Here is a 56153-nt window from a genome sequence, read left to right on the forward strand (position 1 = left end):
AAGATGTTTGAAACAGAACCTAATGCAGCGTCACCAGTACGTAAAGCAGACATAGCGTCTTGTGTGTTACGAGCCCCAACATTTAATCCGCCTTCTTTTGCACGCATACGAGTAGCAATAGCTAAACCAGCCGCATCGTCAGCTGCACTGTTGATTGATTTACCGCTAGATAAACGGTTCATAGAAGTGTTCATTTTGTCTTGGTTTTGTCGCATGTACTCTTGAGTACGCATGCTATTAATATTTGTATTAATTCTCATGTTAAGAACCCCCATTTTTTTATATTGATTTTTCTGTTAATTGTTAAACGTAAATATGCAAAAAAATCAATTTCGAGATTAATTGTAATCCTTGGTGTATATCGTGTCAACGAATAATTGTAATTAATGAATATAAAAAAATGATAATTTCCTATTTGTTCATTTTTTTATTACAATATTATCAAAAGGATTATTGCAAACTTTAAAAAAAAACTCTAATATTAGATTATCTTTGTTTACCGAAAAGGTGATATTATGTTAGTTGGAAATATAGTAAAAGAAGTGCTTGCATATAAAAAAGGACAAATTCAGCAAAAGCTAAGTAGTCCACAAGCATTTGTTAGTAGTCGTTTTCAAGAGAAGTTGCAGAGTGAACCTGCGAGGGAGACGAAGGCTACTACGCAGCCGGCAAAAATAGAAGATATGAGTCAGCCGGAACAATCTACGAAAATAGAAACGGTTGTTAATAAGCCGGAACAATCTATTAATAAAGTAGATGAAGCGAGTAAGCCCGAAGAAAAGGGTGAAACGAAAAAAGTAGATGAAGCGAGTAAGCCCGAAGAAAAGGGTGAAACGAAGAAAGCAGATGAAGTGCAAGTTGCGCAAAAAGAGTTTGAACGACGTTTCCCAGAAACGAAAAATGAGGCTGCTGATACGTGGGGATTAACGAAGAAGTATAATATTCAAAAAATACGTTCTTCCAATGAAGGGAAGTATGAGGATATTATTGATCGTGTAAGTCGTACATATGGAATTCCGAAAACGTTAATTCAAAAAATGATTGAAGTAGAGTCTAATTTTAATCCGAAAACGGTGTCACATGCCGGTGCGATGGGACTTATGCAGCTTATGCCAGCGAATGTGAAGGAGATGGGTGTGAAGAATCCCTTTTCACCAGCTGAAAGTATTGAAGGTGGCGTGAAAGAGTTAAGTGGTTATTTAAAGAAAAATAACGGTGACTTAGTATTGGCACTTGCTTCTTACAATGCTGGTCCTGGTAATGTGAGAAAGTACGGAGGCGTACCGCCATTTAAAGAAACGCAAGGATATATTAAAAAAATATTAAATATCGACGTTTCAAAATAAGAAGTTTCATATATAGAGAGAACATGAAATTTTCGTGAACATGATATGGGAGTTGGCTAGATTTGAAATTACAAGATGATATTCCGTTAACAATTTATTTTGAAATCGGAAATACGAAAAAGAAAATTGAAGATCTGCTTCATATTACGAAAGGTACATTGTATCGTCTTGAAAATTCAACGAAAAATACGGTGCGTCTTATGCTTGAGAATGAAGAGATTGGAACCGGAAAGATTTTAACGAAGAATGGAAAAATGTACGTTGAAATCGTTGAATTGAAAAGGTAGGGAAGGGGATTGTCATGAGTGGCGAAAAATTAAGCCAAGAGCAAATTGATGCCCTGCTGAAGGCGGTAAATGAAGGCGAGGAAATGCCAGCTTTCGCACAAGAAGCAGGAAAGCAAGAGAAATTTCAAGAGTATGATTTTAATAGACCAGAGAAGTTCGGTGTTGAGCATTTACGTAGTTTGCAAGCGATTGCTTCTACTTTTGGAAAACAGACGTCACAGACGTTATCAGCGCGTATGCGTATTCCAATTGAACTAGAGCCTTCAACAGTTGAGCAAGTTCCATTTACGAGTGAATATGTGGAGAAAATGCCGAAAGATTATTATTTATATTGCGTAATTGATCTCGGTTTACCAGAGCTTGGAGAAATTGTTATTGAGATTGATTTAGCATTCGTTATTTATATTCATGAATGTTGGCTTGGCGGAGATAGTAAGCGTAACTTTACGATGCGCAGACCGTTAACAGCGTTTGAGTTTTTAACGCTTGATAATATATTCTTGCTTCTTTGTAAAAATTTAGAGCAATCATTTGAAAGTGTTGTTGCGATTGAACCGAAATTTGTAACGACAGAAACAGATCCGAATGCATTAAAGATTACGACAGCGAGTGATATCATTTCATTACTTAACGTAAATATGAAAACAGATTTTTGGAATACGACGGTGCGTATCGGAATTCCATTCTTATCTGTTGAAGAAATTATGGATAAGTTAACGTCTGAAAATATTGTCGAACATTCTTCAGATAAACGTAAAAAGTATATGTCTGAAGTGGAAATGAAAGTAAATCAAGTGTACAAACCTGTTCACGTTGCAATTGGTGAGCAGAAAATGACAATGAGTGAGATTGAACAAATTGAAGAAGGCGATATAATTCCGCTTCATACGAAAGTTTCGGATGAATTACTTGGTTATGTAGATGGAAAGCATAAATTTAATTGTTTTATTGGAAAAGATGGAACGCGTAAGGCGCTCCTATTTAAAAGTTTTGTAGAGTAGGAGGATCCATATGAAGCATGAAGTATCTCCCGTGTCATTAATGGGATTAGAAGATTTTGCAGGAAAGCGAAATGAAGCAGGTAAAGCACATATTGATACTGTTTCAGATATTTCGATTGAACTTGGTGTAAAGCTTGGAAAGTCATCTATTACACTTGGTGATGTAAAGCAGTTAAAAGTTGGCGATGTTCTTGAAGTAGAGAAAAACTTAGGACATAAAGTAGATGTGTATTTAAGTAATATGAAAGTCGGCATCGGTGAAGCAATCGTAATGGACGAGAAATTCGGTATTATCATTTCTGAAATTGAAGCTGATAAGAAACAAGCGGCGCTTATGAAAGCGCAAAGTCAAATGCAAGATAAAGAGTAGAGGAGGAGTCATATGTCGTATATGACGACCTTATTTCAAGTCGTTTTACTGTTTGGTGCGCTCGGCTACGGTGCATATTATATGACGAAAAAGACGCGCAAACAGCAGTTTTTTAAGCAGGGTGAAAATGGCCATATACAAGTAAAAGACGGCGTTTATTTAAATCATCAAACGAGTGCCTTTTTATTTGAAGTGGACGGAAAGCAAGTGTTCACTGTTATTAGTAATAACGGTGTGCAGTCTGTGCAATTAACCGGAACAGGAAATCAGTTTCAACAAGCACTAGAAGACGCGGTGAAGAGTGAAACGAAAAAAGTAGAGGATCCATCATGAGAATAAAGAAACAGTTATCATTATTAGCCGTTATTTTCGTATTTTCTATCGTTTTTTCAATTATTTTTGTAAATCCAGCGTATGCAGCCCCGAACGGTTTTATTAATTTCGAAAATGGAAAAGAGTTTACGAGTAATTCAAGTGTACAACTATTTGCGCTCGTTACCCTTTTATCATTATCTTCTTCTATCGTTCTATTATTTACACATTTTACTTATTTTATGATCGTTCTAGGGATTACACGTCAAGGACTTGGGGTAATGAATTTACCACCAAACCAAGTGCTTGTTGGACTTGCATTATTTTTATCACTCTTTACGATGCAGCCTGTACTCGGGCAACTGAAGAGTGATGTGTGGGATCCGATGACGAAAGAGAAAATAACAGTAAGTCAAGCTGCGGAAACGACAGCTCCTATTATGAAAGAATATATGTCAAAGCATACGTATAAGCATGATTTAAAAATGATGCTGAAAGTACGCGGAGAAGAGTTGCCGAAAGATTTGAAAGATCTTTCACTATTTACGCTCGTACCATCCTTTACGTTAACGCAAATTCAAAAAGGTTTACTAACAGGGATGTTCATTTATTTAGCGTTTGTATTTATAGATTTGATTATTAGTACACTTTTAATGTACCTCGGGATGATGATGGTACCGCCGATGATTTTAAGTTTACCGTTTAAAATACTCGTTTTCGTATATTTAGGTGGATATACAAAAATCGTCGACATTATGTTTAAAACGGTCGCCTGAAGCGTTTGATGCTATGTGATAGGAGTCATATAAATGAATACGTCACCAATTATAGATATTTTTCAAACCTTTTTTTATAAAGGGGTTATGATTTTAATGCCGGTTGCCGGCGTAAGTATGATTGTCGTTATTATCATCGCTGTCATTATGGCGATGATGCAAATTCAAGAGCAAACGCTGACGTTTTTACCGAAAATGGCGAGTATTGTCCTCGTTATTATCATTTTAGGTCCGTGGATGTTCCAAGAGTTAACGACACTTATTTTAGATTTATTTGATAAAATCCCATCGCTATTGCGTTCGTACTAAGATAGGTGAACTGAAATGAATATGGAATTATGGGCGGCAACGTTTTTTGCGTTTTGCCGCATTACTTCATTTTTATATTTTTTACCGTTTTTCTCAGGACGATCCATTCCAGCAATGGCGAAGGTTACAGTTGGACTTGCTCTTTCAATTACAGTGGCTGATCAAGTGGATGTCTCTCACATCAAGACAGTTTGGGACGTTGCAGCTTATGCAGGAACGCAAATTGTAATTGGATTATCACTTTCAAAAATTGTAGAAATGCTGTGGAACATTCCGAAAATGGCCGGGCATATTTTAGACTTTGATATCGGTTTATCACAAGCAAGTTTGTTTGATGTAAATGCGGGCTCACAGTCTACTTTACTATCAACCATTTTTGATATATTTTTTCTCATTATTTTTATTTCACTTGGCGGCATTAATTATTTCGTTGCCACGATTTTAAAGTCGTTTCAATATACAGAGGCGATTTCAAAATTGTTGACGACTAGTTTCTTAGATAGTCTACTCGCAACGCTATTATTTGCGATCACATCAGCGGTTGAAATTGCTCTTCCGCTTATGGGAAGTTTATTCATCATTAACTTTGTTCTAATTTTAATTGCAAAAAACGCTCCGCAATTAAACGTTTTTATGAATGCATACGTAATTAAAATTACATGTGGGATTTTGTTTATTGCGATGAGTGTACCGATGCTCGGTTATGTGTTTAAAAATATGACGGATGTATTACTTGAAGAGTATACGAAACTATTTAACTTTTTCTTAACGAAGTAGGGGGACTCGCATGGCAAAGGATAATAAAACAGAAAAGGCCACCCCGCAGAAGCGTAAAAAATCGCGTGAAGAAGGGAACATTGCCCGGAGTAAAGATTTAAATAATTTATTTTCCATTCTCGTATTAGCAGTTGTCGTTTATTTCTTCGGAGATTGGCTAGGGTATGAGATTGCAAATTCCGTAGCGGTGCTGTTTGATCAAATTGGAAAAAATACAGATTCAACCGAGTATTTTTATTTAATGGGGATTTTATTACTGAAAGTATCGGCTCCGATATTAATACTCGTATACGCTTTTCATTTATTCAATTATATGATTCAAGTCGGCTTCCTATTTTCTTCTAAAGTCATTAAACCGAAAGCGTCACGTATTAATCCGAAAAACTATTTTACGAGACTGTTTAGTCGTAAAAGTTTAGTAGATATTTTGAAATCACTATTTTATATGGGATTAATCGGTTACGTCGCTTACGTTCTCTTTAAAAAGAATTTAGAGAAAATTGTCAGTATGATTGGATTTAACTGGACTGCATCCCTTACTGAAATTATTAGGGAAATTAAATTTATTTTCTTAGCAATTTTAATTATTTTAATCGTTCTTTCTATTATTGATTTCATTTATCAAAAATGGGAGTACGAGCAAGATATTAAGATGAAAAAAGAAGAAGTGAAACAAGAGCATAAAGATAATGAAGGGGACCCGCAAGTTAAAGGGAAACGAAAAAACTTTATGCATGCAATCTTGCAAGGAACAATTGCGAAGAAGATGGATGGCGCAACGTTTATTGTAAACAACCCGACTCATATTTCGGTCGTACTTCGTTACAATAAACACGTTGATGCAGCACCAATTGTCGTTGCAAAAGGGGAAGATGAGCTCGCATTATATATACGAACGCTTGCCCGTGAACAAGAAATACCAATGGTGGAAAACCGTCCGCTTGCTCGTTCTTTATATTATCAAGTCGAGGAAGATGAGACGATTCCAGAAGATTTATATGTAGCTGTAATTGAAGTTATGCGCTATTTAATTCAGACGAATGAACTTGAAGTATAATAGCGCGTTTGGAGGAGATCTCTTTGTTTAAGATAGATTCTGCAAGAACCTATTTTTCTATCTTTTTAGCAGCGTCATTCGTAGTGGCGCTCTTAATTCCACTTCCACCATTTATACTTGATATCATTATCGTTTTTCTACTAAGTATGTCAGTGCTTATTTATATGCGAGCGACAAGTATTAACGAGTGGGATGAATTAAAGTCATTTCCAACGATGTTGTTATTAATCGGGATTTTCCGCGTATCGATTAACGTTTCGACGACGCGAGCGATTTTGACAGATGGAAATGCAGGTCATGTTATTGAAGAGTTTGGCCAGTTCGTAATTGGCGGAAACTTATTAATTGGTATCGTTATTTTTACAGTATTAATCATATTCCAGTTTATCGTTGCAAACGGTGCGTCTCGTACAGCTGAAGTTGCAGCTCGTTTTACACTTGATTCTTTACCAGGGAAACAAATGTCTATCGATGCTGATTTAAACCAGCGTATTATTTCAGAAAAAGATGCACAAGCAAAACGAAAAAAATTAAATATGGAAACAGAGTTTTACGGGGCGATGGATGGTGCCGGAAAGTTCATTAAAGGGGACGTTATTTTCGGGATTGTCATTTTATTCGTAAACATTATTTTCGGTTTAATTGTCGGAATGATGCAGCAAGGGATGAGCTTTGCGGATGCGGCTCTTCATTATACACAGTTAACTGTCGGTGACGGAATCGTAAACCAAATCGGTTCGTTAATGCTTGCAATTTCAACAGGTATTATCGTAACGCGTGTATTTGACGGTTCACCGGATACAGTAACAGAAGGTATCTTTAAAGAGTTATTAGCGCATGAAGTCGTTGTATATGCGCTCGGTGGTTTATTTATCGCAATGGGTATTTTTACTCCGCTACCGTTTCTACCATTCGCACTCGTTGGCGGAACAATTATCTTCTTAGGAATTCGTAATAAAAATCGAATAAAGAAAGAAAAAGAAGACGAGCTTCAAAAAGAAATAGAAATGATCCAAGGCGAAGATGAACAACTGCAACAAGTGGAAGATTCATTCGGAGTATTTACGGATAAATATCCAATTATAGTAGAACTCGGTTTAGATTTAGCAGCACTTGTAAAGCAAAAAATTAACGGGGAAACAGCGCGTGATAAAGTTGTTCTTATGAGGAAGTCAATTATTACTGACCTTGGTATTAACGTTCCTGGAATTAACTTTAAAGATAATACGAGCTTTAGGCCACGCGGACGTTACATTATTCGAATTAAAGGTGCGAAGGCGGCTGAAGGTGTTTTAAAATCAGGTTATTTATTAGCACTGAAAACACCAAACGTAATGGCTGATTTAGATGCAGAGCCAGCGAAAGATCCAATTTTCGGTGAAGATGGATATTGGATTTTAGAGCATATGGTGCAAGATGCACAAATGAAAGGCTATCAAGTTTTAGAGCCACTTAGCATATTAATTACACATTTAGATGTTGTCGTTAGACGTAATCTTCATGAATTAATTCAGCGCCAACATGTAAAAGACTTAATTAACTCGCTTGAAAATGATAATGGCGTTCTATTAGAAGAGATTAAGAAAAAAGAAATTGATTTATCACTTGTTCAAAATGTTATTAAACAACTTCTAAAAGAAGGTATTTCTATTCGTGATTTACCAACAATTATTGAAGGTATTATTGACGGCAAAGAAATTTATCAAAACCACGTGGATGGTGTAACATCATTTGTTCGTGAATGTATTTCAAAAGTTATTTGTGAAAATGCGAAAAATCCGGACGGAAAAATATATGCAGCGCTCTTCTCTGATTCAATCGAGTTAGATGCGGATGTTGTGAATAATTCATATCAAGGTTACTTATTAAACTGGGATTTAGATTTAGAAACACGTGTCGTTGAGCAAGTGCAGCGCGTCTTTAAGCAAGCACGTTTAATGGGAAGAGAACCGGTGTTATTAACACGTAGAAAAGATTTTAGATTTGCGATTGTAAGACTGCTAGAACGTTATCAAGTGGAAGCACAAGTACTTTGTATTAGTGAATTAGCACCAGAAATTGTTGTGGATCAAATTGCCTATATTGAATAGTAGGGGGTGAAGTAATGGAAAGTACAGAAAAGAAAGAAGCGTTAATGCGAATAAAAGCAGCTTCGAAAAATGAATTGTATCGAAAGTTATTTGACCAATATGGTACAGATTATTATTATGTTGTCGATGAAAGTGTAAAACGAAATATACCGTTTTTTTGGAAAAAGGATTATGAAATGTTAGTTGCTTTTCCAGAAGAAAAACAGGAAGAAGTGAATGAAGGTACAGCTCAATTTCATGAACAGTTAATGGATGTTGTGAATGATCCTTCAGAACAAATTGTGAAGGCGAATGGAATTCAATCAGTACTGCACAATTTAGAAAACGTAACGACTTCTATGTCATACGCGGCGATGCAAACAGGAAATAGTGAAGAATGGGCAAGAAAAAAAGAGAAACTATTAAAGCTGTTTGAAAAAGGAATCGTCGTTGTGAAACCGATGAAAGAAACGGAAGTAACGAAAGTAACGAAAAAGAAAAAAGTTGTGAAACAAGTCGTTCCAGTAAAGAAAGAAGAAGTAGTTCCAAAGAAAGAAAATCAAGAATCTGTACCGTTTATTATTCAAAAAGTAATTCGGATGCTAGAACAAAACGATGTGGAACAATATTTCATTCATGCATATGCTGAAAAGTTAAAAATAAAGTTTGAAAATGCAACGATGATTACGGAAGAAGAAGTTATCAGGTACATATTGGAAGATATGAAATCTCATTTCAATACGGAAAACGTCTTTGAAAAAGAAGTACAAACAATTGCATTAATCGGTCCAACTGGCGTTGGTAAAACGACGACACTCGCGAAAATGGCATGGCAATTTCACGGTAAGAAAAAAACAGTTGGTTTTATAACGACAGATCATTCGCGCATAGGAACAGTACAGCAATTGCAAGATAACGTAAAGACAATTGGATCTGAAGTAATTGCTGTGCGTGATGAAGCTGCAATGACAAGAGCGCTTACGTATTTTAAAGAAGAAGCACGCGTCGATTATATTTTAATTGATACAGCAGGGAAAAATTATCGTACGTCAGAAACAGTGGAAGAAATGATTGAAACGATGGGACAAGTAGAACCAGATTATATTTGTTTAACGTTATCAGCTTCAATGAAAAGTAAAGATATGATTGAAATTATTACAAACTTTAAAGATATTCATATAGATGGTATTGTGTTTACGAAATTTGATGAAACAGCAAGTAGTGGCGAATTGTTGAAAATTCCAGCAGTATCATCAGCTCCTATTGTATTAATGACAGATGGCCAAGACATAAAGAAAAATATACATATCGCTACAGCTGAACATTTAGCGAAACAAATGTTACAAACATCGTAGAAAAGAGGTGAAGAATAAGGCGCTTGCCTTATTCAAACGAATATGAACGGTCTTTATATAGGTTCTATGGGCATGATGAATTACATGCAGCGCATTAATGTTCATTCGAATAACGTTGCAAATGCTCAAACGACAGGATTTAAAGCAGAAAATATGACGTCTAAAGTATTTGATGTACAAGACACATATCGCCGCGGAGATGGGGCGGTAACAAATATCGGTTCGGTCGATTACGCTGTAGTACCAGCTGCAACGCATGTGAATTTAGTACAAGGAAATATACAAATGACAAATAGCGCTACAGATTTCTTTTTAGATGACGGCGCGGCCGGCACAACATCATTTTTCGTTACTTCTAAAAATGATGAAACGTTTTTAACGAGAGATGGTAGTTTCACATTAAATAGTGATCGTTATTTACAAACATCATCTGGTGCTTTCGTAATGGGAGAGAATAATGAGCGTATTCGTATTCCAGAAGGAGCAAAGGTTGCTGTACAAGCAGATGGTACATTATATGATGAGGTAACACAAAATAATATTGCTCGTTTGCAAACAAAAACAGTAGATGCCGAAACGAATGCACGTCTCGTGCAACGTGAAAACAAAAGCTTTACACTAGCAGAAGGAAACATTGCTAATTTACCGAACGGAACAGGAATAGTAAAAAATCATATGCTAGAAAATTCAAATGTTGATATGACGAAAGAGATGGCAGATCTTATGACAGATCAAAAGATGATTCAAGCATCACAGCGCGTTATGACGTCATTTGATAAAATTTATGAAAAAGAAGCGAATGAAATATTGAGATAGTGGACTCCTAATAAAGGAGTCTTTTATTAATTTTAAATTTCAGAATTATCAATTTACTTTGCAGAGCTTCTTTTTTATATTAGTAGGTATAACTATAACTACTAAAGAGGTGAGAGTATGACAACGGCATTATATTTAGAAGATGCATACAAAACGAGTTGCGAAACAGAAGTGATAAGAGTAGAAGGGAATAAAGTATTTGTAAAAGAAACAATTTTTTATCCAACTGGTGGAGGACAGGAATGTGATACGGGTGTCATTGTACAAGATGGGTCTGTATTTGAAGTTGAAAAAGTAAAGAAGGAGCAAGGAGAAATAGTTCACTATATAAAAGACGAAGCACAAGTAAAGTTAGGTCCAGTTAAATTAGAGATAAATTGGGAAAGACGTCATAATTTAATGCGTCATCACTCTTTACTGCATCTTATCGGAGCTGTTGTTTATGAAAAGTATGGAGCTTTATGCACCGGAAATCAAATTTATCCTGATAAAGCACGTATCGATTTTAATGAGTTACAAGAGTTATCGAGCGTGGAAGTAGAAGAAATTGTTGAGGAAGTGAATAAACTTATTAAGCAAAATAAAGAAATTTCCACTCGTTATATGAGCCGCGAAGAAGCAGAAAATGCTGTAGGAATGATTAAAACAGCAATAAATCTCCTGCCAACTACTATCCAAGAAATCCGCATTGTTACAATTGAAAATTTAGACGAACAAGCTTGTGGAGGCACACATGTGAAAAATACGAGTGAAATAGGAACACTTGTTATTGATAAAGTAAAAAGTAAAGGGAAGCAAAATCGTCGTTTTGAAGTAAGAGCGATTTAGATTGTGAGGGGTTACCGATGGATGAAATTATAAAGGAATTACAAAAGTTGGGATTTTCCCAATATGAATGTAAAGCGTATATTGGATTGTTAAAACATTCTCCAGTAACAGGCTATGAAGTGAGTAAACAAACAGGAGTACCTCGTTCTATGATTTACGAGGTACTCGGTAAGTTAATGGATAAAGGAGCGGTGCATATTGTACCTTCTGAACCAGTTAAATATGTACCAGTACCAGCTACCGAATTAATGAATCGAATGCGAAAAGACTTTGAAAAGTCCTTTGAATTTTTAGATGAGAAATTAAATTGTTTAGAACAAGAGCGACAAATAGATGTAATTTCGCATATTCGCTCAAATGATCGTGTTTTAAAAGAAATATGCAATATAATTAATAGGGCAAAGGAAGAATTATGGATTTCTGTATGGGAAGAACAAGTGCATGAAATTGAGCCATACATTCATCAAAAGGAAGAGGAAGGCGTACATATATTTTCAATCTTATTTGGAGCTCCAGAAACAAAAATAGGAGCGACGTTTCATCATAATTATATGACGCCCCACGTTGTTGAAAAGAGAATGGGTGGTCATTTAACTGTTATTGCTCGTGATGGAGAGGAAGTATTAATTGCGAACTTCTCAAATGATAGCACTTCATGGGCCGTTACAACGTATGACCCAGCGCTAGTTCTCGTTGCTACAGAGTATGTGCGGCACGATATTATGGTTGAAGAAATCACAAAGGAATTTGGAGCTGATAAGTTAGATACGTTATGGCGTGAAAATATAGATTTAGTTCATGTCGTAACAGGAAAACGAACTTTAGAAGGAATGGAGGATGATAGAGATGAGTAAAGCTCAGGCACATGTAGCTTTGCAGAGTGACGATACATTTCAGCAAGGAGTAAAAGATTGTTTACCAACTGTATTTGGTTACTTGAGCATCGGTATAGCAGCTGGTGTAATTGCAAAAACAGCTGGTTTCTCCATCATTGAAATTGCATTTATGTCCACTTTAATTTATGCAGGTTCTGCCCAATTTATATTAGCTGGTATGTATGCAGCCGGTGCTCCTGCTTCCGCAATTATTTTTACTGTATTTTTTGTTAACTTGCGCCACCTTCTTATGAGTGCTGCACTTGCACCGTACTTTACGAAAATTCCTCTATTTAAAAACCTAATCATCGGTTCGCAAATTACAGATGAAACTTTCGGCGTTGCAGTGCAGCATGCTGCGCAAAAAGGATATTTAGGTGAAAGATGGATGATAGGGCTTAATGTAACAGCGTATTTAAATTGGATTCTTGCCACTATCATTGGCGGGCTATTTGGTGAGTGGATACCAGATCCACATACATACGGCATGGATTATGCATTACCAGCGATGTTTATCGGATTATTTGTTCTTCAGCTCATAAGTAGTAAACCGAAACTAGCAATTCATTTAAGTGTTGCAATTGTAGCGATTATTATCGCATACGTTTCACACCTATTTATGCCAGATAGTATAGCGGTTATTATCGCAACCTTACTAGCTGCGACGATTGGAGTGTTGATTGAAAAATGGAAATGAGATTAGATGTATTATTACTTTTACTAGCAGCAGGAGCTGTTACAATCGTGCCACGTATTTTACCTCTACTCGTATTTAGCAAACTACAAATTCCTGACTGGGGTTTAAAATGGTTAAATTACATACCAATTGCGATATTAGCAGCGCTTTTAGCACAAGTTTTATTTATGCATGAAACGATGCAGTGGGATTATCTTATTGCAGCAATTCCAACATTTCTTGTAGCGATATATACTCGTAGTTTATTAGGTACAGTATTAACGGGAGTGATTGTGATTATTTTGTTACGTTTCCTTTTCTAAAAAGGATTACACTCATATCATAGCGAAAAGTGTAATAACATGAAAAATATAGGGGTGGTGTTATGATACTTTTAACGATAGGAGCAATTTTGTTAACGTTATTTATTTTCTTTATTATCGGCTTTATTACGTTTATGATGTTTGTTGATAAGGCGACACCTCAAATATATTATACACCTTGTGAATCAGTGACAGTGAAAACTAAAGGTAAACATAGAAGGAAGAAAAGTTGAAAGTTGGCTTTTCTTCCTTCTTCTATTACATCCCGGAAAGAACTAACAACAATAATCCAAATAAAAAACTAGTCAAGGAAAGAAAACCGATACATATGGAGAATACACGATTATTTCCCCATTCACGCCAGAAAGTTATAAAACCTAAAATACAAAGGAAAAACCAAATGGGTAGGAATAGGAACTCACTAATTTTCTCGGGAAGTAACGAATAAAAAGTTGTTACATATAAGATCCAATTAGTAAAAAATAAAAGGCAAACGATAATAGATTGTAAGTAGGGGCGGTTGAAAAATAGCCCTTTTTTTACGGTTTTAAAAATGATAGTTAGCGCTGAGATAAAGGCAATGAGTATGAAAACAAGTAAGAGTAATGTCAGCGTCATTTTGAGTCTCCTGTATAAGATTGTTTTTATCACGCATGGGCAGTAAGACCCACACCTTAAAACTCAACGTAAGAAAAGAGATTAGGTGGGGGATGCCCCCCCCCACTGATTGAAGTTTCACTTTACAAGAAATGAATCTATTAAATTGTATGCTTGTTTTGTAGAGTGCCCGTTATATTTTTCAGTGTACGGATTTAGAAATCCATGTTCACCGTGTAGTTGTTTTATTTCTAATAAAGGATTCTTTTGTTGCTGCAATGTGTGAATTAAAGAGGATACTGAAAAACTAGCTTCTTTTTCAGGGAATATAAGTAATGTAGAGCATGTAGGCTTTATGTGAACATAGTCGCGTATACGAGAACCGTAACATCCGATAATAAAATCTATTTTCGGATTGTTACTACATAGCCATGAGATGGTAGCTCCAACACTAAAGCCGATAAGTCCAATATGTGTATAACTACTAGAAAGATGAGAAATGAATTCTTCAATTTGCTTTTTTCCATCATCAAATCCAATATGATTTACAAAATGTTCATATGCCTTTTCTTCATCACGATAATGAAATGCATGTTGTAAGTGTAGAAGATTAGGACAGAATACGTCTATATGAGATGAAGTAAAGTGCTGGGTAACGTGATGCATATGGTCGTTCACACCATATATTTCATGAACAATAACGAGAGCTAATTTTTCCTTCATAGTTATAAAGTACCTCTATGAAACTTAAATTCTTTCTCAACAAGACAAATACGCAGGTGGAAGTTTTCATACCATTGCTCACGACCTCTTTTTTTCGCTTCTTTATGTAAGGTGTTCTTCTTCCAATTTTCAATCGCATCAAGTGATTCCCAATAAGAAATTGTTATTCCGAGTCCAGAATTACCTCGTGCACTTTCTACACCTAAAAATCCAGGTTGTTGCTTTGCAAGTTTCTCCATTTCTTCGGCAACGGTATTATAGTCAGTTGTATTATTTGATAAATTAGAAGTGAATATAACTGCATAATAAGGCTGGTTTTTTTCTAAATTAGATGCCATTATTTTTCCTCCTTAATGTATAGTACGAATAATTAATCCATAGTTTGTATTTTAGCAGGTCACAAAAAGAAAAGAAGTAGAAAATTCTTATTTTTTCAGCTCATGTAAAATAAAGAGTTGAAGAAATTTATAATAAGTAATCTGAAAGAAGAAAAATGCCACTTCAAAAGAGAAGTGGCATTTCTTATATTTCCTCTAAGCTATTAACTGGAACAGTTAATTCGCGTCCTGGGTTTTTTACTTCATATATGCGGGCGGTTTCATTGCTTTCATCGACGTGTTGAATCATAACAGGCATGCCTTGAAAATTGACATTGGCTTGTTCTGCTGACATAGAAAGCTCTATTGCACGTTGTATATTCATTTATATTCCTCCCATCATTATTATCTTTGCTAAAAAAGAGGAATAATATACCATTTAGAGACATTCTTAAAGTTTTTGTATTATTTGTAATGTTTCTTTAATAAATGAAGTGAAGATGGAATCAGGATAGGCCTGTACGATTTCATATGCTTCTGTTACTTCTTCAAGAGCTCTTTTTTTATCATTAAGTTTCACATAACAAAGAGCGCGATATGCCCCAGCTGTTGTAAGCCGTGCGTGATCAAGTGGATGGTTTATATAATCTGGTATGATAGCGCGTTGCAATGTTTTTAAAGCTTCTTCGTATTGTTTTAAACCATACAAAGCTTTTCCTTTTTCAAGATAATATGATCCATCATCTTGAAAAATTGGCTCATCTTTTAATTTTTCTCGAAATTGTTCTAAATGTTCTAATGCAATTGTATATTCATTAGCAATTGTGTTGTAGTAGAAAGCTTTTAAAAGATCAATAACCGCCGCAGAGAAATTATCTTCTGTAAAAATGGCGAATTGCTCTGATTTTTTTATGTAATGTAAATATTGTTCTTTATCAGCCGTGATTACTTTTTGATAAGATAAAATACGATAAAATTCATCTGTTTTATAATACACTTGATGTTTTTTTGAAAATGCAAGTGCATCTAAAATGACACTTTCACATTGTTCGTAATCACCACATGCAAGAAAAATAATTGCTTCATATAAATATAATTCGATATGTATAATGAGATCCATTTCTAAATGTTTCTCTTCATAGTCATTTCGGATACTAGCTATAAGTTGTAAACATTCAGCATATTTTTTACGTGTGAATATCGTAAAGGATAATTTTAATTTTGTTTCCGTACTATCCCGGTATAACGTATATTTCTCAAAAATAGAAGTAGCCTTTTCAACGTAATATTCAATATTGTAATCTTTCATTTTAGCCGCAGCTGTTACAAACTGTTTATATAAACGAGCAGTATTCAAAGTGGGAGGTAGCTCTTTTTGAACGATCGGTAGTAAAACCTCATATACTTCATCGTACTTGTTTGCTTTTATTAGTTTCTCCGTTTGTTGAATGAGTCCTACAATTTCTACATCATCTTCTTCTAATAAAAAACTCGTTTCACATTCAAGTTTGTCAGCGATATATTGTAGTGTTTTCATAGAAGGTGTAGCTTTTCCATTTTCAATTTGACTTAGCATACTTTTTGTGAGTTCTGAACCTGCTAGATCAGTTTGAGTAAGCTTTTTTTCTTTTCGTAACGTTTTAATTTTTTCACCGAGAGTAGCCATATAATTGCTCCTTTATAGTTAGAAAGTTAAATGTCATTAAACTTTTTGTTGTAAAAATTGGAAAGTTAATTATATAATAAGTTTAACACAATTTAACTTTTAAGGGGAGAGTGTCAAAAATGGGGGATATAAGTATAGGACAAAATGATTCAAGAATGAAGATTGCAACGAGAAATATTATTTTAATGATGATTGGGAAAATGACGTCTTTGCTAGGAGCCGGTATTTATACGTTTGCAATGGGATTATACGTATTAAAGACAACGGGTTCAGGAATGGGGTTTGCAACTACGCTTATTTGTGGATCGATTCCAAGGCTAATCTGTGGACCAATTGCTGGTGCTGTAGCTGACCGCGTCAATCGAAAATGGCTTGTCATCGGTACCGATTTGTTAAGTAGTTTAACAATGTTTATTATGTTTATCCTTGCAACTACTTTTGGGCCATCACTTCTGTTTATTTATGTTTCAGCAGCATTATTATCAATTTGTGCGAGTTTTTACTCTGTTTCATTAACTTCATCTATTCCAAGTTTAGTAGATGAAGGACGTATTCAAAAAGCGAGTGCCTTGAACCAGACGGCAGCATCTTTATCAAATATTTTAGCACCGATTATTGGCGGAGTTGTATTTGGTTTCTTTTCAATTAAATCGTTTTTCCTATTGAATAGCATTACATTCTTTTTAGCGGTTGTTGTGCAATTGTTTATCGTATTTGATTTATACAAAAAAGAAAAGGCTGAAAGTAAAGAGCATTTCTTGACGAGTATAAAAGAAGGGTTTTCATATGTGAAAAGACAGCATGAAATATATGGTTTAATGAAAATTGCAGTAGGGGTAAACTTTTTTGCGAGTGCACTTTTCGTTTCACTTCCATATATTATTGTTCAAAATTTGCATCTATCTTCGAAACAACTCGGTGTTGTAGAGGGAATGTTAGCAGTTGGGATGTTAATTGGTGCAATTGCGTTATCAGTACGTAAAGAAGTGAATGATCCGTTTCGCTCTGTTTATATTGGGTTGTTTTTATTTGCGAGTTTGAGTTTATGTACAGTGTTTCCATTAGTAGTCACCATCCCGAAAGTAGCAAGTTTTATTTACTATATCGCTTTTATGATGTTAACTGGTATATCAATGATGGTTGTAAATATCCCGATGCAAGTACATTTGCAAAAGACGACAGATCCAAGTTATTTAGGACGCGTTTTCGGCTTACTTGAAACAATTTCTACTGCAATCGCACCGCTCGGTATGATTGTGTATGGATTATTATTAGATATGTTGCCAACTAGCATTGTTATGATGACATTAGGCGTAGGTTTATTGTTAGTTGTATTAGTAGGAGTAAAGAAGCATGTAATGAAAAAGCAAGTGGATGTGTCTGTCTAAAAGGAAATGTGACTTAATAAAATAAAAATGACTAAATTAGTATTTTAGTTTTTGAAACTCTTTTTCATGTATGTTAAAGTAAAGTGAGCTTGCAAAGAAAAGGAGACAACAGCATGAAAAAATTAAGTTTTGTTATGCTTTTTCTATTAGTCGTAATGGCTGGATGTAGCAATTATGACACATATATTGAAACAGGTATGCAATCATTGAAAGATGAAAAGTATAGTGATGCAACAATGTGGTTCGAAAAAGCAGAAAAAGAGAAATCAGGAAATGAAGCGAAATCATATAAAGAAGTTGCTGAGAAAATGGATCAGGGAGCAACAGCATTAAAAGACGGTAAGTATTTAGAAGCGAAAGACATTGCAAATGAAGTGTTACAAAAGAAAAAAGATGATGAACTTGAAAAAGCTGTAATATCAAATGCAGAGAATATGCTTCAAAAAGCAAAAGATGTGGAAGAGAAAGTAAATGAAAGAGTGGCAAAGCGTAGAAAGGTAGAAGAAGAGGGAATCGATAAAATTATTAAAGCTGTCGATAGTATAGATGAAGTGAAAGAAAAAGAGAAGAAAGTATCAGAAGCATTAGATAAGGCTGAAGAGGCGCAAGCAAAAATTGAGGCAAAGAAAAATAAATAGATTTATAGTTTGAAAGGCTGTCGTGCATAACGACAGCCTTTTAATTTTTTGTTGCAAATGTAGTGATGCTCTGTAGTAAAAAAGAAATGATTTTAGAATTCCATCTGTCTTCATGATGAATCGTATAAATATTACGCTGAAATTCAAATTCAGGGATTGGTATATAGCATAGCTCATTTCGTTGTATTTCTTGTTCGATAGCCAGTTTAGAAATCAAGGCAATTCCATTACCATATTTTAAAATTTGTTTCATCGTTTCTAATGAGTCTAATTCAATTTCTGATTGGAATGTAATGTTGTGCGCTAACGTCCATTGTGTAAGTAAGTCTCTCGTTGTAGATGGATTACGATGCAATAGTATGCGTTCCTTTTCTATATTTTGTAACGATACATTGTCTTTCTTTGAAAAATGATGTTCTTTGGAAAAAGCAAGAACAAGTGTATCGGGCATTATATTCGTTTGTTTTAAAAGTGGTTCATCAAATGGAGCAGCGGAAATTATCCCAAGATCGATTTCGTGATTTTGTAGCATCATTCGAATTTCAGGGGCGGTTTTAACTAGTAGCGTTATTTTTATATTGGGAAATTCACATTGAAATTGATGAACGACTGCTGGCAAAAGATAAGTCGCTGGTACATAACTAGCGCCGATTGTTATAGCGCCTTTATGAAAATCTTTAAACTCTTGCGTGACACGTCTAGCTTCTTTCATAAGTGCATCTATTTTACAAGCATAATGGTGCAAAGCCTCACCAGCCTCTGTTAAGAAATACCTTCCAGAACGTAATTCGAATAAAGACACACCGAGTTCTTCTTCTAAGCTTTTTATATGAAAAGTAATAGTTGGTTGTTTAACGCCAAGTTTTTCTGCAACGATTGTAAGCTTTTTGTATTTCTTAATAAGTACTACAATTTCTAATTTTAAGAGATTCATTATGAATTGCCGCCTTTTTTATTTTAACTATAGAAAAAATCTATAGAAATAAATAGTTTATTAGAAGTTTTTTAATTTAATCTTTACAGTACATTAACATTAAGTATAAATCTTCCATATAGAATGAAAGCAGGTTAAGAATGAGGGGAGAGAGGTGAGACGATGGATATTAAAATTAATGGATTAGAAAAAACATTTGGAAAAACACAAGCGTTAAAGCCTTTGCAGATTGTAATGAAACAAGGGGAATTCACTACACTTTTAGGACCTTCGGGATGTGGGAAAACGACTTTACTTAGAATAATAGCAGGACTTGAAGAACCGGATAAGGGAGAAATATATTTTGGAGACCAGTGCATGTATTCTGCTACAAAAAAGATAAAGACATCTCCTCATGAACGGAATATCGGTATGGTATTTCAAGATTTTGCTTTATGGCCGCACATGACTGTTTTTGAAAATGTTGCATTTGGTTTAAGAGCTACAAAGCAAACGAATCATTTACGAGAAAAAGTAGAAGATGCAATAAAGCGAGTTCGCCTGCAAGGTATGGAGAAAAGGTATCCACACGAACTTTCTGGTGGACAGCAACAACGTGTCGCATTCGCTAGAGCAATTGTAACAAAACCTCATTTTATTTTGTTTGACGAACCGCTAAGTGCGCTCGATGCAATTTTGCGAGAAGAAATGAGAATAGAGCTTATGGATATCGTTCATTCCATTGGTTTAACTGCACTGTATGTTACTCACGATCAAACAGAAGCAATGTCAATGTCAGACCAAATTATTGTCATGAAACAAGGAGCAGTATTACAAAAAGGAACACCCGAAGATATTTATGTGAAACCGTCTCATGAATTTGTTGCCAAATTTGTTGGTAAGGCGAATTGGCTTGTAGAGGGTAAAAAAATGGTTCGTCCAGAGCATGTGAGTTGGACGAAAAATGAAGTGTGCGAAATGTATACAGGTGAAATTAAGCACGTTACATATGTAGGAGAACGGTATGAAATAAAAGTAAACATGGGGGCACTCGGAATATGGACAGCTTATCACAATAGTAAATTAAGCATCGGTAAACCAGTATCGTTATATGTGCCAAAAAAATGTATTCATCATATAGGGGGAGAATCGTATGAAGAAATTCAGTTCGCTTAAGTCTTTATTTGTATGTACTTTATTATTTTCGGCTGTAGTAACAGGTTGTAGTTCAAAGGGTAATGCAGATGCAAAAAGTACAAATACGAATGAAAAGAAAATTGTTGTATATAGTGCAGGGCCAAAAGGGTTAGCAGAAAAAGTTCAAAAAGACTTTGAAAAGAAAACTGGTATAAAGGTGGAAATGTTTCAAGGGACAACTGGTAAAATTTTAGCGAGAATGGAAGCTGAAAAGAAAAATCCAGTCGTTGACGTTGTCGTACTCGCTTCCTTACCAGCGATGGAAGGATTAAAGAAAGAGGGTCAAACGTTAGCTTATAAAGAGGCGAAACAAGCTGATAAGCTGCGTTCTGAATGGTCAGATGATAAAGGCCATTATTTCGGGTATAGTGCTTCAGCATTAGGGATTGTGTACAATACAAAAAATGTGAAGACAGCGCCTGAAGATTGGAGCGATATAACGAAAGGAGAATGGAAAGGGAAAGTGAATCTTCCAGATCCAGCACTTTCAGGTTCAGCTTTAGACTTTGTAACAGGATACGTGAAAAAGAATGGACAAGATGGATGGAATTTATTTGAGCAGCTTAAGAAAAATGAAGTTACAGTAGCAGGAGCAAATCAGGAAGCGTTAGACCCAGTTGTAACAGGTGCGAAAGATATGGTCATTGCGGGTGTTGATTATATGACGTATAGCGCAAAAGCAAAGGGTGAACCTGTTGATATTGTATATCCAAAAAGCGGAACAGTTATTAGCCCACGTGTAGCTGGGATTATGAAGGATAGTAAAAATGTTGAAGGTGCAAAAGAGTTTATTGATTATTTATTATCCGATGATGTACAAAAACAAGTTTCTAAAGCGTATTTATTGCCTGGTAGAACAGATATAAAAGCTGAAAATAGACCAAATGTAGAAGAGATTCCAGTATTAAATATTGATTGGAAAACAGTTGAGAAAGAGCAAGATGAAATAGGAAAACAATTTAAGAAAGTATTTCAATAAGATGGTGATTCCATGGTAAATCGATTCGTATCAGTAAGACAAGTTGGAATGACGGTAGCGTTATTACTTGTGGCGATGTTAATCGTCATTCCACTTTTTCTTATTTTATTTTCTAGTGTATATGAAAATAGCAGTTGGAATTTTTTAAAGCCTTTTGAAGTGATGCAGAGTGGTGGATTAGCTGGGATTTTTCTAAATTCGATGCTTCTAGGTGCACTCGTTGTAATAGGTGCTACAATATTTGCATTTCCATTGGCATTTATTATGAGCAAAACAGATGTAGGAAAGTATAGTAAGTTAGATATTGTTTTTATGATTCCATTTATGACACCGCCGTATATTGGATCGATGGGCTGGATTTTGTTCATGCAACCTAACGGCTATTTTGAACAATTTTTCCCGATGCTAAAGACAGTTTCATCATCGTTTTTTAGTTTAGGAGGTATGGTATTAATTATGAGTCTGCATTTATTCCCATTCCTTTATTTCATGCTGAAAAACACGTTACTTCAGATTGGGAGTAGTAAAGAAGAAGCTGCAGCAGTTCATGGCGGAAGTTTTTTCTATCGCTTAAGAAAAATAATATTGCCGTTATTAGTATCAAGTTATGTAATGGGTGCTTTACTCATTTTCGTAAAGACGATTGCTGAATTTGGAACACCGGCTACATTCGGACGTAGAATAGGATTCCACGTGTTAACATCAGAAATTCATAAATTTATTTCGAGTTGGCCAATTGATTTCAGTAGTGCAACAGCATTATCTTCTTTATTACTTAGTGCTTGTATGCTCATTTGGTATATGCAAAATGTATTGAATCGAAAGTATTCATATGCAATGGTTAGTGGAAAAGGTGTGAAATCTAAAAGATATACTTTGTCTATATTTACGCGCGTTGTAGCATGGATGTATGTAATTGGTTTATTAATCGTATCAATTGGAATTCCATACTTTTCTATACTTATTGCTTCTTTTTCAAAATTAAGAGGCGGCGGTTTACATGTAAATAACTTTACAACAAGTCATTATGAGGCATTGTTTACAATGGGGTCTCCGGGATTAGAGGCTTTATGGAATAGTTTTCTTTTTTCACTCGTAACAGCGATTATTGCGGTAATGATTGGAGTCTTTTTGGCACTTATGATTCGAAAGGGGAAAAAAACCTCTGAAAAATGGCTTGATATGTGCGGTATGTTACCGAATATGGTACCAGGAATCGTTATGGTTGTAGGTCTTATTCTATTTTGGAATTCACCATATATGCCTATGTCAATTTATAATACACCAATCATGGTTATCGTAACGTATGTTGTTCTGTTTTTACCTTACACGGTGCAATATGTAAAATCATCACTCGGACAAATTGATGATTCTCTCGTGCAGGCAGGAAGTATTTTTTCTGGAAATTATATTTATATTTTTAGAAAAATAATATTGCCTCTTATTATCCCAGGCATTCTTGCCGGATGGGCGATGACATTTACAATTTCAATAAGAGAATTAGTAGCATCACTTCTCGTATTACCTCCATCAGTAGAAACGTCAGCAACGTTTATTTTTGCTCAATTTGAACAGGGTGAAGTATCTATAGGAATGGCGATGGCCGTTGTTTCTGTTGGACTTACAACAATGTGCTTATTACTGCTGCAACATATGGAGCAAAAGCGAAAAGGGGTAGCATGATGAGAGTGGAAGTATGGGGAGGAGCAGGAGAATACGGTCGCTCTTGCTATTTTGTAAAAAATAAAGAGACGAAAATAGTATTTGATTGTGGTATTAATCGATCTTATGAGGATGGTTATCCAAAAATAGAGAGAGAAGCTGTTCCATTTTTAGATGCGGTATTTTTATCACATATTCATGAAGATCATACGATGGGTTTACCTTTATTAGCGAAGTATGGCTATAAGAAAAAAATTTGGACGACTCGTTATACGAAGGAGCAACTGCCGTTATATTATGAAAAATGGAGAAACTATAATGTAATGCAAGGATGGAATTTACCTTATAGCGACCAACATATAAAAGATTTAAATTATGTATGTATTGATGAGATTAGCAATCCAAATGAATGGTTACAAATTACTCCTACATTGCGGTTTCAGTGGGGGTATAGTGGGCATGTATTAGGAGCTGTTTGGTTTTTAGTTGATATGTGTAATACATACGTATTTTATTCAGGCGACTATTCAGCAGAGTCTAACATACTACGAGCTAATTTACCTGAGAAATTGGGCCACAATATAAAAGTTGCAATTGTAGATGCCGCTTATCACACAGATGATGTTTCGCAAAATGAAAGATTAGACGATCTATGTGCAGAAATTGAACGAGTTATGCAAAATGAAGGAATAGCATTATTACCGCTGCCACAACTTGGTAGGGCGCAAGATATAGTATTGTATTTATATGAACGATATAAAGAATTTCCGCTTATAGTAGATAAAGAAATTTTGGCTGGATTTGAAGAGATGTTCATATATAAAGGTTGGATAAAAAATAATGAAGAACTTAAATGGATTATGGAGAGTTTAAAAAGAAACATAATAGTTATGGATAATGACATTAGTATGCAAAATAGTTACGGAATAGTTGTAATGAGTGATGCGAATATGCAAACGAAACGAGCACAGTTATACTATGAACAACTTCGGAATGAAAAACGGAATGCCGTTATTTTTACTGGGCATATTGCGAAAGGGAGTTTTGCAGAAAAAGTTATGAAAGAACATGTAAGGAGTACATGTAGGGTGAAGAGAGTTCCGTATAAAGTTCACCAAAGTATAAGAGACGTTAAAGAGATGCTAAATACATTATTACCAGAACATACGGTGTTAGTGCACGCTTTGAAAGAGGATACGGATCGATTACAACAAAAGCTAAGTACAGCAGGGTATGAAAATGTATATTCACTTGCAATGGAACGTATAGAAGTCATTTGAAATGTAAAGGGGATAGGTATATGAAAAAAGTATTTGTATTCGTAAGCATTTTCTTTTGTTGTTTCCTTTATAACGTTAAGGAAGGGTTTGCAGCTAGTCCAATGAAACCTAGTTTTGAAGTAAAGTTATTATTGAAGCCAGAACAAGTATTAGGTGATAACAAAGAGATGAAGCAAGAGGTGCTAGAACATTTCCAGGCTGGTACAAAATATGAAAGAATACAAGTGCAATTTTTAGATACTGCGAATAAAAGTTTAAGCGAGGAAGGTTGGTTTGCTAGAATTCGAAAGAAAGAATTTAGTAAAGATTTTGAATTAACATATAAAAAAAGATATCCTATTCCAAATGGTGTAATTCAAGATGCACTAGAAGTAGCTAAAAAAGAAGGATTCGATAGTAATACGGATAGTTATGAGGCGGAAATAGATTGGGGATTTGAGAAGAAAACATTAAGCATTTCAAATAAGAAAAGTTACAGCGCTAAAGGATATGGGATACTTGATTTACCAAATGAACAAGCTGCTCAAAACATGTTAATAGAAAGATTACCAGGGAAAATGAACAAATGGTTGTATACAAATTGGGGAGAAGAAATGTTAAAGAATTCCCGTATTTACGGTCCTGTATTAATGAAACGATATACAGGAGAGTTTGAAAACATAAAAGCAAATATTGAAATTTGGCCATTAAGTAATACCGGAAAATTAGAAGATGACTTCGTAATAGAAGTGTCATTTAAAACAAATGAAGAAAGTATTGCGACAAAGCAAAGGGAATTATTAATGGCGAGTTTAGAGAAAAAAGGCTGGTTGTTACCGAAAGATAGTTTGAAGACAGAGCTTATTTTTCAGTAAATGAGAAAAAAGGAATCCATATTTCGTGGATTCCTTTTTCCAATATATGAGTATTAAGCTAAGTCAGCTGACACGAACATATCACTATTTTGAAGGTTTTTAGAGCGTAAACTATAAGCAACTACCTTCTTTTTATATTGTTTTACAACATCAACATGCTCCTCGTGACTATAAATATAAAATGTAAAATTCTTTTTGCCACGTTTTGCATTGATAATTAAAGGCGTACCCTCATTGTGTGGTGGTGCATAATAGCGATCTAAAAATAAACCTTCGTTAAAATCATGAATAATTTTTGATTTCTGTTCGCCTTCTACGTTATTTCCGTGAATTGTAATAGTCACATTCTCTTCTTCAAGTTTTGGATGTGTTTCGTACTTGCTAATAATGGATTCAATAACAGTGTTAGGAAGGCTAGAAACGATAATTTTAAATGCTCCAAATACAACTAACATTACAATAAACCAAGTCGTCATAGTATATCATCCCCTTTATTCTATTTAATAATATAACTCATATGGTAATAGTACATATGGTGAAGTTTTGTATAATTTGTGAAAAATATGCCATTTTCACGAACGAAATGTTAGAAAAATCAATTTTGTTACAAAAAGTTGAAATCGAAGTATTTTAAAAGAAAAAGGTTTATAATAAAAATATAACTAATAACCACATTACTAATTATAAGGAAGTGTAACTATGAGTACTGTAGCAATCGTATATGGTATTATTCTTTCCACAATTATTGTTTTGTTTTTCGTTGGGGTTTCACGTTATATTCATAAATGGAAAGAAGGCGTTGCGAAATTAAATCACATTGAAGAAGAACTTAGTGATTTAATGTTACATCATGGTAAGTAAACATTTATTTTTTAACTAAACAATGTGAAGAATATCACAAAACGTGCTTTCCTAATGAAGGCATGTTTTTTTGTTGTTTAAGAAAAGAAGTGTTTTTGTATAAATAATCTAATTATTACTTAAAAAGGGAAATTTATTTAGTATAATATATAATATGTTTATTTTAGGGGGAGTATCATGAGGGGATTAAAAGTTGTTGGAATTATAGCTGGAATTACTATAGTAGGCTGTATAGCTTTCTTTTCAGTGAAGGAATATGTCAATTCCAAAGAAGACTCTAATTATGTGCTAAATTACATAAAAGAACATAAGGATGATAAAACAACTTCTTTAATTGTTAAAAGAAATGGTGAAACATTGACATCAATAAATGAAAAAGAAAAATTACCGCTAGCAAGTATGTCGAAAATCGTTATAGCAATTGAATATGCTAAGCAAGTAGCTGAAGGAAAAATAAGAAAAGACGAGAAAATTTCATTGAAAGAATTAGAAAAATACTGATGGTGGTGCACACCCTGCATGGCTAGATGATGTAAAAGGTAAAGAGTTAGTGAAGGGTGGTCAAACTTCTTTAGAAGAAGTAGTGAAAGGAATGATCCATTATAGTTCGAATGCGAATGCATCATATTTATTGGACAAGCTTGGAGCAGCGCGGATAAATGAAAGTTTGAAAGAGTTAGGCTTAAATAGTCACGATGAATTTTATCCAACGTATACAGGGGCATTATATATGAGGGGCTATGTTGAAAAAGAACTGCATATTCCTCAAAATAAAGCATTGGACAAGCTACGTAATATGTCTAATGATGAATATGTTAAGCATGTATGGCAAATACATGAATGGATGAAAGACGAGAAAGAATGGACAAAACGCGAGATATCGTTAAAAGCCGATATGGATTTTCAGCGTATTTGGTCAGATCGGTTTATAGGTGCAAATGCTAAGGATTACATGAGTTTATTGGAAAAGATAAATAGCAGAAATTATTTTACACCACAAATGCAAGGTGAGGTTGAGAATATATTTAAAGGAACCGTAGGAGAGGGTATATTCGAATTTGCTGGACAGAAAGGTGGTTCTACGGCATTTGTATTAACAAATAGTTTCTATGGTACTGATAAAAAAGGGAATAAGATTGAGATTGTCTTTATGATGAACAATTTGAGTGAAAAAGCATTTGAAAAACTTCTAAGTAATATGGATTACTTTATTCGAGATATTGTCATAAGTGAGAAATTCAGAAATAAATTATAATGAAATAATTTTATTATGTAAACAAAGGGGCACTTATGAAAAATGCTCTTTTGTAATACAGGATTTTCCAATCTTATTATTGAATATAGATGGAAAATAAGAAAGGAGGTTGAAAAATGACAACAATATATTTCGTTCGCCATGCCCATTCTACATATACAAAAGAAGAACGGGAACGACCTTTATCTGAAAAAGGGCACTGTGATGCAGAAAATGTAACGCATTTATTAAAAGATAAACATATTGATGTTGTTATTTCTAGTCCTTACAAAAGAGCAATCCAAACTGTAAAAGGAATTGCGAATACATATAAATTATCAATACAAACTGAAGAAGATTTGCGTGAAAGATTATTGAGCACAGAGCCAGTATCAAATTTTAATGATGCTATGCAGAATGTGTGGAAAGATTGGAGTTTTGCATACGAAGGCGGAGAATCAAATACTGTAGCACAAAAGCGCGCTGTAATATGTATACAAAATATATTAAAAAAATATGAAGGTAAGAATATTGTAATAGGTACGCATGGGAATATTATGGTATTACTAATGAATTATTTTAATTCGAAATATGATTTGGAGTTTTGGAAAACACTTCATATGCCTGATGTGTATAAATTAAATTTTGATAAAAATCGTTTCATTTCTGCTGAAAGAATAGAGAAAACAGGTCATCGGTTAAATATTTTGTAAAAGTTTATCAAAAAAAGAGGAAAGAGAGAAGTTATTGTAGAAGTATGACTTTGTAACATAAAAAATATATGTTAAAGGAGGCTGTTTACATGTTTGAGAAAGAGAAAGAAGGGCTTATTGAAGTTCACAACGTATATGAAATTGCACCAGCAGATGGAACAATTATTGGTATGGCAACAGAAGAAGAAATGGAAATTGCTGCTGAACTAGAGCTGCAGTACTATGCCCATTCTCGTTTGCTAGAAGCAAATATTCAGTTAGACGGTTCCTCCTATAAAGAGTTACTTCAGGAGTTCCAGGAGTACGAAAGAAAATCAATGAGCTTTTGGCGAGCAATACATAAGCGTTTAGCTGTGCCATGGGCATGGGTATTACGTATTGATGTTGCGAATGGCCCTATTTATGTAAGTAATGGGAATGCTTATTACGAAGAAATCGATGATGAAGAAGATTATGAATAGATAAGTAAGGAAGCAACTTTAGTTGCTTCCTTTTTTTATTTATAGAGATTGAACAGCCCCAATAATAATATCAGGCCGATCAATTTCGATTCCGTGACCAGCATGTTCGGCAAGTATATATTGGCTATGTATTGAGAGTTGTAATTGTTCATGGATCAGTTCTTGCCACATTGCTTCAAGTTGTGTTGCTTCCTCTTTTGGCATGCCACCATTAGTCAATTGAGTAATAGAATATTGAGGATCTCTACCGATAACGATTAATGGTATTTCTAATGTTTTACATAGCTCTTTTAGTGAGAGAGCACAGTTTTTCCACTCCGATAGTTCAGAAGCTGTCGCTTTATATAATGAAGGCGAGGTAGAGAATCCAATTTGCTGTTTTGATTGATCGGTGAGAATAGGTTTTAGTTCATTATAAAGTGTGTCTACATCCATTTTGGAGTATGTATTATATTTTTCAAGCCACATATCATCCGAGTCAGTTTGATCAGAAATTGGTAAATGAAGTTCATCTAAACGGTGTAAGTTCATCGAAGTAGAATCAACTAAAATAAGTGCTTGCAGCTTATCTTCATGTAACATCGCAAAATGTTGTGCACATAATCCTCCATAGGAATGACCGATTAGAATAAATGGCTCTTGAATAGCTAGTTTGTTTAGTAACATATGCAGCTCTTTTGTAACTTGCCTTATTGTACGTGGTTGATTTCCTAGCTCACTTTTCCCATAACCTGGGCGATGGTATGAAACGACTGTAAAGTGCTGTGAAAGCTTTTTTATAATAGGAAGCCAATCATAAAATGAGCAACTCATTCCGGTTTGAATGACTACAGTTTGTTTACCACCTCCTTTTATATGTACTTCTATATTTTGCCCCATTATTTCTACAAATTTATGAATGTTAATTCCCCCTAAGCTTGAAATAATTTTTGAAAAGCAAAAACGATACACCAAACACCTATACCGAGTAGGACAGATGTACTAAGTGTAAATGAATTTTTTAAACCAATATAGACAATAAATAATAGTAGTGCTGATGCGGGGAATCCATATAATACCCCTAAAGCAAATTGACTCAATTCTTGTTTATTCCCGCCTTCAAATGAAATCCAAAATAGACTAAGTAAACTTACGAGAGGAAGAGCAGCAATAAAGCCACCTATCGTACTATAATGTTTGGCGACTTCAGTGATAACGCCGATAATAAGTGCCGAAACGATTACTTTAACGAGGAAATGCATATTTTGCCTCCTTCGCTAATAACGAAAATGCTTTTTCAATTAATTGTAGTTCTTCTTTTGATAACTGTGATTCTAATATTTTTATCTTTTCTTTATCTAGTAAAGTATGTTTTTCTAATACTTCAATTCCTTCAATTGTTAATGTAAGGTTTACCACTCTTTCATCTTTTTTATTTCTCTCTTTAACGATGAAACCCTTTTGAATAAGGCGCTTTATATGTTCAGATGCTGTGTTATGAGAAAGGCTAAGCTCAGTAGCGACTTTTCCAATTGTTATATCTTTCTCACGAGAAACGATTTGTAAAATACGAATTGCTTGGTGGGAAAGATTGTCCTCGTATTCGTATCGTAAGTGATAATAAATGCTCTCCCAATGTTGATTAATGTTGTTCATAATAATAAATCCCCTTTTTTATATCGTATAGTAAGATATATTCGTTGTTTTAGAAATAAAATCCTTTTATTTGGATAAAAAATGTTGAAAAAGTTTATTTTTATTGAAATATAAGGTAATCTATGTGTAAAGGTATACATTTAGCAAGAGAGAGGATGATAGTTGTGAATACATTCAAATGGATGAGTCATGAACAGATGTATGTAGATGAAATACATGTTGAAAAATGTGGTCCTCTTTCAGTCGGCGTATATGGGGGAAATCAAGAAAGTGATGCATATGAACGAGGAGATGCGGTACTTGCTTGGTGGGACCCTGAATTACAATTTGAATTTGTTATGATTTTTGATACACACCACAAAACAAAAAATATTGATTATATAATAGAAGCGATTTCAGAAAGAAAAGAGAAATTAAAAGAGTTATTTTCCTATCCAATACATTTAGCTTTTCATCATACACATATGTACTTATTAGCGTTATTTACAGATGAGTTATTTATTAAAAAGTGTGATCAAGATGATGAGGAACTCGCTTGCTTAATTTGTTTACGAAAAGGCGAATTTTTATATTGGTTATCAGTTGGTGATTGTTTCGCGTATTTATTCCATTCTGAGAAAACGAAAAATGGAAAAGGACGATTAAATAAACGGAAAAATTACGAATATATTGGCAGGAAAAATATTTTTGCAGCAAATACACCTTGCTTTACGTCAGGTGTAAGAGGATTAGAAAAAGGAATGAATCACATTGTAATGGCAACGGACGGTATTTTAGAGTGTGACAAACGAAGGTTTGATGATGATCAATCTTTAGTAGAAATATTACACGACGGAACTCGCTTGCAGATTGAGCCCGTATTAACAAATGTACTACAGTGGAAAGGTAGAGACTGTGCCACGATTATTGGATGGTCTATTGATACTGATAATAAACAATGTGCTAATTAATATAAAAGGAGTTCAAGGTTTTTATCCTTGAACTCCTTTTTGTTAAGCAATATGGATGTGATATGTTTTCAACCATTCATTTACTTGTAGCATATACTCCATGGCACTTCTTGCTTCAAAATTGTTAATCACTTTATTACTTTGATCAGCAATTGAAAGTAAGATGGAATGGTTAATAAGTGAGAAAATAGGATTGTTTTTATTGTTACACATATCAAGTGTTAAATTACGGATTGTTTGTAAGTAGTGTGGATCTTGTGAAGTTGGATAAGCGCTTTTTCTTCTATTGCGTACATCGTCAGGTAAAGCTGGTTGTAGTGCTCTACGTAAAATGCCTTTTTCAATATTATCAATACTTTTTATGTTGAAAGGAACATTCCATAAATATTCAACTAATCTATAATCGCAAAACGGTACACGAACTTCAAATCCAACAGCCATACTCATACGATCTTTACGGTCAAGTAAGAAAGGAAGGAATCTTGTTAAAAATAAATAAAACATTTGACGTTGTTTCGCGGATTTTTTACTTTCGCCTTCAAGAGTAGGTACTTCAAGTATCGCTTCTTGGAATCGTGTATCAATATAGTCTTCTAGATTACATTGGTTACTTACTTCATTTAGTAGAAGAGGAGATGTATTTTTCCAATTTGTTAGCCAAGGAAACTTATCTACATATAGTAGTTCTTCTTGATGAAACCAAGGATATCCACCGAATACTTCATCAGCCGATTCGCCGGATAAAGCTACGGTCGCATCTTTTTTCATTTCGCAAAATAGTAAATATAGTGAAGTTTCCATTTCACCAGCACTCGGTAAATCTTTTGCATGAAGGGGAACGAATAAGTGATTTGCTAATTCTTCAGCATTCACAATAATATCATGATGCGCTGTCCCGACATGTTCAGAAACGCGTTTTACCCAAGGAGTGTCTAAACCAGTGCGAGCAAATGTCAGTTCGAAATCTTTTGCGCTATTTACAAAGTCAACAGAATACGTATGAAGTGTTTTATTTTCAGCAGCAAATTCTTTACCCGCAAGTGCAGTAATACCGCTAGAGTCTAATCCGCCTGATAACATACAAACGAGAGGAACATCGGCAATTAATTGTCTTTTTACTGTATCTTGTAAAATAGATAAAATATGCGAAGATGTATCTTCTATAGAGTCTGTATGGAACTTACTTTCTAAATTCCAATACTTAGTAACTACTTTTTTATGACGTGTAAATGTTATAGAATGTCCAGCACGTACTTCTTGAATATGTTTAAAGACGCCACATCCTGGAGTGCGAAATAAGCCTAATCCAAATATTTCATTTATTCCATTCGCATCAATTTCAGCAGGGACAGATGGATGCGCTAATAATGCTTTAATTTCAGAGCCGAAAATAATACTGCCATTTCTTTCTGTAAAAAAGAGTGGTTTTACACCTAAATGATCTCGTGCTAAAAACAATTGTTGCTTCTGATCATCCCATAAGGCAAAAGCGAAAATTCCGTTTAAATGTCGTACGCAGTCTTCTTTCCATTCTAAATAAGCATGTAGTAATACTTCTGTATCTGAATGGGTTTCAAATGCATGCCCACATTTTTGAAGCTGCTCTCTCAGTTCACGGAAATTATAAATTTCTCCATTATAAGTAAGAGCATACGTATAATCACCAGCACGAAATGTCTTAGGCTGTGTCCCGCCTTCTGGATCAATTACAATTAAACGCCGGTGTGCAAAGGCCGCATGAGGTGAAAACCAAAATCCTTCAGCATCCGGACCACGATGCTCAATACTATTTGCCATCTTTTTTAAAATAACATGTTGATTTGAAAGGTCTTCTTTCCAATCTACCCAACCTGTAATTCCACACATACACATCTCATCTCCTAATTTTTAAAATAGATTAATGAAATAAAATGTACACTAAATTAAAGAGTGACTATATAAATAGTGTACTACATGAATTAAATTACAGACTTGAGAAAGTTTTCTTTGAATGCATAGTTATGTGAGAAAATGGTTAAGGGAAAGTATTCCATTACATACAAAAAATAAAAAAGATGAGAGAAAAAATTTTCTCAGACGTTATATAGGGTGTAAAAGCTTTTACAAAACAATAAGGGGAATCGCTACATGAAATCAAATGAGAAAAATTTTATAAAAAGATTACAGCGGCAAAAAGAAGACGCGTTAGAATTCGTTGTCGATACATACTTACCACTCATAAAGGGGATCACGCATAAAGTTCTACTTCCCATTCAAAATGATGGACTCATAGAGGAATGTATAAACGATATATTTCTTTCCATTTGGAATAACGCAAATAAATTCCATGGAGAGCCGAGTGATTTTAAAAAGTGGATTGCAGCGATTGCGAAGTTTAAAGCAATTGATTATTACCGGAAATCGACTAAAACAGTAGAAATCATTTCAGATGAGTTTCATATCAGTACAGAAAAATCAGCAGAAGACGAATTAATCGTTATGGAAGATAGGGAAGAATTATTGAAGCTCATTAATCAATTAGAACCGCTAGATCAAAAGGTGTTCATTATGAAATATTTACTTGGTATGAAGACAGAGGAAATAGGTGACAAGTTAGGATTAACTCGGGCAGCAATTGATAATCGAGTGTACCGGGGGAAAAAGAAACTACAACAAAATGCTACGAATATTAGTTTTGGAGGTAGTGCAATATGAAAGACATTTATGAACTATTAAATGATATTGATATAGATGAAAAAGAACTAGAAGAAATTGAGGCTTCTGAAATTGAAAAGGAAAAAGTAAAACGAAATGTAAAACAATCGATACGTACGAAGAAAAAGATGACAAGTAGGAAGAAGGGTGTCGCTGCTGCATCTATTTTAGTAGGATTATCGGTTGCAACTCTTGGTATCGGTTTTCCTACATATGCTGGAGGATTGCCAATTGTAGGTGACATATTCCGATTTTTAGATAATGGTAGAACGGGGTTATATGAAAATTATAAGGAATTTTCGACTGAGTTGAATATGACAAAAGAGAGTAATGGGGTTAAGGTTACAATTAATGATGTAATTTCTGATGGCAGAACATTATCTATAACGTATTCACTGGAAAGTGAGCAGGACTTAGGGGAGGATCCTATCATATTAGGTGGATTGGATATAATGGACGCTCATGGTAGTTCAGGCAGTGGTAAAATGACTAAAGTTACTGAAAAAAAGTATGTAGGTATGGTAACAACGACGCATCATGATAGCAATAAAAAGGACAAAGTAAACTTTAGATGGAATATAGAGAGAATAGAGATGCCAGATAGGAAAAAATCAATACAAGGTAATTGGAATTTCGCGTTAACTGTAAAATCAGTGGATAGTAAAGAGAGAACAATTGGTGGGAGTTCGGAAAAAGAAGGTATAAAAGCAAATATGGAAAAGGTCGCAATATCGCCAGTTTCATTTATTCTTTATTACAATCAAGAGGTTTCTAAGGGCGCGAGGAAAGAATGGGATAGTGTAGATGTTGAATTGACGGTTAAGGATGATTTAGGGAATATTTATTCGGGTGAAGGAAATGGGGGAAGTGGCAACGATCCTTACAATATCCATTGGAGTGCCACCTTCCAAAAACTAAACGAAAATGCAACAAAGCTTATCGTTACACCTCGCGTGCACTTGCGAGTACATACACCTGAAAATCATGGTGGAGTAGAGTATGTGAATGGGAAAGAGAAGAAAATAGAAGTGCCGAAAAAAGAAGCGAAGAGCAAAGATATTGTGTTAGATGATATTGTCATTGATTTAAAGAAATAAAAGAGAGACTGCCTAAAATCATTTAGGCAGTCTTTTTTCGTTAAGAACTAGTGACGAATAGTGCATGCGGATGCTGCGTTTTATACTCATCTTTCCACGGAATGTTTAGTTGTTCCCACGATTCGCCGCTATCATTGGATTGAAAGACGCCATTGTTATTTAACGTGTAGAACGTATGTGGTTCGGCTTCGTTTGTCGCAAACATCGAAATGACTGTACCGATTGCAGATGGTAGTCCTTGTTGTACTTGCTGGAACGGAGTATCTTTCGTTTTTCGATAAATATAAGATTCATAAGGGATACGATGATGAGCGAGATCAGCACTTGGCGCAGCAGAAACGAGAATCGTATCACAATCAGCTGGATCGATAGCCATGCTGTATAAATAATGATGTTCAAGTCCTGCACTACATGAGATCCAACTGTTTCCATTGTTATAACTCTCAAGATAAGCACGATCAGGTCCGCCCATAAATCCGTCACCACATGATGCATAAAGGCGATTTGGTGCTTTAGGGTGCATAAGTAATTGATGAGCATCGATAGGAGCACCGAATTTTTTATCAATCCATGTATGCCCTTTATCGTTACTTTGAATAACAGCACCAGCTTCGATTGAAACGTGTATTGTATTAGGGTTATTTGGGTCAACTGTAATCCAGCGTACGTGATGGGTAAAAGGTCTAGGCGGAAATGCCCACGTATAAGAAGATAATAATGATTTCATATTTTTAAGTTCAGTCCACGTTTCACCACCATTTTCAGAGCGAAATAAAGCGCTCGGTTCTGTGCCGACATAAACGACACCATATCCGTTAACTTGTTCATTTGAGCTTATTGTTATGGAAGTGATAGAGGAGTGCAAAATACCATCTTCTTTAGGGAAATCAAAGTAACGATAAGAATCTCCAATTGGTCTCCATGAATCCCCACTATCGTCACTTAACCATAGACCTCGTCCAAATGTTCCGCAATATACACGATTCTTTTGAAATGGATCAACAGCGATACAGGTAGGTTGCATATTTTGTAAGTGATAAGTCGTTTCATAGTTATCATTGTGTTCTTTCACTACAACAAGTTCACGTTCCATACAGAGAAATAAACGTTTCATTTAAGTAACCTCCTTAAAAATTCTTTCATTAGTAAACAATATGAAAATAAAAAAGAAGTAGTCTTGTTTTATTTGAGAAAAAGGGATTGTTTAAAAAATAGCGAAGTGTGTATACAGAGGAAGCGGGCGTTTACAATCAGTCAATTCGGGATAAAGATGGGGAGTTTGTTTCATACTAACATACAGATATTGTACTTAAAGGAGTATAAGTATGGGACATTCGCATGATCATGGTCATTCAAAAAATAAAAAGGCGTTACTAATTGCCTTCCTACTAACAACAAGTTTTATGATTGCAGAAGTTGTTGGTGGATTTGTAACAAATAGCTTAGCACTACTATCTGACGCGGGGCATATGCTAAGTGATGCAGTATCTTTAGCTTTAAGTTTACTTGCGTTTAAACTCGGAGAAAAAACAGCAACAACTGCGAAAACATACGGGTATAAGCGAGTCGAAATGTTAGCAGCATTATGTAACGGTGTCGTTCTTATTGTCATTTCGGTATACATTTTTATTGAAGCAATCCGTCGTTTTAAAGAACCAGTTGAGATTGCTAGTAATGGGATGCTCATTATTGCAGTCCTTGGTCTGCTTATTAATATTTTATCAGCTTGGATATTAATGAGAGGCGGAGATGTGAAAGGTAATTTGAATTTAAGAAGTGCTTTCCTGCACGTACTAGGCGATCTATTGGGTTCCGTCGGAGCGATTATTGCTGCGTTACTTATTAAATTTTTCGGATGGACTGCTGCAGATGCGATTGCTAGTATTCTTGTGTCTATTTTAGTCATTATTAGTGGATGGCGTGTAACACGTGATACGGTTCATATATTAATGGAAGGTGCACCACAGCACATAAATGTTGAAGAGGTAAAAAGTACGTTATTAAATATTCCGATTGTCAAAGAAGTTCATGATTTGCACATATGGTCTGTCACATCAGATTTTCAAGTATTAACATGTCATCTTATTATTAAAGGGAATGAAACGCAAAGTGTATTAAAAGAGGCTACGTATGTATTAAAGGAGAAATTTCATGTAGAACATGTCACCATTCAAGTAGAAATAGATGGTGAATTTAATCATGATGAGACAACTTGCAAAGTATGAAAGAAAAAGGATAAGAAAAAGTGTCATAACATTTTTCGCACGGCATACATATATATAATGTGGCCACAAGTACTTTGCAAGGTAAATATTTCATGAAATTACTTTACTTATAAAGAGTCATCTTTTATAATCAAAAGTGGTAATTGATAGAGATTATCATTTTCAATGATCGTAGAAAGGAGTTTTTTAAAAGATGAGTAGTCAACTCCGTTTTGCTGTTGAAAATCGTAAGAGGCATTTAATTGATGAGTTAATTGGAGCAGGTGTGTTTAAGATTCGCGACCGACAATTATACGAGCTGTCTTTAGAGGAATTGGAAAAAGAGTACGAAGATATGGAAGATTATGCGAATATTCAGGCGTAGCTATATAGATTAGTAAAAAGAGAGCTGGTTACGATTTTGTGTAACCAGCTCTCTTTTTATTTCGTAGAAATTATTTTTTGTATTTCTTTCATGGGACGGAGCCAGTTTTGGGTCATTATTTGTTCCATTTGTTTTTCGTCCTGCTTCTGTAATGCTTGAATGATAGAGTGATGTTCTTCAATAGATTGACTTGCTGGAACAAAGTTTTGGAAAAACAAATATTCAAGACGTAAAACGTGAAGTTGCATATTTTCTAGAAAGGGTTCAATATATTGGTTTTTAGCAATAGAAGAAATTGTATTGTGGAATTGTATATCTAATTCTAAAGCTTGTTTTGCGTTTTTTTTCTCTATAGATTGCTGAAAATGCTCATTTATTTCAGAAAGTAGTTGAATATCAGCGTTTGTAATGTTTTGAAGAGCTTGCTTTCCTATAATAGAGTGAAGACCAGCCATCGTTTCATAAATGATAGATACGTCGTCTAACTTAATAGGAGCAATTTTCGTTTTTTGCCCTGGTACCATTTCCACTAATCCAGAAAGCTCTAATATTTGAAGTGCTTCTCTTACAGGTGTTCTGCTTACTCCTAGTGCCTCAGCCAATTCCCCATCATTAATTTTTTCATTGGGCTTCAGTACACCTTCAATAATCCAATTTTGTAGTTGATTTAAAACGAGTGATTTTGCTGAAACTCTTCCTGGTTTTTTATAATTTTGAGGGACAGGCATAGTGAATTCAATCCTTTCATTGTATATTTTCCTTTTTTGCATGAACAAGCTTTAATTTTTGTTTCCCTTCATCCGGCTTTTGGCTTAAGATGAGCACCATTACAATGACACAAAAAGCGCCTAATAACTGAAAAGATTGAAATGGCACGTGTAATATAAGTACAGAAGAAATAATAGCTGCGAGTGGCTCTGTGCAACCAAATAATGTTGTTTCTTTCGGAGTCAGGTATCGTATGCTGTCTAAGTATAAATAAAAGGCAATAAGTGTCCCGAAAATGACGACAAATGTGATGAGCGGTAGGGTACTTAGTTTTACATATTTCATAGTTGATAATAAAATGAATTCGTTTGTAGAAATAAAGTGTACAATCGTTACACCAATACCCCCAATAATCATGCCCCATCCAACGATAACGGAAGAAGACCATTTTTCTAACAATTCCTTTGAATATAAACTATAAAAAGCGAGAGATAATCCAGATAAAATCCCCCAAATAATAGCTGGTGTAGAAACAGCCAAGTTATGAACAGACCCGTTTGTTAGTAAGAGAAAAGTGCCTACTAATGAAAGGGTAATTGAAATGAAATCAATTTTTGATGGACGAACGTTCCATTTGAAAAGTAAGTATACAGTGATGAATATAGGAGCTAAATATTGTAATAATGTTGCGACGGCAGCATTTCCTTCTTTAATTGAAGCGAAATACGTATACTGTACAGCAAGCATACCGAATAGACCAAACAAAATCATTTTAATAGCATCAGATTTTTGTTTCCAAATGCTAAATATCTCTTTTTTTCTCGTTCCGAATGAGGAAATAATGAGCAAAATAATTCCAGATATAAGTAAACGGATCGTAACTAACCATTCGGTTGAAACATTGTCATATTGAAAAAGTTGTTGTGCAGCTGTACCAGACAAGCCCCATAAACAAGCACCGATTATGACCATTATAATTCCTTTTAATCGATTTGAATCCATATGATCTAAAATTCTCCTTTCTAAAAATACAAATTGAATACAATATGCAATATATCACAGAATGACTCATTAATAAACTGAAATTTCTAATTTGTTTTTTATGTATAGTAAAATATTGTAGAGGAGGGGGAGTATATGTTAGCTGGATTTTTAGTTTGTTTATTTGTAGGGTTACTTATCATTTTTTTAGGGTATCAAATACATGTGAAAAAGAGGTTGTTTTTGTTAGCAGGATATCAAGAAGAAACGTTTGTTGGAGATAAAAATAAATTAGCGAAGCTTTCAGGAGCATTTTCTTATATAGTTGGAGTTGCTACTATAATATTACCGCTTGGATTGGAAGAAATAGGTAATTTAGTTGGTATCGTATATGCTATATTAATTGTTTTAGGTACAATTGTATTCATAATTAAAGCAAACTTATTAAATAAGAGTACTATAAAGTAAAAAGGCTTCATTCTACTGAAGCCTTTTATTAATTGTTATGAAGTATAAGTAAAAGCCGGGATAGGATCAATAAATGTATTCCAGTTTTGTTGCATTTCTTTTTCTGTTAATAGACAATCATCTAATGATTGTTCAATTAACGAACGGTTCATATCAATTCCAATAAATACGAGTTCGGTTATTCGATCTCCATATTGTTTATCCCAGTTTTTCAATACTTCTGGTTCTTCTGTAATCATTTGATTTCTTTCAGTTTCAGGTAATGCCGCTATCCACTCACCGGCTCCTTGAATTGTAATAGAGGAACCTGCTTGAGATAGAAGCCCTATCATATTATTACGAGATGCCAGCCAGAAGAATCCTTTCGCTCTTACAACATCTAAAGGCCATCTTTCTAGCCAATTCATAAGGCGCTCGGGATGGAAAGGATATTTGCGGCGGTAAACAAAGGAATTGATACCGTATTCTTCCGTTTCTGGTGTATGATGGTCACTATTTAATTCTTGTATCCAGCCGGCCGATTGACTGGCTTCTTCATAATTAAATAGATTTGTGTTTAAAATTTCTTGTAATGGTACTTTGCTAAACGAAGATTCAAGAACTTTTGCATTAGGATTTAATTTTTTTAGTAAATGATGAAGCTCTATCACATCTTCTTTTTCTAGCAAATCTATCTTATTAAGAATAATTACGTTTGCAAATTCAATTTGATCTATTAATAAATCAATAACTTCTCGGGTATCATTCTCATCGATGGCTTGTTTTCGGTCTAATAAACTTTCTCCATCTGCAAAATCATCCCAAAATCTATTTGCATCTACAACTGTAACCATCGTATCGAGGCGACAATTTTTCGTTAAATCAATGTTAAGGACTTCGTCTGTATAAGTAAACGTTTGAGCAACTGGAATAGGCTCACTTATACCAGAAGATTCAATAATAATATAGTCAATATCACCATTTTCCACAAGACCATTCACTTCTATCATTAAATCTTCTCGTAGTGTACAACAAATACAGCCATTTTGAATCTCTACTAGTTTTTCCTCCGTACGTGAAAAACCACCCTTTTTTATAAGAGATGCATCAATGTTTACTTCGCTCATATCATTAACGATAACAGCTACTTTTAAGTTATTCTTATTAGTCAAAATGTGATGTAGTAAGGTAGTTTTTCCAGATCCTAAAAAACCACTTAATACAGTGATAGGTACTTTTTTCATGAAATGATCTCTCCTTTAAATCGTAATGATTACGTTTTATATTAAACGATAGGAAAAGAAAAATCAATAATAAATCATAATGATTACGATTTAAGAATAGAAATAGACTATAAAATTTGTGCTGTAGTATGAAGCATTTGGACAAGCACATGTTTACATGTAAATAAAATGGAGGCGAGAAGCTTGGTCTTTAATAGAGTTTCAAAAGAATTAGTAGGCATAGCTCTTATCGCTATGTTTCTCTTTTTATTATTTTTTGTAGATTTTACAAGTCTAGTAAATTTGCACACAAATATACCGCAGGAATGGCTGAATGTGAATACGGTATTTTTAAGTATCATTTTTGAAGCAATACCTTTTATTTTATTAGGGGTAATTGTTTCTTCATGTATTCAAGTGTTTGTGACGGAAGATATGATTCAAAAAGTAATGCCGAAATCTCCAATTGTTGCAATGATTCCAGCAGTATTTGTGGGAGTTCTTTTTCCAATGTGTGAATGTGTCATTATACCAATTGTAAGAAGGCTCATTCAAAAGGGGCTACCACTTCATGTAGGCATTGTTATTTTATTGAGTGCACCCATTATGAATCCAGTTGTTCTTTTATCTACTGTATATGCGTTTCCAAAAAATGATTACGTTGTATATGCACGCTTTGGGATAACAATTCTAGTTGCTCTATTCATAGGTCTAATTGTGTATTATTGCTATCGCGAAAGAAATGTTTTAAAAGACGTAGAGGTTTCAGTTCAAATAAGCAAAAAAAAGAGTTGGAAAGATGTTATGAATCACACTGTAGATGAGTTTTTTGATACTGGTAAGTATTTATTGATTGGTGCTTTTTTAGCAAGTGTATTTCAAACGTTTTTTGATCGGAATGTACTGGATGCAGTAGCACATAACGAAGTAATTGCTCCCATTATTATGATGGGGTTTGGTTATGTTTTATCAATTTGCTCTGCAGCCGATGCTTTTATAGCTGCGTCTTTTGGACATGTTTTCTCGATAAAGGCACTTCTCGCATTTCTTGTGTTTGGGCCTATGCTTGATATGAAAAATACGTTAATGCTATTTGCGTATTTTCAAAAGAGATTTGTATTCTTTTTGATGGGAATTGTCATTGTATCTGTGTATACCATCGTGCAAATCATAATGTTATAGGAGGTGAGAAAGAATGGAGAAAGAGGAGCAGAAGGCATATCATCACTATATTCGTGGCATTATTTTAATTGGTTTAGCAATGCTCTTATTTAAACTACTTGTAACAGGGAATATTTATAATTTTATCGCTCCAAAAATGATCAAATTTACGTATATAGCTTTTGTAGTAATTTTAATTTTTGGTATTGTACAAGTTTGGGGAGATGGAAGAGAAAAACAGCATGATTATAATTGTTGTAAACATCATACAACATCAAAATCAGGGATAAAAAGTTTCTTTGTATATGTTTTATTTGTTGTTCCGATAGTTAGTGCTTTTCTTTTTGGAAGTGTAACAATTGATGGAAGTTTAGCAGGAAAAAGGGGTATGAATCAAAGTGTACAGGCGAGAAGTCTGGAAAGAAACGAAAAAGAGGGGAAACAGGTTAAGTTTGATGAGCGAGAAGTATTAGTTGATTCAGAAGAAACATCAAATTTAGCAACGACTTATAAAACGGAAGAGCAAGTAGTAAAAAGTATGTTAGGACAGCGTAAACTACAAGTAAAGGATAAGGATTATGTTCAAACAATGAATGTAATTGGTCAAAATGTTAATTGGTTTAAAGGGAAAGAAATTACATTCTTAGGGTTTATATATAAGGATAAAGATGTGACGGGGAATAAAGTAGTAGTGGCTCGATATGGCATAACTTGTTGTATTGCGGATGCATCAGTCTGGGGGATGATTGTTACCGGGAAAAATATTGAAAAAATTCCAGAAGAAACATGGGTAAAAATAACAGGATTATTAGATGAAACGACATATAAAGGAACAGTCTTTCCACTTGTAAAAGTAAACAAAATCGAAAAAATTAATAAGCCAACTGACCCATATGTATATGATGTTTTACCTCAATAGAAAAGAATAAATTCTTCATATTTTCATGAAATAGAATCATAATCAAGACGATAAAAAAATAAAGATAAGAGTAATTTGGTTTGTTAAAAATATGTGCAGAAGGAGTTATGCGATGAACTGGGTTACTCATAAACCATCATTTGAATTTGAAACATTTAGTCCTATTATTCGGTCACAATCTGCGTGGAGTGGACATTTAGATTTTGCATATGACTTAGTACGATTTGAAAAACCAGAAACTTTAGTTGAGTTAGGTACACATTTAGGAGCTTCCTTTTTTAGTTTTTGTCAGGGAGTAAAAGATGGAGGGTTATCGACTAAATGCTTTGCAGTAGATACTTGGGCTGGAGATGGGCATACAGGTCCATATGGAGAAGGGGTTTTTCAAATAGTAGAAAAAGTAGTGAGCGATAACTACCTTAATATAGGAAATTTAATTCGATCTACTTTTGATGATGCTGTAGACCGGTTTCAAGATGAAACGATAAATCTTTTGCATATTGATGGCTATCATACGTATGAAGCTGTTTCTCACGATTATAATACATGGCTACCGAAAGTCGCGAAAAACGGTATTGTATTATTTCATGATATTGAAGTTAGAAGTAGTGATTTCGGCGTATATAAGTTTTGGGATGAGGTAAAAGCGAAGTACCCTCATTTTCAATTTGCGCATTCATATGGACTGGGAGTGTTATTTCCGAAGGGTTGTAGTGATAAGTTTGAGGAAATACTTAAAAATAAAGAAGAAATACAAAATATGTATAAATAAAGATAGGGCATACATCATTTTTATGATGTGTGCCCTATTTTTTATGTAGAAAATAATGGTGTGAATTAAAAAGCGAAGATAGTTGTAAAAAGTTTTATTGCAGCAAATATTAAAAAAGTTAGTATGGGATTTTTCTTTGTAAATAAAGTGAAGCTTTAATACGTTCATATCAATTCGGAATTTTACAGTAGTTAATTTCTTACCTAAGTGCTTTGCACTTACTGAATTTTGAGACGGGGGTCTTATTGGCCGAAAATATCGGGATAAATAAAAATACAACATTTTTTATATTTTTCATTGCGAAAAACGTAATCTACTTTTACAATAGAAAGGGTTGTGAATATATTATACTGGAAAAATAAATCGAAATAATATGAAAATTTTGTTTTGTCTTCGCTAATTGTATATTACATACATGTAAGACGACATACGTCATGTTATCGACTTGTAAGGAGAGAAAAAAATGAAAAGTGTAAGATTACCATCGATGCTAGAAATCATAGTTCTTTTATTACTATTTCTTGCTGTTGTCTTTTCCTTCCAAACGATTTTTGATCTCCCAATTCAATTAGCGCTATTTATTTCATGGTTTTTAGTAATTGCGCTTGGATTAAGATTAGGATTTCGTTATCAAGAATTGCAAGATGCAATTACGAAAGGGATTTCTAACGGATTAGAAGCGATACTGATTTTAGTTGCAGTAGGTGCTTTAATTGGAACATGGATTGCTGGTGGGGTAGTACCAACATTAATCTATTATGGATTAGAATTTATTCACCCTAGCATATTCCTATTAGCAACATTAATTATTTGTTCTATAACTTCTATCGCAACAGGAACGTCTTGGGGAACAGTGGGAACAGCAGGTATTGCTATGATGGCGATTGGTGAAGGACTTGGTTTACCACTTCCGCTTGTTGCTGGTGCAGTTCTTTCAGGAGCTTATTTCGGCGACAAATTATCACCACTTTCTGATAGCACAGTTCTTGCAGCTTCTATGGCGAAAGTAGATGTTATTGCTCACGTTCGAGCTATGCTCGTATTAGATGTTCCAGCTTATATTATTACTAGTATTATGTTTACTGTAGCTGGTTGGATGTATGGCGGCGATAATGTAGATTTGAATCGAGTAGAATTTTTAAAAGAAGCTTTATTAAAGCAATTTGATATTAAAATATGGATGCTTGTTCCGGCGGTCATTGTTATCGTTCTATTAGCGATGAAGAAACCGTCTATGCCAACAATTGCAATGGGAGCTTTAATTGGTGCAATTTGGGCAATCCTTTTCCAAGGGATGAACTTTGGAGAGGCGATTGGAACAGCTTATAACGGATTCTCAATTCAATCTGGTGTTGAGTTTGTTGACAAGTTATTAAACCGTGGTGGAATTAACGGCATGCTTGGCTCAGTAGCCGTTATTATTTTCGGTTTAGGATTTGGTGGATTACTTGAAAAACTAGGTGTTTTAAAAGTAATCGTATCAAAATTTGAGAAGAAATTAAATTCTGCAGGTAATGTAACATTGTCTACATTAATCGTGGCATTCTTAGCTAATATATTTGGTTGTGCGATGTATGTATCACTAATTTTAACACCAAAAATTATGGAAGATAGCTATGATAAATTAAAAATAGACCGTCGTGTATTAGCGCGTAACTCAGAAGTAGGTGGAACGTTAACTTCAGGTATGGTTCCGTGGTCTGATAATGGTATTTTTATGGCTGGCATTTTAGGTGTAGCAACGTTCTCATACGTTCCGTTTATGTGGTTAAGCTTCGTATCGTTAATTTTAGCAGTTATTTACGGATATACAGGCAAATTCATCTGGTATGTAGATGATGCAGATAAAGGAAAGCAAGCATCATAAAATAAAAATCACCTTCTACAATATGTAGAAGGTGATTTTTATTTTTTAATAGCATTTGCTGAAGTTATTTCATTCTCATATTTAGCAATTTTTTGTTGTATCTTTTTTAAGTTTTTTTCAGTGTCTTGAATGAGCTGTAAGACATTGGTCTCCTGTTGTTTCATTAATTCTAACCTTTGAAGGATAGTAGATTCTCCTTCCATAGACCAGTCGATAAATTGTTTTATTTTTTGAATTGGCATACCAGTGTTTTTTAAACACAAAATCATCTCTAAATATTTCAGTGCTTCTTCATCAAAAACTCGATCTCCTTTTTCGTTTCTTTGCAGAAAAGGAAACAGTCCTTGTTTATCGTAATAACGTATTTGAGAAATAGTTAAGTGTTGCATTTTGGCGACTTGCCCAATTGTATAATACATATCATTCATCCTTTTATTACCAAGGTATAATGCCATCTTTGTTAAGTATTTTACCATTATAGTTTGTTTCACTTAATGCATATTTAATAATAATTTTAGCACTTTCAGTGGTTGTATGGCCACCGGGGGAATTTCCATTAAGATCCGTAGTTGTAAAACCAGGAGTTACCCCAAATACTTCTGGACCGTTAGTAGCAAATTCTTTACTAAAAGCTAATGTTAAAGCATTAATAGCTGTTTTTGAAGAATTATATCCTAGTGTATTAATTGGATGTGTTTCACCATTAGCAAACATTGTTAGTGAGGCCATGTCAGTTGTTACATTTATTATTTTACTGTTGCTTGAATTCTTTAATAATGGTAAAAAGGCTTGCATCATTTGGAAAGTTCCAAAAAAATTAACTTCAAATCCTTGGCGTAAAGTTTCAATATTTAATTCACTAGGTAGCATATTGAAGTCTAGCGCTATGCCTGCATTATTAATTAATAAATGTAAGTGATCAGTCGTTTCGTAAATTTTCTTTGTTGCTTCTTGAATGGATTGTGAATTTGAAATATCTACTTGAATATAGGAAACGTTTGAAACATTTAAAGATTCTACGGCTTGTTGTCCAAGTTGTTCATTACGAGCACCTAAAAATACGTGATAATCTTTTTCTGCTAATTGACGAACAAGTTCATATCCAATTCCTTTATTCGCACCTGTTATAAAAGCATATTTTTTCATATTGAATTCCTCCAGTAATGTTATAGTAGGTTACAATGGAAAGGATACAGCCTAAACTTAAGTTTAGGTCAAGAGGAATTTTTTTAAATAAATATAGAATATCTATATATAAGAGTGAGAATTCTTATCATTTAAGAGAAAGTCTGTTATTATAAGAGATGTAGGTATTATATTTTCAAGGGGATGAAAACATGGAGTACAGAATTGAAAGAGATACATTAGGAGAAATAAAAGTTCCAGCTGATAAATTATGGGCAGCACAAACACAACGTAGTAAAGAAAACTTTCCAATTGGAACAGAGCAAATGCCGCTTGAAATTGTAAAAGCATTTGCAATTTTAAAGAAGAGTGCAGCGCTTAGCAATCAAAAATTAGGAAAGCTATCAGAAGAAAAAGCAGAAGCAATTGTAGAAGCTGCGGATGAAGTGATTGCAGGGAAATGGAATGAACATTTTCCGCTTGTCGTATGGCAAACAGGTAGTGGTACACAGTCAAACATGAATGTGAATGAAGTAATTGCAAATCGTGGGAATCAAATTTTGAAAGAGAAGGGATCTGACGTACATATTCATCCGAATGATGATGTGAACATGTCACAAAGTTCAAATGATACATTTCCAACGGCGCTTCATGTAGCTTGTGTAATCGCAGTAGAAAATCACGTATTACCAGCAATTACGAAATTAAAAGAAACTTTAGCAGAAAAAGTAACTGCATTTGAACATATTATAAAAATTGGTCGTACACATTTACAAGATGCAACGCCGTTAACTTTAGGGCAAGAAATTAGCGGATGGCACCGTATGCTTGAAAAAACAGAGCGTATGATTGCAGAGAGCAATACATATATGAAAGAGTTAGCAATTGGTGGAACTGCGGTTGGAACAGGTATTAATGCTCATCCTAAATTTGGTGAGATGGTATCAGAGGAAATTAGTCAATTTACAGGTAAACAATTTGTTTCTGCACCAAATAAGTTCCATGCATTAACGAGCCATGATGAAGTTGTATATACCCACGGTGCATTAAAAGCATTAGCTGCGGATCTAATGAAGATCGCTAACGATGTACGTTGGCTTGCAAGTGGTCCACGTAGTGGTCTTGGAGAAATTATTATTCCAGCAAATGAACCGGGAAGCTCTATTATGCCAGGTAAAGTAAATCCAACGCAAAGTGAAGCGTTAACGATGGTTGTAGCGCAAGTAATGGGGAATGATGCAACAATCGGATTTGCTGCGAGCCAAGGTAACTTTGAGTTAAATGTATTTAAACCTGTTATTGCTTATAACTTCTTACAATCAGCTCACTTATTAGCGGATGCAATTGTTTCGTTTAATGACAATTGTGCAGTTGGTATTGAAGCAGATGAAGAAGTAATTAATGAAAATGTGAATCGCTCACTAATGCTTGTAACAGCGCTAAACCCACATATCGGATATGAAAATGCAGCGAAAATTGCGAAGCATGCTCATAAAGAAGGATTAACTTTAAAAGAAGCAGCATTGCAATCTGGGCTACTAACAGAAGAGCAATTTGATGAAATTGTAGATCCAAAGAAAATGATTGCTCCAAAAGAGTAATAGAAAAAGCCAGGGTTCTTAGTATAGAATCTTGGCTTTTTTGATGTTCATTTTTATGTTTCATCTACTTGCAATACTACAAGCTTCAAAATATATTATTTGTTAGCAGGCGTATTCATTACTTTCATCTGTGGGCAGTTCTCTTTTAAGAGTGAAATGAATTTTTCTTCTTCTAGTGGTATGAAAGTGGTCACTGAGTCAAATAAATTGTAATGGATTTCTAATTGTTGTCTAGTCCATTTTTTTGAATGAAGTTTTTTACCAGAGTATTTAACGTGACGAATATCTTCAAATGGAATTTCAGTATGAAAAATGAAACCGTGTTTTACAACAAGAGATGATTCCGTTACGTTGTAGTGAGAGAAATAGAATGAAGAAAGATTCACGATATTTAGCAGCATCATGAGAGTGAAAAAAATAGAATTTTCATTTTGGAAGAATAACGAAACGAAAAAAATAATTATAAATAATGTAATGAAAATGACGTGGAATGGATTTTTTTTCGCTTTAAATTTCAAGTTAGTCACCTCGGTATACTTGTTCTTTAACTAAATTAAATCATAACATTGTGATAAAACGTGTGAATATGCAGAATTGCATATTCACACGTTTTATTATTCATGTAAAATTTCTTGATGGGATAAATTCAAAAGAAGTTTTGTAATAGTGGAGTGGCATAAAGTGACTTACAAGAATAGAAAGATAGCGTTAGTCATAATTAGTTGTATGATGATTATGAGTAGTTGTGCTAATAAATTTGTTGAAGATAGAAATCGAAAGCATACATTTGTACAAGCAAGTAAGGTTTTAGTAGAGACTGTAAATAGAATATATAAAAAGTAAAGGATGTTTTCTTATACGAAAACATCTTTTTTGTAGTTAAAATTGAATACTGAAGTTTTGTAATGAGTGAATACCAGTTCCATATTCACTAATCGCATATGCGTTCTGTGCAATTTACTTAACGGTAAACCAAGGGTCTTGAAGAATATTCATGTTCTATTTTACATCCTATAAAATGAATTTGTATAAACATATTCGCTTTTCGTTGTATTAAATCCTTTCGATAGATGTTTTTATAAAAGTTTATAAAATGGGCAAACGAAACGTTGAAATGTTTGTTTGTGTTGTGATAAGATGATGAAGTAATAATAAACGATATAGCGATTTGTTTGGTTTTTAAATAAACATTTTGAAGGAGTGTTTAGTATGAGCGATATTTCAGAGAAGTTTTGGGATGCGTCAATAGAGGAATTAAAGAAAGGGTATGTGTTTGATGAAGAAAAAGAGGGGTACATTTGCTTAGCTTGTGGTGAAACATTTATTAAAGGTGTTATTTATCAAGATAATCAAGTTTTGTATGAAGCAGAGAAGTTCGTCCAATTGCATATTCAAAATGAGCATACGTCTATGTTTGATTATTTGCTAAATATGGATAAGAAATTTACTGGATTAACGGATTTACAAAAGAAAATGGTTCAGTTTTTCTATATGGGACTGAATGATAAAGAAATTGTAAAAGAGATGGATGGCGGAAGTACATCAACAATTCGTAATCATCGATTTACACTGCGAGAGAAAATGAAACAAGCAAAAGTATTTTTAGCGCTAATGGAATTATCAGAAGAAAAATCAAAAGTACAAACGAAATTTGTGCCAATTCATAGAACAGCAACGATGGTAGATGATCGATACAATATTACGGAAGAAGAAAATGATGAAGTATTAAAAGCTCATTTTACAGAAGGGTTAGATGGACCTCTCTCTAAATTTCCGAAGAAACAAAAGCGTAAATTAATTATATTGCGCCATTTAGTGAAGAAGTTTGATAGTAATAAAAAGTATACTGAAAAAGAAGTAAATACAGTGATAGAAAATGTATACCCTGATTTTGTAACATTAAGAAGATATTTAATCGAATATGGATTTTTAGATCGAACAGCCGATGGAAGTCAATATTGGGTGAAGTTATAATCATACGAAAAGAAAATGAATAGAAGCACAGTATTATAACAACTATACAAAGAGATAGAGATTGAAAATAGATGTTTAATAAAAGGAGAAATGAAATTTGAAACCACCTGCAGATAACAATAAAGAAGGTGCGGAGTCACATAAGTTGGAAAGTGAGAGTAAACCGATTTGGAAATCGATGTCGATGTTTTTAGTACCGTTATTATTAAGTAATGTACTACAATCAGTTGGACAATTATTTGGTATGGTAGTAGTAGGAAGATGGCTTGGAGTTAATGATTTAGCGGCTATATCAGCATTCTTCCCATTATTTTTCTTGCTCGTTTCATTTGTAATTGGTATCGGTTCAGGAAGCTCTATTTTAATTGGTCAGGCGTTTGGTGCTAAAAACGAAGATCGTTTAAAAGCTATCGTTGGTACGACGCTGACATTTACCTTTATTATTGGAGTTGTGTTGGCGATAATAGGAAGTATTTTTGCGATGGATATTATGCGTCTAATGGGAACACCAGAAAATATTATTGAAATAAGTGTACATTATGCACGGATTTTATTTATATCGATGCCAGTATTATTTTTATATTTCGCATATACAACATTTATGAGAGGTACAGGAGATTCTAAAACGCCATTTTACTTTTTAATTGTAAGTACAGCACTAAATATGATTTTATTACCAGTTCTTATTTTTGGATGGTTAGGAGCTCCGAAATTAGATGTGTATGGAGCAGCCTATGCATCTGTTATATCTACAGTTATTACGTTTATTGTCATGCTTGTGTATTTAAAGAAGAAAAATCACCCATTACAACTAGATGGAACGGTTAGAAAATACCTTCGAATGGATGGGGAGTTATTAAAGCTATTGCTAAGGCTCGGTATACCGGCAAGTATAAATATGATATTAGTTTCATTATCTGAGATTGCCGTAATCGCATTTGTAAATCGTTACGGTTCGGATGCAACAGCTGCTTACGGCGTTGTGAATCAAGTTGCAAGTTATGTACAAATGCCAGCAGTTAGCCTTGGTATTACAGTTTCTATTTTTGCAGCACAATCAATTGGGGCGAATCAATTTGATCGATTGCAGAAAGTTGTGAAGGCCGGAATTATTATGAACTACGTCATCGGTGGTGTGTTAATATCTCTTATTTATTTATTCTCAAGAGACATTTTATCACTATTTTTAACGAGTCAAACTACAATTGAAATTGCTCATAGCTTAGTTATGATTACGTTATGGAGTTATTTAATTTTCGGTCATGCACAAATTATTAGTGCGACAATGCGAGCGAGCGGTACAGTACTTTGGCCAACTGTTATTGGAGTTGTTTCAATTTGGCTTGTAGAAGTACCCGTAGCATATTATCTTTCTTACCATACAAGTCTTGGAATAGAAGGTATCTGGATTGGGTATCCAGCAGCATTTATTGTCAGCTTACTATTGCAGTATGCATATTATAAGCTTTCATGGCAAAAGAAACGAATTACACGATTAGTTAGTTAAATAGAAAAAATGTCCCTAAGTTATTAGACTTAGGGACATTTTTTCTTAAGTGCAGGTTTACAAATAGCTTTTTAAAGTTATATCAAAATGTTGTCTAATGAGAGTTTTATCACTCATATAAAACTCCCACGCTTTTTCTGATTCACCGATAATCTCAAAGGATTCCTCTGTAATATATAAAGCGCAATTATCCTCCAGTGCAATTCCTTCTATATTCCCTTGATGATTTTGTAAAAAGGAATGGAAGGCGTTCATTCTGTTTAATTGATTATAATGTGGACAAAATCTTTTATTAACAATACCCCATCCGTTACTCTCTATGTAACCAGAACCTTCATAATCTGATCGGATACTAGACGTGAACCAACACATAGCACCAGCGCTATAACCAGCAATAAGTGTTCCTTGTTGCAGAGCCAATAATAATTTTTTATCAAGTCTATGTTCTTTCCATTGCGTAAGCATGTGAATATAGTTTCCGCCACCTAGATAAATTAAATCGGCTGAATGAATCATCTCCTCTATTTCATACTTAGAAGGTGAATCTGTTGTAATGCGTAAAATTTGTACTTCACAATGTAATTGTTTTTCAAACGTGTCTAAAAATAATTTTATATAGCTTTCATCATCATGACTAGCCGTTGGAATAAACAATACTTTTGGATACTGTTTATTTGTTAATTCTATAAGGCGTTCATTAATAGGCAAGTGATTTGAATCTTGTAAATCACCGCCACCAATGACAGCTAATTTCATAGTAAAGCACCACCTAATTATTTTTGTTATATAAAAATTCGATAGAAGAGAGTTACATTCCTTCTCTATATGTAATGAATAAGTAGAAAATGTAGTTTAAGTATATCGGGATAGTAAAGAAACTACTGACTATATATACCAATGAATTAGAAACCATTCATTGATATATAATATTTCATACTAATGTTTCAAAAAATGGAAAAAATATGTTTAAATAGATGTAATGAAGCATTCATTCATATTGAATTTATACTTATATTTTAAAAGGGTATCGGAAATAATAGCGATTTTCTAAAACAGTTTTTACTTTTAATAGGAAGTTGTATTACAATATGGTAAAATTATTTCAATATATTTATTTAATATGAAATACAAAGAAGGAGCGTGAAAAAAGTGGATTTTCGATTTGAATTTACAACGAAGCTGAAAGAATACTTAGACGATGAGAAGGATGAAAAAATAATAAAAGATGGACATAGAGATGTAATTTTTCACTATTTATATGCGTTAGAGACTGAAATTGGCGTTGTTAAAAATCCTAATTTTACTTTTTTTGCATCAGGAAGACGTTCACATATAGTGTTAGAAAACGTTGAATTTAAAACAGAAGTAAATGTAAAAAGTAATATAATTGAAATTACAAAAATAGTGGATAATGTAGTTATTCCGTTAGATACTATCGTAGCGAAGGATCGGGAATTATTTGCCCTTGGGCGTAATGAGAAGTTTAGTGTACAAATATTAGAGCAGTATCTCTTTGATACATTTGGAGATAAGTTAGGCTTATAATGAATAGAATGAGGTACGTATTTATAGGTAGTGAATTTTAGTTTGTATTACTTGCGTTTGACCTCTCATTCAATTTGTACTACAATTCGTAGTGTGAAAGGAGTCATACGATGTTTACGCAAAACTATAGGTTAAATGAGCAAGGATTAAATCATTTCTTTGGACCGCTTGAAGCGAAGATTATGGAGATTATTTGGTCTACTGAAGGTATTACTATTAAAGAAGTCCAGCAGAAATTAAGTGAAGAATCGCCTGTGAATTTTAATACTGTTATGACAGTTATGAACAGGTTAGTAGAGAAATTACACTTAGAAAAACAGACTGTAAAAAGAAGTGGCATATATCGTGCTATACAAACGAAAGAAGAATTCTTATCCAATCAAACGAAGAAAATGACACAGGAATTAGTGGGGGAATTTGGAGATTTAGTTATAACACATATGATAGATGAGTTAGAGCAGGCTGATCCGAATTTAATAAAAAAATTAGAAGACAAATTGAATCAGTTAAAAAAAGAGGATCGATGAAATGAAATGGCAAATGCGTAAAATCGTATTGTTAGCGCTCATTGTTAGTACCCTCTTTTTCAGCTTGTTATTGTATTATGTTACATATCCATTTCTCTTTCAAAATAAGGCATTCTTCCTTTCAAAGTTTTGCTTGTTTCAGTTAGAAAAACATATGAAAGAACTATCAATGGTTCGTATTATAGTAGCGGGGTTATTATTAATTACTGTATTGATTGTGTGTAAAAGAATTTGGCGGCAATTTTTCTATAGTAAAAAAGTACAAAAAGTACTTATCCCATTTATTAGAAAAAAGAAACAAATATATATACTGCCGACTGCGGAAGTTGCAGCGTTTACAATTGGATTATTCCGTCCGAAAGTTGTCATGTCAGAAGGTTTGCTTCAGACGTTTTCAGATGAAGAGATTGATGCGATTATTTTCCATGAAGAATATCATCAAAATAATTGGGATCCGCTAAAATTATTTTGTTTTACGTTATTAGCAGAAGGAATGATGTACATCCCGATATTAAAAGAATTGTTACAACGATATCATACGTATCAAGAGTTAGCAGCAGATAAATATGCGATGCAAAAAATGGAATCTTCATTTGAGTTAGGTAGCGCGTTATTAAAATTAATTAAAATAAAGACAATGGAGAATCGATGTGTTACAGCTTCATTTGCAAAAACAGCAATAAATTTACGAATCGAGCAAGTGTTAAATGAAAAGGTTGCTAAGCTTACTATTCCGTTACATACGAACTCGGTATATGTAACAATAGGGTTATTCTGTGTGTCGATTGTACTTATTGTCGGAGAGTGCATATAGCCTCTTTTTTTAGGGTGAACACTACTCTATGTAGTGTGGATAGAGTGTTGTCATTTATATCATTATACTTTTTATCGCTATATATATCTTATTTATCATATATTACAGGTATTTTATTGTATACAAATCAAATGACGAAAATTACAGCACTCTTTATTCGTCTATTCGGTGGATTTACAGGTTTTTAAAAATGAGGAGGAAGAAAAGTGAAGAAACTAATTGCTATTATACTAGTAGGTGCTCTCGCTTGGGCGGGGGTTAACTTTTATAATTCAAAGAAAGAAGAAAAGGAAAGAAAAGCAAAGCAAGCAGAGTTACAAGAGAAAGAAGTATTACCACAAGTAGGTTTTAAAGCACCTGGCATCACATTAAAAGGATTAGACGGAAAGTTGCAGTCGTTAAATGATGCCAAGGGAAAACCATATATTATTAATTTTTGGGCATCATGGTGTGGGCCGTGTGAAATGGAGGCACCTGACTTAGTTCATATGTATGATAAATATAAAAAGGATGTTGAAATTTTTGCGGTGAATGCAACTGTTAGTGACCCAGTACAAGAAGCAAGCGCATTTGCTAATCGCTATGGGTTTGAGTTTCCTGTTCTATTAGATATGGACGGAGTAGCTGGACTAGATTATAAAGTATTCTCTTTACCGACGACATTTTTTGTTAATAAAGATGGAATTATAGTAGATCATGTACGAGGTGTATTACCACCAGATCAATTAGAAAAGAAATTTAAGAAATTGATTGAGAGCTAAAAGGGGATTTCGTGATGATGGAGTGGATCGTGAGATTACAACCCGTATCTCTTATAATTGGAAGTCTATTTGGATTTATGTTGATGAAACGAAAGATGAGGCATCAAAATGCATCATATGAAAAAATGATGGATGCCGTAACAAATGCGTTTATTATCATCGTATTTGTATGGAAGTTTGCACCAGCAATTTTAAATCCTGTATGGGCTTTTAAATCGCCATTGCAAGCATTATTAGCTATAGGAAGTATGCAACATATTGTAGTAGGATGCGTAATTGCTAGTGTATACATTGTTTGGAAAAGTAAAAAGGAACAATTTTCGCTTCGCATTTTACTTGATGTACTCCCTTTTGGATTGTGTGTGTGCATTATCTTTTATTTTCTATTACATCATGAAGTAGGTGTACAAACGACACTACCATGGGGAATGAATATATACGAATCTAAATTTTTGTATCATCCTATTTTTGTATATGAGATTATCCTCAACCTTTGTATAATGGGTTTGTTATGGATGAAAAATGAAAGGCTCGGAAATGGAAAGAATATAAGTATTTTTCTAATTGTTGAGGGGTTTGCTCAAATTATTATTTCG

General features: G+C 34.1%; 67 protein-coding genes and 1 pseudogene (1 of these 68 running past the window's edge). 48 read left to right on the plus strand and 20 right to left on the minus strand.

Annotated elements, in window-relative coordinates:
• Window positions 1-260 (minus strand): flagellin N-terminal helical domain-containing protein (locus QO049_RS23030; protein ID WP_481748636.1); only part of this gene is annotated, 260 nt, incomplete at its 3' end.
• 255 nt (window positions 261-515) lie between these two features.
• Between QO049_RS23030 and QO049_RS23035 the strand changes: the two genes are divergently transcribed.
• From QO049_RS23035 to QO049_RS23115, 17 genes are all read left to right on the plus strand, one after another.
• On the plus strand, window positions 516-1346 hold the full coding sequence (locus tag QO049_RS23035; protein WP_000960073.1) for a lytic transglycosylase domain-containing protein: 831 nt from the start codon (window positions 516-518) through the stop codon (window positions 1344-1346).
• 62 nt (window positions 1347-1408) lie between these two features.
• Window positions 1409-1633, plus strand: coding sequence for a flagellar motor switch protein FliN (locus QO049_RS23040; RefSeq protein WP_000775712.1), 225 nt, complete (start codon window positions 1409-1411; stop codon window positions 1631-1633).
• A 14-nt stretch (window positions 1634-1647) separates the two neighbouring features.
• Window positions 1648-2634, plus strand: coding sequence for a flagellar motor switch protein FliM (fliM, locus tag QO049_RS23045; RefSeq protein ID WP_000012355.1), 987 nt, complete (start codon window positions 1648-1650; stop codon window positions 2632-2634).
• Window positions 2635-2644: 10 nt separating this feature from the next.
• The gene (gene fliN / locus QO049_RS23050) at window positions 2645-3004 is read left to right on the plus strand and encodes a flagellar motor switch protein FliN (protein ID WP_000680010.1); all 360 of its coding nucleotides are present in this window, start codon (window positions 2645-2647) and stop codon (window positions 3002-3004) included.
• A 12-nt stretch (window positions 3005-3016) separates the two neighbouring features.
• Window positions 3017-3337, plus strand: coding sequence for a hypothetical protein (locus QO049_RS23055; protein ID WP_000121176.1), 321 nt, complete (start codon window positions 3017-3019; stop codon window positions 3335-3337).
• Window positions 3334-4092 (plus strand): flagellar type III secretion system pore protein FliP, encoded by a 759-nt coding sequence (locus tag QO049_RS23060; protein WP_001220582.1) that lies wholly within the window; start codon window positions 3334-3336, stop codon window positions 4090-4092. Before QO049_RS23055 ends, QO049_RS23060 begins: the two co-directional genes overlap by 4 nt.
• A 33-nt stretch (window positions 4093-4125) precedes the next feature.
• Window positions 4126-4401, plus strand: a complete 276-nt coding sequence (locus QO049_RS23065; protein ID WP_001098085.1) for a flagellar biosynthetic protein FliQ — start codon at window positions 4126-4128, stop codon at window positions 4399-4401.
• Window positions 4402-4416: 15 nt separating this feature from the next.
• Window positions 4417-5178 (plus strand): flagellar biosynthetic protein FliR, encoded by a 762-nt coding sequence (locus QO049_RS23070; protein WP_001055718.1) that lies wholly within the window; start codon window positions 4417-4419, stop codon window positions 5176-5178.
• Window positions 5179-5188: 10 nt separating this feature from the next.
• A complete protein-coding gene (flhB, locus tag QO049_RS23075) occupies window positions 5189-6235 on the plus strand; it encodes a flagellar type III secretion system protein FlhB (RefSeq protein WP_001030111.1) in 1047 nt (348 codons plus the stop codon).
• 23 nt (window positions 6236-6258) lie between these two features.
• Window positions 6259-8325 (plus strand): flagellar biosynthesis protein FlhA, encoded by a 2067-nt coding sequence (gene flhA, locus QO049_RS23080; RefSeq protein ID WP_000472534.1) that lies wholly within the window; start codon window positions 6259-6261, stop codon window positions 8323-8325.
• 14 nt (window positions 8326-8339) lie between these two features.
• Window positions 8340-9659, plus strand: coding sequence for a flagellar biosynthesis GTPase FlhF (flhF, locus tag QO049_RS23085; RefSeq protein ID WP_000446174.1), 1320 nt, complete (start codon window positions 8340-8342; stop codon window positions 9657-9659).
• A 42-nt stretch (window positions 9660-9701) separates the two neighbouring features.
• Window positions 9702-10475 carry a flagellar basal-body rod protein FlgG gene (locus QO049_RS23090; RefSeq protein ID WP_001013934.1) on the plus strand — a complete coding sequence of 258 codons (774 nt, stop codon included), beginning with the start codon at window positions 9702-9704 and terminating at the stop codon, window positions 10473-10475.
• 117 nt (window positions 10476-10592) lie between these two features.
• A complete protein-coding gene (locus QO049_RS23095) occupies window positions 10593-11303 on the plus strand; it encodes an alanyl-tRNA editing protein (protein ID WP_000205394.1) in 711 nt (236 codons plus the stop codon).
• A gap of 17 nt (window positions 11304-11320) precedes the next feature.
• On the plus strand, window positions 11321-12157 hold the full coding sequence (locus QO049_RS23100; protein ID WP_000343357.1) for a TrmB family transcriptional regulator: 837 nt from the start codon (window positions 11321-11323) through the stop codon (window positions 12155-12157).
• Window positions 12150-12875, plus strand: a complete 726-nt coding sequence (locus QO049_RS23105; protein WP_000030478.1) for an AzlC family ABC transporter permease — start codon at window positions 12150-12152, stop codon at window positions 12873-12875. The genes QO049_RS23100 and QO049_RS23105 overlap by 8 nt, the downstream gene beginning before the upstream one ends.
• A complete protein-coding gene (locus QO049_RS23110; RefSeq protein WP_000425938.1) occupies window positions 12866-13177 on the plus strand; it encodes an AzlD domain-containing protein in 312 nt (103 codons plus the stop codon). Before QO049_RS23105 ends, QO049_RS23110 begins: the two co-directional genes overlap by 10 nt.
• Before the next feature lie 62 nt (window positions 13178-13239).
• Window positions 13240-13410, plus strand: a complete 171-nt coding sequence (locus tag QO049_RS23115; RefSeq protein ID WP_000602236.1) for a DUF3951 domain-containing protein — start codon at window positions 13240-13242, stop codon at window positions 13408-13410.
• A 25-nt stretch (window positions 13411-13435) separates the two neighbouring features.
• Here the strand turns inward: QO049_RS23115 and QO049_RS23120 are convergent, their stop codons facing one another.
• The 5 genes from QO049_RS23120 to QO049_RS23140 form a co-directional block, all read right to left on the minus strand.
• Complete coding sequence (locus QO049_RS23120) at window positions 13436-13795, minus strand: hypothetical protein (protein WP_002133070.1); 360 nt, start codon at window positions 13793-13795, stop codon at window positions 13436-13438.
• A gap of 117 nt (window positions 13796-13912) precedes the next feature.
• Window positions 13913-14497 carry a dienelactone hydrolase family protein gene (locus QO049_RS23125; RefSeq protein WP_000660114.1) on the minus strand — a complete coding sequence of 195 codons (585 nt, stop codon included), beginning with the start codon at window positions 14495-14497 and terminating at the stop codon, window positions 13913-13915.
• A gap of 2 nt (window positions 14498-14499) precedes the next feature.
• Window positions 14500-14835 (minus strand): antibiotic biosynthesis monooxygenase family protein, encoded by a 336-nt coding sequence (locus QO049_RS23130; protein ID WP_000157887.1) that lies wholly within the window; start codon window positions 14833-14835, stop codon window positions 14500-14502.
• Window positions 14836-15019: 184 nt separating this feature from the next.
• Window positions 15020-15199 (minus strand): H-type small acid-soluble spore protein, encoded by a 180-nt coding sequence (locus QO049_RS23135; protein ID WP_001025731.1) that lies wholly within the window; start codon window positions 15197-15199, stop codon window positions 15020-15022.
• A gap of 66 nt (window positions 15200-15265) precedes the next feature.
• Window positions 15266-16480, minus strand: coding sequence for a transcriptional regulator (locus QO049_RS23140; protein ID WP_000212386.1), 1215 nt, complete (start codon window positions 16478-16480; stop codon window positions 15266-15268).
• 119 nt (window positions 16481-16599) lie between these two features.
• Here QO049_RS23140 and QO049_RS23145 point away from each other — a divergent pair, with 119 nt between their 5' ends.
• Both QO049_RS23145 and QO049_RS23150 read left to right on the plus strand, forming a co-directional pair.
• A complete protein-coding gene (locus QO049_RS23145) occupies window positions 16600-17868 on the plus strand; it encodes an MFS transporter (protein WP_000502489.1) in 1269 nt (422 codons plus the stop codon).
• Window positions 17869-17981: 113 nt separating this feature from the next.
• Window positions 17982-18506 carry a COG3014 family protein gene (locus tag QO049_RS23150; RefSeq protein ID WP_000736440.1) on the plus strand — a complete coding sequence of 175 codons (525 nt, stop codon included), beginning with the start codon at window positions 17982-17984 and terminating at the stop codon, window positions 18504-18506.
• Window positions 18507-18546: 40 nt separating this feature from the next.
• Here QO049_RS23150 and QO049_RS23155 read toward each other — a convergent pair whose 3' ends face one another.
• Window positions 18547-19440: a LysR family transcriptional regulator gene (locus QO049_RS23155; RefSeq protein WP_061655896.1), complete on the minus strand. Its 894-nt coding sequence runs from the start codon at window positions 19438-19440 to the stop codon at window positions 18547-18549.
• Between the two features lie 162 nt (window positions 19441-19602).
• On the opposite strand from QO049_RS23155, the gene QO049_RS23160 reads away from it, so the two are divergent.
• The 5 genes from QO049_RS23160 to QO049_RS23180 are packed head-to-tail and all read left to right on the plus strand — an operon-like array spanning window position 19603 to window position 25391.
• Window positions 19603-20595 (plus strand): ABC transporter ATP-binding protein, encoded by a 993-nt coding sequence (locus QO049_RS23160; RefSeq protein ID WP_284489525.1) that lies wholly within the window; start codon window positions 19603-19605, stop codon window positions 20593-20595.
• Window positions 20573-21595, plus strand: a complete 1023-nt coding sequence (locus QO049_RS23165) for an ABC transporter substrate-binding protein (RefSeq protein ID WP_000714678.1) — start codon at window positions 20573-20575, stop codon at window positions 21593-21595. The genes QO049_RS23160 and QO049_RS23165 overlap by 23 nt, the downstream gene beginning before the upstream one ends.
• 12 nt (window positions 21596-21607) lie before the next feature.
• The gene (locus QO049_RS23170; RefSeq protein ID WP_000248151.1) at window positions 21608-23278 is read left to right on the plus strand and encodes an ABC transporter permease; all 1671 of its coding nucleotides are present in this window, start codon (window positions 21608-21610) and stop codon (window positions 23276-23278) included.
• Window positions 23275-24537 (plus strand): MBL fold metallo-hydrolase, encoded by a 1263-nt coding sequence (locus QO049_RS23175; RefSeq protein WP_061655893.1) that lies wholly within the window; start codon window positions 23275-23277, stop codon window positions 24535-24537. Before QO049_RS23170 ends, QO049_RS23175 begins: the two co-directional genes overlap by 4 nt.
• A 20-nt stretch (window positions 24538-24557) precedes the next feature.
• A complete protein-coding gene (locus QO049_RS23180; protein WP_000755310.1) occupies window positions 24558-25391 on the plus strand; it encodes a hypothetical protein in 834 nt (277 codons plus the stop codon).
• A 53-nt stretch (window positions 25392-25444) separates the two neighbouring features.
• Here QO049_RS23180 and QO049_RS23185 read toward each other — a convergent pair whose 3' ends face one another.
• Entirely contained in the window at window positions 25445-25867 is a 423-nt protein-coding gene (locus QO049_RS23185; RefSeq protein ID WP_000214592.1) for a YfmQ family protein, read from the minus strand.
• Window positions 25868-25908: 41 nt separating this feature from the next.
• Here QO049_RS23185 and QO049_RS23190 point away from each other — a divergent pair, with 41 nt between their 5' ends.
• The 5 genes and pseudogenes from QO049_RS23190 (at window position 25909) to QO049_RS23210 (ending at window position 28660) form a co-directional block, all read left to right on the plus strand.
• The gene (locus tag QO049_RS23190) at window positions 25909-26025 is read left to right on the plus strand and encodes a hypothetical protein (protein WP_001987133.1); all 117 of its coding nucleotides are present in this window, start codon (window positions 25909-25911) and stop codon (window positions 26023-26025) included.
• A gap of 65 nt (window positions 26026-26090) precedes the next feature.
• Complete coding sequence (locus QO049_RS23195; protein ID WP_000108701.1) at window positions 26091-26252, plus strand: hypothetical protein; 162 nt, start codon at window positions 26091-26093, stop codon at window positions 26250-26252.
• A 177-nt stretch (window positions 26253-26429) separates the two neighbouring features.
• Window positions 26430-27507: pseudogene (locus QO049_RS23200) on the plus strand (serine hydrolase).
• Window positions 27508-27623: 116 nt separating this feature from the next.
• Entirely contained in the window at window positions 27624-28199 is a 576-nt protein-coding gene (locus QO049_RS23205; RefSeq protein WP_000208259.1) for a histidine phosphatase family protein, read from the plus strand.
• Between the two features lie 89 nt (window positions 28200-28288).
• A complete protein-coding gene (locus QO049_RS23210; protein WP_000461766.1) occupies window positions 28289-28660 on the plus strand; it encodes a hypothetical protein in 372 nt (123 codons plus the stop codon).
• Window positions 28661-28699: 39 nt separating this feature from the next.
• On the opposite strand, the gene QO049_RS23215 is transcribed toward QO049_RS23210, so the two are convergent.
• The 3 genes from QO049_RS23215 to QO049_RS23225 are packed head-to-tail and all read right to left on the minus strand — an operon-like array spanning window position 28700 to window position 30295.
• Entirely contained in the window at window positions 28700-29611 is a 912-nt protein-coding gene (locus QO049_RS23215) for an alpha/beta fold hydrolase (RefSeq protein WP_114159456.1), read from the minus strand.
• Entirely contained in the window at window positions 29572-29901 is a 330-nt protein-coding gene (locus QO049_RS23220) for a DUF3147 family protein (RefSeq protein WP_000545641.1), read from the minus strand. The genes QO049_RS23215 and QO049_RS23220 overlap by 40 nt, the downstream gene beginning before the upstream one ends.
• Window positions 29885-30295, minus strand: a complete 411-nt coding sequence (locus tag QO049_RS23225) for a MarR family winged helix-turn-helix transcriptional regulator (RefSeq protein WP_001059784.1) — start codon at window positions 30293-30295, stop codon at window positions 29885-29887. The genes QO049_RS23220 and QO049_RS23225 overlap by 17 nt, the downstream gene beginning before the upstream one ends.
• A 122-nt stretch (window positions 30296-30417) precedes the next feature.
• Here QO049_RS23225 and QO049_RS23230 point away from each other — a divergent pair, with 122 nt between their 5' ends.
• A complete protein-coding gene (locus tag QO049_RS23230) occupies window positions 30418-31245 on the plus strand; it encodes a PP2C family serine/threonine-protein phosphatase (protein WP_002133056.1) in 828 nt (275 codons plus the stop codon).
• 42 nt (window positions 31246-31287) lie between these two features.
• On the opposite strand, the gene asnB is transcribed toward QO049_RS23230, so the two are convergent.
• The gene (gene asnB / locus QO049_RS23235; RefSeq protein ID WP_000333937.1) at window positions 31288-33111 is read right to left on the minus strand and encodes an asparagine synthase (glutamine-hydrolyzing); all 1824 of its coding nucleotides are present in this window, start codon (window positions 33109-33111) and stop codon (window positions 31288-31290) included.
• A 261-nt stretch (window positions 33112-33372) separates the two neighbouring features.
• Between asnB and QO049_RS23240 the strand changes: the two genes are divergently transcribed.
• Entirely contained in the window at window positions 33373-33939 is a 567-nt protein-coding gene (locus tag QO049_RS23240) for a sigma-70 family RNA polymerase sigma factor (protein ID WP_000840007.1), read from the plus strand.
• On the plus strand, window positions 33936-35036 hold the full coding sequence (locus tag QO049_RS23245; RefSeq protein WP_000653151.1) for a DUF4179 domain-containing protein: 1101 nt from the start codon (window positions 33936-33938) through the stop codon (window positions 35034-35036). The genes QO049_RS23240 and QO049_RS23245 overlap by 4 nt, the downstream gene beginning before the upstream one ends.
• Window positions 35037-35076: 40 nt before the next feature.
• On the opposite strand, the gene QO049_RS23250 is transcribed toward QO049_RS23245, so the two are convergent.
• The gene (locus tag QO049_RS23250) at window positions 35077-36150 is read right to left on the minus strand and encodes a WD40/YVTN/BNR-like repeat-containing protein (protein WP_000825303.1); all 1074 of its coding nucleotides are present in this window, start codon (window positions 36148-36150) and stop codon (window positions 35077-35079) included.
• Window positions 36151-36361: 211 nt separating this feature from the next.
• Here QO049_RS23250 and QO049_RS23255 point away from each other — a divergent pair, with 211 nt between their 5' ends.
• Window positions 36362-37261 carry a cation diffusion facilitator family transporter gene (locus QO049_RS23255; protein ID WP_000510035.1) on the plus strand — a complete coding sequence of 300 codons (900 nt, stop codon included), beginning with the start codon at window positions 36362-36364 and terminating at the stop codon, window positions 37259-37261.
• Between the two features lie 193 nt (window positions 37262-37454).
• Window positions 37455-37625 carry a Fur-regulated basic protein FbpA gene (gene fbpA / locus QO049_RS23260; protein WP_000098302.1) on the plus strand — a complete coding sequence of 57 codons (171 nt, stop codon included), beginning with the start codon at window positions 37455-37457 and terminating at the stop codon, window positions 37623-37625.
• Between the two features lie 56 nt (window positions 37626-37681).
• Here fbpA and QO049_RS23265 read toward each other — a convergent pair whose 3' ends face one another.
• Both QO049_RS23265 and QO049_RS23270 read right to left on the minus strand, forming a co-directional pair.
• Window positions 37682-38353, minus strand: coding sequence for a GntR family transcriptional regulator (locus QO049_RS23265; RefSeq protein WP_001987091.1), 672 nt, complete (start codon window positions 38351-38353; stop codon window positions 37682-37684).
• A 16-nt stretch (window positions 38354-38369) separates the two neighbouring features.
• Complete coding sequence (locus tag QO049_RS23270) at window positions 38370-39335, minus strand: DMT family transporter (protein WP_000378086.1); 966 nt, start codon at window positions 39333-39335, stop codon at window positions 38370-38372.
• Window positions 39336-39470: 135 nt separating this feature from the next.
• Between QO049_RS23270 and QO049_RS23275 the strand changes: the two genes are divergently transcribed.
• Entirely contained in the window at window positions 39471-39782 is a 312-nt protein-coding gene (locus QO049_RS23275) for a DUF3784 domain-containing protein (protein ID WP_000879372.1), read from the plus strand.
• A 35-nt stretch (window positions 39783-39817) separates the two neighbouring features.
• On the opposite strand, the gene QO049_RS23280 is transcribed toward QO049_RS23275, so the two are convergent.
• Entirely contained in the window at window positions 39818-41005 is a 1188-nt protein-coding gene (locus QO049_RS23280; RefSeq protein WP_284489526.1) for a GTP-binding protein, read from the minus strand.
• A gap of 168 nt (window positions 41006-41173) precedes the next feature.
• Between QO049_RS23280 and QO049_RS23285 the strand changes: the two genes are divergently transcribed.
• The 4 genes from QO049_RS23285 (at window position 41174) to nhaC (ending at window position 45703) form a co-directional block, all read left to right on the plus strand.
• The gene (locus QO049_RS23285) at window positions 41174-42166 is read left to right on the plus strand and encodes a permease (protein WP_003283905.1); all 993 of its coding nucleotides are present in this window, start codon (window positions 41174-41176) and stop codon (window positions 42164-42166) included.
• Window positions 42167-42179: 13 nt separating this feature from the next.
• Window positions 42180-43064 (plus strand): TIGR03943 family putative permease subunit, encoded by an 885-nt coding sequence (locus tag QO049_RS23290; RefSeq protein ID WP_061655884.1) that lies wholly within the window; start codon window positions 42180-42182, stop codon window positions 43062-43064.
• 112 nt (window positions 43065-43176) lie between these two features.
• Window positions 43177-43836, plus strand: coding sequence for a class I SAM-dependent methyltransferase (locus QO049_RS23295; protein WP_001104673.1), 660 nt, complete (start codon window positions 43177-43179; stop codon window positions 43834-43836).
• A gap of 463 nt (window positions 43837-44299) precedes the next feature.
• The gene (gene nhaC, locus QO049_RS23300) at window positions 44300-45703 is read left to right on the plus strand and encodes a Na+/H+ antiporter NhaC (protein WP_284489527.1); all 1404 of its coding nucleotides are present in this window, start codon (window positions 44300-44302) and stop codon (window positions 45701-45703) included.
• A 38-nt stretch (window positions 45704-45741) separates the two neighbouring features.
• Here nhaC and QO049_RS23305 read toward each other — a convergent pair whose 3' ends face one another.
• Together QO049_RS23305 and QO049_RS23310 are read right to left on the minus strand one after the other, a co-directional pair.
• On the minus strand, window positions 45742-46122 hold the full coding sequence (locus tag QO049_RS23305) for a MerR family transcriptional regulator (RefSeq protein WP_000291861.1): 381 nt from the start codon (window positions 46120-46122) through the stop codon (window positions 45742-45744).
• 16 nt (window positions 46123-46138) lie between these two features.
• Window positions 46139-46849 carry an SDR family NAD(P)-dependent oxidoreductase gene (locus tag QO049_RS23310; protein WP_000759549.1) on the minus strand — a complete coding sequence of 237 codons (711 nt, stop codon included), beginning with the start codon at window positions 46847-46849 and terminating at the stop codon, window positions 46139-46141.
• A 191-nt stretch (window positions 46850-47040) separates the two neighbouring features.
• Between QO049_RS23310 and fumC the strand changes: the two genes are divergently transcribed.
• The gene (gene fumC, locus QO049_RS23315) at window positions 47041-48429 is read left to right on the plus strand and encodes a class II fumarate hydratase (RefSeq protein WP_000456608.1); all 1389 of its coding nucleotides are present in this window, start codon (window positions 47041-47043) and stop codon (window positions 48427-48429) included.
• 95 nt (window positions 48430-48524) lie between these two features.
• On the opposite strand, the gene QO049_RS23320 is transcribed toward fumC, so the two are convergent.
• Window positions 48525-48947, minus strand: coding sequence for a PH domain-containing protein (locus QO049_RS23320; protein ID WP_000669070.1), 423 nt, complete (start codon window positions 48945-48947; stop codon window positions 48525-48527).
• A 163-nt stretch (window positions 48948-49110) separates the two neighbouring features.
• Here QO049_RS23320 and QO049_RS23325 point away from each other — a divergent pair, with 163 nt between their 5' ends.
• The 3 genes from QO049_RS23325 to QO049_RS23335 all read left to right on the plus strand — a co-directional run bounded on the left by QO049_RS23325 (window position 49111) and on the right by QO049_RS23335 (window position 51910).
• Window positions 49111-49272: a hypothetical protein gene (locus tag QO049_RS23325; RefSeq protein WP_000221432.1), complete on the plus strand. Its 162-nt coding sequence runs from the start codon at window positions 49111-49113 to the stop codon at window positions 49270-49272.
• A gap of 366 nt (window positions 49273-49638) precedes the next feature.
• Window positions 49639-50403, plus strand: coding sequence for a DUF2087 domain-containing protein (locus QO049_RS23330; RefSeq protein WP_001280278.1), 765 nt, complete (start codon window positions 49639-49641; stop codon window positions 50401-50403).
• Window positions 50404-50500: 97 nt separating this feature from the next.
• Entirely contained in the window at window positions 50501-51910 is a 1410-nt protein-coding gene (locus QO049_RS23335; protein WP_000804128.1) for an MATE family efflux transporter, read from the plus strand.
• Between the two features lie 57 nt (window positions 51911-51967).
• On the opposite strand, the gene QO049_RS23340 is transcribed toward QO049_RS23335, so the two are convergent.
• On the minus strand, window positions 51968-52666 hold the full coding sequence (locus QO049_RS23340; protein WP_000762123.1) for a peptidase E: 699 nt from the start codon (window positions 52664-52666) through the stop codon (window positions 51968-51970).
• 393 nt (window positions 52667-53059) lie between these two features.
• Between QO049_RS23340 and QO049_RS23345 the strand changes: the two genes are divergently transcribed.
• From QO049_RS23345 to QO049_RS23365, 5 genes are all read left to right on the plus strand, one after another.
• Entirely contained in the window at window positions 53060-53455 is a 396-nt protein-coding gene (locus QO049_RS23345) for a DUF3942 family protein (RefSeq protein ID WP_000347526.1), read from the plus strand.
• Between the two features lie 110 nt (window positions 53456-53565).
• Complete coding sequence (locus QO049_RS23350) at window positions 53566-53982, plus strand: BlaI/MecI/CopY family transcriptional regulator (RefSeq protein ID WP_000495075.1); 417 nt, start codon at window positions 53566-53568, stop codon at window positions 53980-53982.
• Between the two features lies 1 nt (window position 53983).
• Window positions 53984-54796, plus strand: coding sequence for a M56 family metallopeptidase (locus QO049_RS23355; protein WP_284489528.1), 813 nt, complete (start codon window positions 53984-53986; stop codon window positions 54794-54796).
• A 206-nt stretch (window positions 54797-55002) separates the two neighbouring features.
• A complete protein-coding gene (locus tag QO049_RS23360; protein WP_000733174.1) occupies window positions 55003-55557 on the plus strand; it encodes a TlpA family protein disulfide reductase in 555 nt (184 codons plus the stop codon).
• A 17-nt stretch (window positions 55558-55574) separates the two neighbouring features.
• Window positions 55575-56153: the 5' portion of a prolipoprotein diacylglyceryl transferase family protein gene (locus QO049_RS23365; protein WP_033667336.1), read on the plus strand. Its footprint extends 102 nt past the window's final position; the window shows 579 of its 681 coding nt (coding positions 1-579); its start codon is at window positions 55575-55577; the stop codon falls past the right edge of the window.

Source organism: Bacillus sp. RB3 (assembly GCF_030164735.1).
GTDB lineage: Bacteria > Bacillota > Bacilli > Bacillales > Bacillaceae_G > Bacillus_A > Bacillus_A cereus.

What these genes read in the sequence shown, in the direction of transcription:
- flhB (WP_001030111.1), top strand. Translation starts at nt 5,189, where the DNA reads ATGGCAAAGGATAATAAAACAGAAAAGGCCACCCCGCAGAAGCGTAAA.
- QO049_RS23310 (WP_000759549.1), bottom strand. Translation starts at nt 46,849, where the DNA reads ATGAAAAAATATGCTTTTATAACAGGTGCGAATAAAGGAATTGGATAT.
- QO049_RS23190 (WP_001987133.1), top strand. Translation starts at nt 25,909, where the DNA reads ATGGTAATAGTACATATGGTGAAGTTTTGTATAATTTGTGAAAAATAT.
- QO049_RS23270 (WP_000378086.1), bottom strand. Translation starts at nt 39,335, where the DNA reads ATGGATTCAAATCGATTAAAAGGAATTATAATGGTCATAATCGGTGCT.
- QO049_RS23265 (WP_001987091.1), bottom strand. Translation starts at nt 38,353, where the DNA reads ATGCCTGTCCCTCAAAATTATAAAAAACCAGGAAGAGTTTCAGCAAAA.
- flhF (WP_000446174.1), top strand. Translation starts at nt 8,340, where the DNA reads ATGGAAAGTACAGAAAAGAAAGAAGCGTTAATGCGAATAAAAGCAGCT.
- fumC (WP_000456608.1), top strand. Translation starts at nt 47,041, where the DNA reads ATGGAGTACAGAATTGAAAGAGATACATTAGGAGAAATAAAAGTTCCA.
- QO049_RS23225 (WP_001059784.1), bottom strand. Translation starts at nt 30,295, where the DNA reads ATGAACAACATTAATCAACATTGGGAGAGCATTTATTATCACTTACGA.
- nhaC (WP_284489527.1), top strand. Translation starts at nt 44,300, where the DNA reads ATGAAAAGTGTAAGATTACCATCGATGCTAGAAATCATAGTTCTTTTA.
- fliN (WP_000680010.1), top strand. Translation starts at nt 2,645, where the DNA reads ATGAAGCATGAAGTATCTCCCGTGTCATTAATGGGATTAGAAGATTTT.
- QO049_RS23125 (WP_000660114.1), bottom strand. Translation starts at nt 14,497, where the DNA reads ATGAAGGAAAAATTAGCTCTCGTTATTGTTCATGAAATATATGGTGTG.
- QO049_RS23220 (WP_000545641.1), bottom strand. Translation starts at nt 29,901, where the DNA reads ATGCATTTCCTCGTTAAAGTAATCGTTTCGGCACTTATTATCGGCGTT.
- QO049_RS23230 (WP_002133056.1), top strand. Translation starts at nt 30,418, where the DNA reads ATGTGTAAAGGTATACATTTAGCAAGAGAGAGGATGATAGTTGTGAAT.
- QO049_RS23110 (WP_000425938.1), top strand. Translation starts at nt 12,866, where the DNA reads ATGGAAATGAGATTAGATGTATTATTACTTTTACTAGCAGCAGGAGCT.
- QO049_RS23140 (WP_000212386.1), bottom strand. Translation starts at nt 16,480, where the DNA reads ATGGCTACTCTCGGTGAAAAAATTAAAACGTTACGAAAAGAAAAAAAG.
- QO049_RS23115 (WP_000602236.1), top strand. Translation starts at nt 13,240, where the DNA reads ATGATACTTTTAACGATAGGAGCAATTTTGTTAACGTTATTTATTTTC.
- QO049_RS23280 (WP_284489526.1), bottom strand. Translation starts at nt 41,005, where the DNA reads ATGAAAAAAGTACCTATCACTGTATTAAGTGGTTTTTTAGGATCTGGA.
- QO049_RS23100 (WP_000343357.1), top strand. Translation starts at nt 11,321, where the DNA reads ATGGATGAAATTATAAAGGAATTACAAAAGTTGGGATTTTCCCAATAT.
- QO049_RS23065 (WP_001098085.1), top strand. Translation starts at nt 4,126, where the DNA reads ATGAATACGTCACCAATTATAGATATTTTTCAAACCTTTTTTTATAAA.
- QO049_RS23070 (WP_001055718.1), top strand. Translation starts at nt 4,417, where the DNA reads ATGAATATGGAATTATGGGCGGCAACGTTTTTTGCGTTTTGCCGCATT.
- fbpA (WP_000098302.1), top strand. Translation starts at nt 37,455, where the DNA reads ATGAGTAGTCAACTCCGTTTTGCTGTTGAAAATCGTAAGAGGCATTTA.
- asnB (WP_000333937.1), bottom strand. Translation starts at nt 33,111, where the DNA reads ATGTGTGGAATTACAGGTTGGGTAGATTGGAAAGAAGACCTTTCAAAT.
- QO049_RS23245 (WP_000653151.1), top strand. Translation starts at nt 33,936, where the DNA reads ATGAAAGACATTTATGAACTATTAAATGATATTGATATAGATGAAAAA.
- QO049_RS23170 (WP_000248151.1), top strand. Translation starts at nt 21,608, where the DNA reads ATGGTAAATCGATTCGTATCAGTAAGACAAGTTGGAATGACGGTAGCG.
- QO049_RS23090 (WP_001013934.1), top strand. Translation starts at nt 9,702, where the DNA reads ATGAACGGTCTTTATATAGGTTCTATGGGCATGATGAATTACATGCAG.
- QO049_RS23340 (WP_000762123.1), bottom strand. Translation starts at nt 52,666, where the DNA reads ATGAAATTAGCTGTCATTGGTGGCGGTGATTTACAAGATTCAAATCAC.
- QO049_RS23185 (WP_000214592.1), bottom strand. Translation starts at nt 25,867, where the DNA reads ATGACGACTTGGTTTATTGTAATGTTAGTTGTATTTGGAGCATTTAAA.
- QO049_RS23130 (WP_000157887.1), bottom strand. Translation starts at nt 14,835, where the DNA reads ATGGCATCTAATTTAGAAAAAAACCAGCCTTATTATGCAGTTATATTC.
- QO049_RS23160 (WP_284489525.1), top strand. Translation starts at nt 19,603, where the DNA reads ATGGATATTAAAATTAATGGATTAGAAAAAACATTTGGAAAAACACAA.
- QO049_RS23120 (WP_002133070.1), bottom strand. Translation starts at nt 13,795, where the DNA reads ATGACGCTGACATTACTCTTACTTGTTTTCATACTCATTGCCTTTATC.
- QO049_RS23205 (WP_000208259.1), top strand. Translation starts at nt 27,624, where the DNA reads ATGACAACAATATATTTCGTTCGCCATGCCCATTCTACATATACAAAA.
- QO049_RS23330 (WP_001280278.1), top strand. Translation starts at nt 49,639, where the DNA reads ATGAGCGATATTTCAGAGAAGTTTTGGGATGCGTCAATAGAGGAATTA.
- fliM (WP_000012355.1), top strand. Translation starts at nt 1,648, where the DNA reads ATGAGTGGCGAAAAATTAAGCCAAGAGCAAATTGATGCCCTGCTGAAG.
- QO049_RS23285 (WP_003283905.1), top strand. Translation starts at nt 41,174, where the DNA reads ATGGAGGCGAGAAGCTTGGTCTTTAATAGAGTTTCAAAAGAATTAGTA.
- QO049_RS23240 (WP_000840007.1), top strand. Translation starts at nt 33,373, where the DNA reads ATGAAATCAAATGAGAAAAATTTTATAAAAAGATTACAGCGGCAAAAA.
- QO049_RS23290 (WP_061655884.1), top strand. Translation starts at nt 42,180, where the DNA reads ATGGAGAAAGAGGAGCAGAAGGCATATCATCACTATATTCGTGGCATT.
- QO049_RS23155 (WP_061655896.1), bottom strand. Translation starts at nt 19,440, where the DNA reads ATGAATCTCTTAAAATTAGAAATTGTAGTACTTATTAAGAAATACAAA.
- QO049_RS23095 (WP_000205394.1), top strand. Translation starts at nt 10,593, where the DNA reads ATGACAACGGCATTATATTTAGAAGATGCATACAAAACGAGTTGCGAA.
- QO049_RS23305 (WP_000291861.1), bottom strand. Translation starts at nt 46,122, where the DNA reads ATGTATTATACAATTGGGCAAGTCGCCAAAATGCAACACTTAACTATT.
- QO049_RS23295 (WP_001104673.1), top strand. Translation starts at nt 43,177, where the DNA reads ATGAACTGGGTTACTCATAAACCATCATTTGAATTTGAAACATTTAGT.
- QO049_RS23210 (WP_000461766.1), top strand. Translation starts at nt 28,289, where the DNA reads ATGTTTGAGAAAGAGAAAGAAGGGCTTATTGAAGTTCACAACGTATAT.
- QO049_RS23145 (WP_000502489.1), top strand. Translation starts at nt 16,600, where the DNA reads ATGGGGGATATAAGTATAGGACAAAATGATTCAAGAATGAAGATTGCA.
- QO049_RS23035 (WP_000960073.1), top strand. Translation starts at nt 516, where the DNA reads ATGTTAGTTGGAAATATAGTAAAAGAAGTGCTTGCATATAAAAAAGGA.
- QO049_RS23250 (WP_000825303.1), bottom strand. Translation starts at nt 36,150, where the DNA reads ATGAAACGTTTATTTCTCTGTATGGAACGTGAACTTGTTGTAGTGAAA.
- QO049_RS23350 (WP_000495075.1), top strand. Translation starts at nt 53,566, where the DNA reads ATGTTTACGCAAAACTATAGGTTAAATGAGCAAGGATTAAATCATTTC.
- QO049_RS23180 (WP_000755310.1), top strand. Translation starts at nt 24,558, where the DNA reads ATGAAAAAAGTATTTGTATTCGTAAGCATTTTCTTTTGTTGTTTCCTT.
- QO049_RS23355 (WP_284489528.1), top strand. Translation starts at nt 53,984, where the DNA reads ATGAAATGGCAAATGCGTAAAATCGTATTGTTAGCGCTCATTGTTAGT.
- QO049_RS23105 (WP_000030478.1), top strand. Translation starts at nt 12,150, where the DNA reads ATGAGTAAAGCTCAGGCACATGTAGCTTTGCAGAGTGACGATACATTT.
- QO049_RS23150 (WP_000736440.1), top strand. Translation starts at nt 17,982, where the DNA reads ATGAAAAAATTAAGTTTTGTTATGCTTTTTCTATTAGTCGTAATGGCT.
- QO049_RS23055 (WP_000121176.1), top strand. Translation starts at nt 3,017, where the DNA reads ATGTCGTATATGACGACCTTATTTCAAGTCGTTTTACTGTTTGGTGCG.
- QO049_RS23195 (WP_000108701.1), top strand. Translation starts at nt 26,091, where the DNA reads ATGAGTACTGTAGCAATCGTATATGGTATTATTCTTTCCACAATTATT.
- QO049_RS23165 (WP_000714678.1), top strand. Translation starts at nt 20,573, where the DNA reads ATGAAGAAATTCAGTTCGCTTAAGTCTTTATTTGTATGTACTTTATTA.
- QO049_RS23135 (WP_001025731.1), bottom strand. Translation starts at nt 15,199, where the DNA reads ATGAATATACAACGTGCAATAGAGCTTTCTATGTCAGCAGAACAAGCC.
- QO049_RS23275 (WP_000879372.1), top strand. Translation starts at nt 39,471, where the DNA reads ATGTTAGCTGGATTTTTAGTTTGTTTATTTGTAGGGTTACTTATCATT.
- QO049_RS23060 (WP_001220582.1), top strand. Translation starts at nt 3,334, where the DNA reads ATGAGAATAAAGAAACAGTTATCATTATTAGCCGTTATTTTCGTATTT.
- QO049_RS23255 (WP_000510035.1), top strand. Translation starts at nt 36,362, where the DNA reads ATGGGACATTCGCATGATCATGGTCATTCAAAAAATAAAAAGGCGTTA.
- QO049_RS23175 (WP_061655893.1), top strand. Translation starts at nt 23,275, where the DNA reads ATGATGAGAGTGGAAGTATGGGGAGGAGCAGGAGAATACGGTCGCTCT.